Origin of the sequence: Proteus cibi (assembly GCF_003144405.1) — a bacterium.
Taxonomy (GTDB): domain Bacteria; phylum Pseudomonadota; class Gammaproteobacteria; order Enterobacterales; family Enterobacteriaceae; genus Proteus; species Proteus cibi.
This window is the reverse complement of sequence record NZ_PENW01000019.1, coordinates 115,344-173,014: the sequence shown is the minus strand read 5'-3', so window position 1 is coordinate 173,014 and position 57,671 is coordinate 115,344. Positions and strand designations below refer to the sequence as shown.

Here is a 57,671-nt window from a genome sequence, read left to right as displayed (position 1 = left end):
GTGCGTAATTGTTGTACAACACCAACGGCAGCATGATTAAACACAATGGCTTGATAATAATGAAGTGTAGCGGCAATCACCTGCAAAAGAATAAAAGCCAATGCCAAACCTAATGAGGACATTAATTCCACATTATTCGTGGCAACTTTTGCATCAATAAAATAGCCAACAATTAATGGGCCTCCCACTTCTGCAACAGCCGCAACCCACAACATAATGACACCCCATGTCATCGGTTTGCGGTAGGTTTTACCATAAGTCAAAAGACGCTTTAATGCAGGCAATAGCGCTTTAACGGATTTAGTTTTACTCATCGTCATCCAACGCCGCCTCTAATTGCTGATAATGGTACATATCTTGATACCAACCCGGTATTGAAATTAATTGCTGATGTGTACCTTGCTCTATAATCTCACCTTGTTTTAACACTAAGATATTCGTAGCACCAACCAATGCAGATAAGCGATGGGCGCTAATAATTAATGTTCTATCTTTTCGCCATTGCGACAAGTTTTGCAAAATTTGATATTCCGTTTGTCCATCAACAGCAGATAGAGCGTCATCTAATAATAAAATTTCAGCATCTAATAATAATGCTCGAGCAATAGAAATACGTTGCTTTTGTCCACCAGATAACATCACCCCTTTTTCGCCTACCTGTGTTTGATACCCTTCGGGTAAGCGTAAAATATCCTCGTGAATATTTGCCAGTTTCGCAACAGACTCTATTTCTTCTCTTGTCGCATCAGGACGACCTAACGCAATATTTCCTGCGATGGTATCTGAAAATAGGAAGGGGGTTTGATTAACAACCGCCAATCGAGCTCGCCATTCATCAAGTTTCAATTGATAAATAGGAACTGATTGAAAACAAATTTCACCTTCGGTGACATCGTAAAGTCGTTGAATGGCATTAAGTAATGTACTTTTACCACTTCCTGTCACACCACAAATACCTAACATTTCACCGGGTGATAATGTGAAATGAACGTTTTTCAGTGTTTGTGTCGTTTGTTCAGGATATTGGAAACATTTGATATCAACGGATAATACGCCTCGACCTTGCTTTGGTGATAATTCACCATCAACCATATCGAGCTTTTCATCCAATAAACTATTAATTCGACTATAAGCAGCACTGCCACGCTCAACAATATTGAACATCCATGCTAAAGCCAGCATTGGCCAGATCATTTGCCCCAAATACATCACAAAACTGGTTAATTCACCCAATGTCATTTTGCCATGAATAACAAAATAGCTACCGCCCGCAACAGCGAGTAAATTAGCAAAACCAATAGCCATAAAAATAGTAGGATCAAACAGCGCATCAATTCTTGCAACACGCATATTTTGGCGTCCAGTTTCTTTTGCCACATCATCAAAACGGGAAGCATGCTGTTGTTCTAGTCCGAAAGATTTGATCATGCGGATGCTACTCAAGCTTTCTTGAGCTTGATTATTAAGTGAAGAGAAAAGTGCCTGCGCGGTTTTAAAGCGACTATGCAATTTATCGCCATATCGCTTAATCAAAATAGCCATGATTGGCATAGGTAATAATGATATTAGTGTCAGTTCCCAACTTAACTGAATACTCATCATGACCAGTACAGCGATCCCCATAACCATAGAATCCACTAAGGTCAGTACACCTTCGCCCGCGGCAAAAACCACTTTATCCACATCATTCGTCGTACGCGCAATTAAATCGCCTGTACGATAACGATGATAAAAAGAGGAGGATTGTTGATTAAGTTGTTGATAGATTTGCATCCGCAGTTTTACTGCTAATTGATAAGATGCACCAAATAACCAAAGACGCCAAAAATAACGTAACAGATAAACCGCAAGGGCAATTAATACCATTACGCCAATCCAATTCATCACTTGGCTAAACGTCAGACTATGGTTATCGACACCATCCACAATAATCCCCACAATTTTTGGAGGGATCACCTGTAATACTGCGATAACCATCAATAAGAAAATGGCACCCACATAACGACGCCATTCACTAAGAAAATACCAACTGAGCTGTGAAAATAGAGCCACGCCTTAAATCCTAAGGTTATACAAAAAATAAAAGTGCCAGTTGGTAAAGATGAACCTTATTCAGGTATCGGCATTGCCGTTGTGTATTTAATTTTTTCCATTGCGAAGTTAGAAGTCACATCAATAAGACCCGGTACGCCATTAACCATACGCTTATAAAATAGGTCGTAACTTTTCATGTCTACTACTTCAACATGCATTAGATAATCACACTCACCCGCCATTCGATAGAATGTCAGTACTTCTGGCATTTGCTTAACAAATGAAACAAACTGTTCGTACCATTCGCTATTATGTTGCTGTGTTCTAATCATAACAATAACTGTTAGACCTAGCCCGATTTTTTCACTATCAAGCAGCGCAACGCGCTTACGAATATACCCCTCATCCTCCAATCTTTTCAATCGTTTCCAGCAAGGTGTTGAGGTTAGGTTAACAGCCTCAGCCAAAGTATTCAGTGAGAGGCTTGAATCTTCCTGTAATAGCGCTAATAGTTTACGGTCAATCTTATCTAACATAGATACTCCTTCAAAATATGCCCCTACAAAAAATAATGATAACCTGCCCCTTACTATAAGAGTAATCATCTAATGATAAATCGGTAATAAATTGCCATAATATATGTACTTTTATGCGTACTAATCCTTACAGAAATTCAATATTCAGGAGTATTCTGATGAAAAAAACGGTCGTTGTCTTTAGTGGTGGACAAGATTCGACAACCTGCCTTATTCAAGCGTTGGAAAAGTACGATGAAGTACATTGCATTACATTTAATTATGGGCAACGCCATAAAGAAGAAATTGAGGTAGCACAAAAAGTAAGTCAATTACTGGGGGCAACTGCGCATAAAGTTTTAGATGTAAGTTTACTCAATGAACTCGCTATCAGTAGCCTAACCCGTGACAATATTCCGGTTCCTGATTTCAAAGAAAGTGAAGAAAGTGATATTCCGAGTACTTTTGTTCCAGGTAGAAATATTCTTTTCCTCACTTTAGCTGCAATTTACGCTTATCAAATTGGTGCAGAGAGTGTCATCACAGGTGTTTGTGAGACAGATTTCTCTGGTTATCCTGATTGTCGTGATGAATTTGTCAAAGCACTGAATCATGCTGTCAGCTTAGGTATTGCACGTGATATTAAATTTATCACACCCTTAATGTGGCTAGATAAAGCCGAAACTTGGGCTCTTGCTGATCACTATAAAAAGTTAGATTTCGTTCGTCATGAAACATTAACTTGCTATAACGGTATTCAAGGTGATGGCTGTGGTGAATGTGCAGCTTGCCATTTAAGACAACGCGGATTAAACACCTACTTAGCAGATAAAACGCTCATTATGCAGACAATGAAACAAAAAGTAGGTCTTAAATAATCATCCTGGTGACCTTATTTATGAGCTCTGTTACCTGCCGTTTATTCGCTTATGCAGTGATAATTCATCAAGCATTATCACTGCATTAAATCATCTTAGATTAGCTAGAGAGCATAAAGAGAGCCGTCTCTAATACTCTCTTTATGTATTAGGATGATTGACGTACATATTCAAGTTTTTCTCTTAATTGATCTGTTAATGTCAGTGCTTTTTTTGTATTGATATCAACAAGAACAAAAGTAATTAATGCATCAGAGATAAGTGCGCCATCTTTTTTCCTCACAATCTTTTGAGAAAGTACGCCACTTTTAATTCCCACTTCAGCAACATCACAATCAATGAGTAGCTCATCACCTAAACTTGCAGGTAAACGATAATTAATATTGATATTAGCAACGACTAATGCCAAGCCATTGCGCTTAAACCAATCAAAATCTAAATGTTGCTCAATCCAATCCCATCGAGCTTGCTCTAAAAACTCAAGGTAACGTGCATTATTCACATGTTCAAAAACATCTAAATGAAAACCATAAACTTTAATTAATGTACTCATATCAATTTATTACCTCTTGATTATTCTAATAAACTTTTTATAAAGTTTTTTTGCGATACCATAAATATAGCCAAGAAAATAAATTTAGTAATTTCTGTTCTAGGTTTATCCTGTTTTCTTTTAACAAAGAAAATTCTAGGAAAACGTGTTTCTCTTATCAAAATAAAAATCAAAGAGAAACACGGGAATTTTCAATCAATATTCACGTTTTTACTATCACTTATACTTAACATCGTATAAGAATAACTACCTTAATTAATAACGATAAAATCACGATTTTGCTCAACTAACTTCATACCAATTCCAAAAACTTTTTCAAGCTCATCGATAGTGGTAAAACGCCCTAACTGTTCGCGATAATCAATGATGGCTTGCGCTTTCGCTTTCCCTATCCCTTTTAACCCCATTAATTCATCTACGGTTGCTGTATTTAAATTAACTTTACCTTCTTCTGTACCGGCTTTGTTTTCTTTAGTCTCACGAGCTACAGATGTGTGAGTTTCAACAGAAGCCGTTGGTATTGAAGCTGGCGCTTCTTCTGCATAAGAGAAAGGAGAAAGCCCTAATCCCAAAGCTAGGCAGATAGAAGCCATAAAACCTGACAACATTTTTTTATCCATTTTCATAATCATAATTTCCTTTTATTCAATAATTTTAAATTCAATAGCAAACAGAGATTTCCGAATGCAGAAAAAGAATGCCAATATATTGATAAATCAGCAATTATCTAAAAAGAGAACTATGAGAAGGTTGGAAAAATAAAAAGGAACCAAAGAAGCATTACAAAAAATTATCGGGCTTGCTCTCAAAGATGAATTTTTCGAGTAACGAAGTTATTTACTTAGGTTATCAAAAATAGTCGCCATAAAAAAACCCAGCTTTATGCTGGGTTTTCAATGTAATCACTCAAATTCAATTATTGATAATCTTTATCAAAAATTTCAATTTTAGCGTTGTTTTTTAGGTCACGTAACATGAGTTGTAATGCTTCTTCACCCATCTGAGCACGATAGAGATTAGTCATAAACTCGAGTTGTTCAGATGTTGGTTTGCCATCTGTTACGCTATCTAATTGAATAAGAACGACTTTAGTACCAGGTACATTCGTCATACCATACTCTTTTTTACCTTCAGCTGGCTTTGGCATAGAGAAAATAGCGGTTTGTACTACATCTGTTGCCGATGAGTGAACAATACTTTCTTCACTACCAAACGAAATATTAGCCGCTTTCAGTGCTTCTTCGCCTTTGCCTTCTTTCAATGCAGCTAAAAGTTTTTGGGCTTCTGCATTCATTGCTTGTGATGCTTTTTGCTGTTTAACCAGCATAACAACCTGATCACGCACTTTGTCTAATGGTTGGCTTGCTGAAGGCTTATAACCTTCTACACGCACGATAAATGCACTGTCATTACCTAATGTCACCATGTCTGAATTCATGCCAGTTGGGCCATTTTCATCCACTAATGAACCCCCAAAAATTAACTGGGTGAGTTTTTCATTATTTAATGGTGCAGGAACCGTATTTTCATCAAACCAATCAGTATTAACAACAGTCACATTACCCGCTTTAGCAGCAGGAACGAGTGTGTCGTTGTCATTAGATGCAGCTTGGCTCACTTTTTGTTGTAATGCGAAGAAATCATCAATCGCTTTGTTTTCACGCATTTTAGCCAGTAAATCTGTTTTCACTTCATCAAATGGTTTTACAACAGATTGTTTGACATCATCAAGGCGGAAAATTGCATAACCATTGCTGATTTTAACAGGTTCAGAGATTTGACCTTTTTCTGTCAAACTTGCATTAGCCAGTTCTGGTAATTCTTGCCCAATGGTTATCCAACCTAAAGAACCATTTTGTTTTTTAGAGAAACTATCAATAGATTTTTCTTTCACTAACGAAACAAAATCAGCGCCTTTTTTTAGCTCATCTTCTGCTGCTTTAGCGGCTGCTTCATCAGCTAATACTAAGATACTGTACTGTTTCTGTCCGGCAGCTGTGAACTCATCAATATGACTATCGTAGTAAGCCTTCGCTTCTTCATCAGTAATGTTGATATTATTAAAATCTTTTTGAGCATTTAATTGGATATAGCTAATTTTAAATTGCTCTGGCGCGATGAACATTTGGTTATTTTGCTCATAAAACGCTTTCACTTCTTCATCAGATGCCGTTTCTTTTTCAAGGAATGGCTGAATATCTAATGATGCTAAACGCACATTACGGCTTTGTAGCATTAATCCTGCAAATTCTTTCACTTCGCTATCTAAGGCAAAATCCGTTCCTTGAATAGAAAATTTTAATTGCTGATTAATCAGGTTTTGGCGAATACCTTCGGCAAAGGCATCAGCATCAATATTATTGCCTTTCAATAAATCGACATATTTTTTATTGTCAAATTTGCCGTTAGTTTGAAAGTAAGGAAGTGCAAAAATAGCATCTCTAATTTGCTGGTCACCCGCTGAAATACCCAGCGTTTGTGCAAATTGATCAAGTAATGCTTGGTTGATCAATAAATCAAGCGATTGTTGGCGAATAAGTTTTTGTCCTTCTTCTGATGAAGCAAGAGCTGCAAAACTTTCACCCATATCTTGTTGTAGTTGAGCACGACGTTGCTGATAAGCTTGCTCTAATTGAGAACGGCTAATTTTATATCCGTTAACTTCTGCTGCATCATTAACGCCTGAACTAAAGAGGTATCCGCCCACACCAGTTAGGACGAAGGAGAGGATGATCACGGCTAATAATATCTTTATAAATGGATTATTAGCAGTGGAACGAATGTTGTCCATCATAACGAGACGAGGCTCCGTTTGGTGAAATAAAAATTATTTTTATGGGTGTTACACGACTATTTTGAGCACAGCGAAAAGATAATATGCCCATGCTGGCTTTATATCAAAATGTCGCGACACGCGACAATCATTAAAAACAGCCAGTCCCTTATTAATGCGCAGTCTTAACACGCACTTTCTATAACTAAGAAAAACTAAACAGCATTATTTGATTCATTGATTACGATAACTATTAAACTCACCACTGAATCATTCATTGTTGTCTATTTCAGTTATAGAACAACGCGCCATTCTATCAAATGACTACTTCAGTTTCACGTCTTATCGCCAGAGAATACAAGGTTTAATCGTGATTTATAACCTAAAAAAGAAAAGCGCATCTCAAAAAGATGCGCTTCATTTTTTAATTGAGTCGTTTTCTGTTTACCCATAACGTTAAGCTAATAACAAATTGGCAGAAAATAAGTTCAACTATTATTGATTAACTGCGTCTTTTAAGCCTTTACCTGCACGGAATGCAGGAACTTTTGCCGCTTCAATTTGAATTTCTTTACCTGTCTGTGGGTTACGACCTGTACGAGCTGCACGATCACGCACAGTGAAAGTACCGAAACCTACTAATGCTACATCATCACCTTTTTGTAAAGATTCAGTAATAGAAGCAACCAGAGCATCTACAACACGACCTGCTGCCGCTTTTGAGATATCTGCATTTGCAGCAATTTTGTCGATCAGTTGAGTTTTATTCACGCTTTCATCCCCATAATTTTATGCGTTATTTTTCACCATTAATGGCAAATTTTGCAAACGTCGTTATATCAAGCCTTTTTAGATATAGCAAGACCGATAAAACAGCATTTTTAATTAAAATCGCCATTAAATTAGCGACACAAAAAAAGGCTGGCAAGCTTTTATTACTTATCCAGCCTTTTTTTTAGCTATAATTTATGACTAATATCACGCTTTAGTGTGATTTATCAGTCACAACTTCCATGCCAAACGGCGAGTTTTGCAGGGCTAGCGATAAAACTTCCTCTATTGTTTTCACCGGGTGAATATCCAGATCAGCAACAATATTTTCAGGAATTTCTTCTAAATCACGTTTATTTTCATCAGGGATAAGAACTGTCTTAATTCCACCACGATGTGCAGCAAGTAACTTTTCTTTCAGCCCACCAATTGGCAATACTTGTCCACGTAACGTAATTTCGCCCGTCATAGCAACATCAGAACGTACAGGGTTACCTGTTAGGCTTGATACCAATGCAGTACACATTGCGATACCTGCACTTGGACCATCTTTCGGTGTTGCGCCTTCAGGAACGTGTACGTGCATATCACGTTTTTCATAGAAATCGCTATTAATGCCAAGTTTATCCGCACGAGCACGCACTACGGTCATTGCCGCTTGGATAGACTCTTGCATCACTTCACCTAACGAACCGGTAAATGTCAGCTTGCCTTTACCTGGTACACTTGCAGTTTCAATCGTCAGTAGATCACCACCAACTTCAGTCCATGCAAGTCCTGTTACCATCCCTACTCGGTTTTCTGTATCAGCACGACCGTAATCAACTTTACGAACACCTAAGTAGTCTTTGAGATTATCTTCGTTAATCTCAATATGTTTGATTGTGTTATCCATTAGCAGTTGTTTTACTGCTTTACGGCATAGTTTAGAAATTTCTCGTTCTAAACTACGTACACCCGCTTCACGCGTGTAATAACGAATAATGCCCATAATTGCGCTGTCATGAATTGTCAGCTCACTGGGTTTTAACGCATTACGTTCAATCTGTTTTGGTAACAAATGTTGCTTAGCAATATTCAGTTTTTCGTCTTCGGTATAACCTGATAAACGAATAACTTCCATACGATCTAACAATGGTGCCGGTATATTCATGGAGTTAGATGTCGCCACAAACATAACATCAGACAGATCGTAATCAACTTCCAGATAATGATCGTTAAATGCGATGTTTTGTTCTGGGTCCAACACTTCTAACAGTGCAGAAGCCGGATCGCCACGCATGTCTGATGACATTTTATCAATTTCATCTAACAGGAAAAGTGGGTTTTTAACGCCAACTTTTGCCATTTTCTGAATTAATTTACCCGGCATAGAACCGATGTAAGTACGACGGTGACCACGGATTTCAGCTTCATCACGTACACCACCTAACGCCATACGAACATATTTACGACCTGTTGCTTTAGCAATAGATTGACCCAGTGAGGTTTTACCTACACCCGGAGGTCCTACCAAGCACAGAATTGGCCCTTTAATTTTGCTAACACGTGACTGAACTGCGAGGTATTCAAGAATACGTTCTTTAACACGCTCTAAGCCATAATGGTCAGTATCAAGAACTTCTTGCGCTTTCACTAAGTCTTTTTTAACTTTGCTACGGCTATTCCAAGGAACTTGAACCATCCAATCAATATAGCTACGTACAACCGTGGCTTCTGCTGACATTGGCGACATCATTTTTAATTTCTGAAGTTCCGCTTCTGTCTTCTCTTTTGCCTCTTTTGGCATTTTAGCCGCGTCGATTTTACGTTTCAGCGATTCCATTTCATCAGGTGCATCATCCATCTCACCTAATTCTTTTTGAATCGCTTTCATTTGTTCATTGAGATAATACTCGCGCTGGCTCTTTTCCATCTGCTTTTTAACGCGGTTACGAATGCGTTTTTCAACTTGTAGCAGATCGATTTCTGACTCCATCATCGCCATTAAATACTCAAGGCGTTCTGTGACATCAGACATTTCAAGTACAGCTTGCTTATCTTTTAATTTCAGCGGCATATGAGAAGCAATGGTGTCTGCTAATTTCGCTGATTCTTCAATAGCATGTAATGAGGTTAATACCTCTGGCGGAATTTTTTTATTCAGCTTGATATAACCCTCAAACTGATTAATCGTTGTACGATTTAAGACTTCCTGTTCGCGCTCATCTACAGCTGGCGTTTCAAGGTATTCTGCTTTCGCCTGAAAATATTCACCATTATCAGATAACGTCGTAATTTTGGCACGACGAATACCTTCAACAAGGACTTTCACTGTTCCATCAGGCAGTTTTAGCATCTGTAAAACAGACGCAACTGTACCAACAGAAAAAAGATCATTAACACCTGGTTCGTCAGTAGATGCATCTTTCTGCGCAACCAGCATAATTTGTTTGTTGTCGTTCATCGCAGCTTCTAAGCAATGAATAGATTTTTCACGACCAACGAACAACGGGATCACCATATGCGGATATACAACGACATCACGTAATGGCAATACAGGTATTTCAATACGTTCTGGACGCTCAGGATTCATAGAGCTCTCTCTTCGTTTTTAGCTTAACGCTTTTACAGGTAATTTTATTCGCATGTCACCAAATAAAATTAATTCCACGGATTGTCAAAATATATAAGGGCACTTTTCTGACATTCAATAGCCTTACCCATTAAAAAAACAAAATGAGGGAAAATTCCCTCATTTTTATTGCGTTGGCGCGCCTTATCTTAAATTTTTCTCTTATTTTGAGAGAAAACAAGATAATGTCAGACAAGAGACATTGCCAAATTACGATGCATTATTCACCAGACGCTTGGTTTTCTAGCTGACTATAAATAATCAGTGGCTCAGATTTTCCATTAATAACGCCTTCATCAATGACCACTTTTTCTGCATTTTCAAATGAAGGAAGGTCATACATCGTATCAAGTAATGCTGCTTCAACAATCGAACGTAAACCACGAGCACCTGTTTTACGTACCATGGCTTTTTTCGCGATCGCAGTCAGCGCTTCCTTACGGAATTCTAAATCCACACCTTCTAATTTAAATAATGCCTGATATTGCTTAGTCAGTGCATTCTTAGGTTCTTGTAAGATTTGGATTAACGCCTCTTCGTTTAATTCGCCGAGCGTTGCAACAACAGGTAAACGACCAATAAACTCAGGGATAAGACCAAATTTAATCAGATCCTCTGGCTCAACTTGAGCTAATAATTCACCTTCGCTAGCTTTCTCTTTTTGGCTTTTAACTTCTGCACCAAAACCGATACCTGAATGTGTATTTAAGCGTTGTGCAACAACTTTATCGAGCCCTGCAAATGCACCACCACAAATAAAGAGAATTTTAGAAGTATCAACTTGTAAAAACTCTTGTTGTGGGTGCTTACGTCCGCCTTGTGGTGGAACAGAAGCTACAGTACCTTCAACTAATTTCAATAATGCTTGCTGTACACCTTCACCAGACACATCACGAGTGATTGATGGGTTTTCAGATTTACGGGTGATCTTGTCAATTTCATCAATATAAACAATACCACGTTGTGCTTTTTGCACATCGTAATCGCATTTTTGTAGCAGTTTTTGAATGATGTTTTCAACATCTTCACCCACGTAACCCGCTTCTGTTAGCGTTGTGGCATCTGCCATAGTAAAAGGAACATCAAGGTAGCGTGCTAATGTTTCTGCTAATAACGTTTTACCGCTACCAGTAGGACCAATCAGCAAAATATTACTTTTCCCCAGCTCAACACCATTGGCTTTATCGCCATTACGCAGACGTTTATAGTGGTTATAAACGGCAACAGCCAAAACTTTTTTAGCCAATTCCTGACCGATAACATAGTCATCAAGGTGCTTACGGATTTCATGTGGCGTTGGCAATTCACTGCGTTCATGATGAGGCGCCAGTTCTTTTATTTCTTCACGAATGATATCAACACAAAGATCGACACATTCATCACAGATATAAACCGACGGACCAGCGATCAATTTTTTTACTTCATGCTGGCTTTTACCGCAGAAAGAGCAATACAGAAGCTTCCCTGAGCTATCTTTGCGCTTATCTGTCATCAGTCAACCTCACTTAGTTATTCTTCTTATTCAATTAATAAGAAGAAGAAAGACTTTTTACATAAAGATATTAATAGCCGTTTCCTTTGCCGATTCTATAACAAAGGAAACGTGTTAATTCAATGACTATCACAACGTGTAATGATTAACTACGTTGAGTATAGACTTTATCCACTAATCCGTATTCTAACGCTTCGTTAGCGGATAAGAAACGATCACGCTCAGTGTCTCTTTCTATTTCTTCAATAGATTTACCTGTATGTTGAGCCATTAGCTCATTCATACGGGATTTTACTTTCAAAATTTCTTGAGCATGAATTTGAATATCTGTTGCTTGGCCTTGGTAACCACCTAATGGTTGGTGGATCATCACACGAGAGTTAGGTAAGCAAATACGTTTACCTTTCGCACCCGCAGATAATAAGAAAGCCCCCATTGAACACGCTTGCCCCATACAAATGGTACTCACATCTGCTTTGATATACTGCATGGTGTCATAAATAGACATACCCGCAGTAATAACACCACCTGGTGAGTTTATATACAGATTGATGTCTTTCTCTGGGTTTTCTGCTTCTAAAAATAGCATTTGAGCAACGATAAGATTAGCCATGTGATCTTCAACTTGGCCAGTCAGGAAAATAATACGTTCTTTTAATAAACGTGAGTAAATGTCGTAAGAACGCTCTCCTCGCGAAGTTTGCTCTATAACCATCGGCACCAGAGCCATATTAGGTGCGAATTGTTCCTGTGTGTCGTTAAATGACATGTCTGTCTCCTATTGCATTCTTATTGGTGCCAATGACAACAATTTTACTTGAGATAATTGATCATGACCATTTCTAATGATCTAATCTCTCACAAGACATTCAAGGCGCCTCGCGAGGAGTGATAAAGAGAATATAGAATTATCTGGAGATAATCGCTCAAATTTCAAGGCAAAATTTGATAAATATATATAAACTGAAAAAAACCCGTGGTAAAAACCACGGGTTTTTGCTTAAAACCGATATTCGCGGTTAAAAATTAACCCATCTGAACTTCGTTCATCAGTTCAGTAAAGTTAGTTTCTTTTTCAGTTACTTTAGCATTTGCTAAGATTTTTTCTACCGCTTGCTCTTCTAATGCAAGATTACGGATATTGTTCATCAGTTGTTCGTTCTTGTTGTAGAACTCAACAACTTCTGATGGATCTTCGTAAGCTGAAGCCATTTCGTCGATCAGTGCATTTACACGGTCGTCTTCTGCTTTCAGTTCATTACTATTGATCACTTCACCTAACAGTAATCCAACGATTACACGACGTTTAGCTTGTTCTTCGAACAGTTCACGTGGTAATTGCAGAGCTTGTTTCTCATCGCCACCAAAACGTTGAGCTGCTTGACGTTGCAGAACTTCGATTTCACTGTCAACAGCCGCTGCTGGTACGTCAACTTCGTTTGCTTTAACTAAGCCATCAATAACTTGTGATTTAACACGAGTACGGATTGCATTTTTCAGTTCACGTTCCATGTTTTTACGTACTTCAGCACGTAAGCCATCAACAGAACCATCAGCAATACCAAAACGTTTGATGAACTCTTCAGTTAATTCTGGCAGTTCACGCTCTTCAACTTTTTTCAGGTTGATAGCGAATTGTGCTTTTTTACCTTTCAGGTTTTCAGCGTGGTAATCTTCTGGGAAAGTCACATCAATTGTGAATTCTTCGCCAGCTTTATGACCGATAACGCCTTCTTCGAAACCTGGGATCATGCGACCTTGACCCATTGCCAGTACGAAATCTTCAGCTTTTCCGCCTTCAAATTCTTCACCGTCAATAGAACCGTTGAAATCAACAGTTACACGATCTTCTGCAGCAACTTCGCCGTCTTTATCTTTCCACTCTGCTTGTTGTTTACGCAGTGTTTCTAACATGTTATCAACGTCTTCGTCTTTAACAGTCACAACGGGTTTTACAACTTCAATGCTTTCCAGATCTTTCAGTTCGATTTCTGGGAAAACTTCGAATTCTACAGAGTAAACAAAGTCTTCACCTTCTTTGTATTGCTCTGGTTTGTAGTCAGGCGCGCCAACTGGGTTTACTTTGTTTTCGATGATAGCGTTAATGAAATTACGCTGCATCAGGTCACCCAGAACATCATTCAGTACTGACATACCGTAACGCTGTTTAACCATTGACATTGGAACGTGACCTTTACGGAAACCATCAATGCGAACAGTTTTAGCAGCTTTTTTCAGTTCACTGTCTACAGCAGTTTGGATATCAGCGGCTGGTACGGTGATTGTGACACGACGCCCTAGGCCTTGAGTCGTTTCAACAGAAACTTGCATCTTGTTACCTCAAAATAAGTTTTAGTGCTCGGTCTACTTTAAAGGAAACTAACATGATATTGACATGTTTAGATTTATTTTCCTTTCAGAACCGGGGCCGCCACATTTAAAAAAACGAGGATCCCTGATATCAGAAGCATCCCGAAACCTTACTGAAAATTAGACGCGACATTATAACGATCTCGAGGGGTTGAGTCGAGAAAGAGCCGTTTTATTCCTCAATTTTTTCATAAAATCGAGCAACTCTCCCCTTTTTCCCTCTATAAAGAACAAAAAATACGCATCTTAGGATCTATTTACTCACGATTAACGATAAGGTTGTTAATCTTCTTGGCTTCCGCCACGACACTCAGGAGAGCGTAATGCTTTATCCTGCTGTTCATTCCATTCATTCAAAGTAAAGGTGTGTAATGCTAATGCATGAACACCATTTTCCATTTCATGCGCTAATGTTTGGTACACATCACGATGGCGCGACACACTACGTTTCTCATTAAAATCATCACTCACGATAATGACTTTAAAGTGGCTTTCAGCACCTTCGGGCACATTATGGCGATGGCTTTCGTTTATGACTTGTAAAAAATGCGGTGAAAAGCGTGAAATCAGCTTATTCTCAATATCATCACGGATCATTTCTGCCCCTAATACTCTCGCCTTTATACCATGGCGAATAAAAAATAAGTCAACCAGACTATATTGATTGAGTCTTCATCAATACACAATGATGAGCTTATTCTGTTTAATTTTGCTGATGATAATCGCTTATTTTTCATCTTGAGTAAAACCATTGCCCCAATATTGCCAAATGCATGAGCAAAAATGAGAGTAATTTGAAATAAAATCAATTGATAAAATCAGATAATTTCGTTCGTTAAGGGGATATTAGCAACCTACCAGCAGTGGTATGATAGGCAAAAGTTTGAAGCCTATTCTACTTGTTAACACAACAGACATATTTAACCGAGATTACCTCATGATTAAAAATTTACTCTGTGCTGTTTTTGCATTAACACTGCTTTCAGGTTGTGCAACTCCTAGTAACAAATTATCTATTGAACCTGTGATGTCAGTGCCTGCGGCGGACCCAACAATGCGCCCTATTTCACTGAATATTTCCAGTCAAGACAAACGTGCATCAAAAAACCTAGCGGAAATCAACCGTAATGGAAAATTAGAAGTCCTGGTTCCAACTCGTGACATTGCCTTTTTAATGCAAGAAGTGCTACAAAAACAGATGGTCGCACGTGGTTTTATGATCGGTTCTCCTGCTTCTGCAGATGTGATTATTGTTATCAATAAACTCAATGCCGACGTGGGTGAAGGTAGTGTTCGTCATAATATCAGTGCAAAAGCAGATATTTCAGTTATTGTCACATTACCGAATGGCAGTTCTAATACCAAAACATTCCGCACTAGCTACAATGTTCAAGGTCCATTTGGTGCAACTAATGAGAAAATTGCCGCCGCGATTAACAATGTCTTAAGTGAACTCGTTAGCGATATGGCAAAAGACGCTTCAGTCAGTCAATTTATCAAATCTAACGCCCGTTAATTTTATTAAAATAAACGACCTGTTATTTCAAACAGGTCGTTGAAAGGAATTTTTGCATGGTTCAGCCCGCCTTCAAACAAACCACTTGGTATAAATCATTTATTCTTTTGTTACTTGGCTTTACTTCTGGATTACCTCTCGCATTAACAGCAGGTACATTACAAGCTTGGATGACAGTAGAAAATATCGATTTAAAAACCATTGGTTTTTTCTCATTGGTGGGACAAGCCTATGTTTTCAAATTCCTTTGGTCACCCTTTATGGATCGCTATACCCCTTCTTTCCTTGGTCGTCGCAGAGGATGGATGTTACTCACTCAAATAGGGTTAGTGCTTGGTATTGCAGGAATGGGATTTTTAAATCCTAATGATCATTTATGGTGGCTTGCTTCTTTAGCTGTCATAGTTGCCTTTTGTTCCGCTTCACAAGACATTGTTTTTGATGCCTATAAAACAGATATATTAAAAGCCGATGAGCGTGGTACAGGTGCTGCGGTTTCTGTCTTGGGCTATCGCATAGCTATGCTTGTTTCTGGAGGGATGGCACTTTGGTTAGCTGATAAATATATTGGCTGGCAAAATATGTATTGGTTAATGGCGGCATTAATGGGAATTGGTATTATTGCCACACTACTTGCCCAAGAGCCAGAAACCACGGTAAAACCACCACGTACACTCTATGAAGCGGTTATTGAGCCTTTATATGAGTTCTTCTCTCGTAATAATGCTTGGTTAATTTTACTGCTTATTGTGCTGTATAAAATGGGTGATGCCTTCGCCCTAAGTTTAAGTACCACTTTTCTTATTCGAGGCGCTGGATTTGATGCGGGTGAAGTAGGATTAGTCAATAAAACTCTTGGTCTTGCCGCCACCATTGTTGGGGCATTACTAGGTGGTTTATTAATGCGCCGTTGGAGTTTGTTTAAGGCACTGATGATTTTTGGTATTTTGCAAGGTGGTTCAAATATCGGTTATTGGTATTTAGCAATTTCTGAGCAAAGTATTTATAGCATGGGTGCGGTAGTTGCATTTGAAAATATCTGTGGCGGTATGGGAACAGCCGCATTCGTTGCCCTCTTAATGACGCTTTGCCATCTCTCTTTTTCAGCAACACAATTTGCATTGCTCTCGGCACTTTCTGCCATTGGTCGTGTGTATGTTGGACCCGTTGCAGGCTGGTATGTTGAAAGCCATGGTTGGGAGGCATTTTACCTTTTTTCTATTGTTGCGTCTGTCCCCGGTCTTATCTTGCTGTTGATTTCGAAAAACACACTTATTTATACACAAAAAACAGGCGAATTCCTTAGAAGAACTTTATTTATTAAACAGTACCGTTTTGCTATTTATGGTTTAATGCTGACTGTTCTTTTCTTTATTTGTAGTTTAATTCTTGTGGTGACAAATTCACTACCAACGTTAGAAATGTTCCAGTCTGTCGATTTTATTCAATCAATAGATACGGATAGATTAAGCGCTTGGGCTTCAACACTCTTTTTATATGGTGTTATTATTGGGGCTGTAAGCCTTGTCTTTGGCACAATTCTAGATTATCTAGCCCTTAAGAAAACAACATATTAGTTTTGTTACCTTCTCAAGGTATGCATCCTAAAAAAAAGACAGCTTAAGCTGTCTTTTTTATTTTTTGTTAAGATGATTTATCTAAATAATCTTACTTTTACTGCTTTGCCTTTAATTTTGCCTTGTTGCAGCTGTTTCCAGACTTGTTTTGCAATAGACTGTTTTACAGCCACATAAGCATGTGTTGGGTTAATCATAATTTTACCAATATCGGCACCATTGAATCCCATATCACCCGTTAATGCGCCTAAAATATCTCCTGGACGCATTTTGGCTTTTTTACCACCATCAATACATAATGTTGCCATTGTGGCTTCAAGAGGCGTAATTTGTAACCCAGTCGGTACGGGTAACCAATTTATCTTCATGTGAAGCATCTCTTCTAAAGCGTTAGCACGCTGAATTTCTTCTGGTGCACAAAAGCTGATCGCCAATCCACTTTCACCCGCTCTCGCTGTACGACCAATTCGGTGAACATGTACCTCAGGATCCCATGACAGTTCGTAGTTAATCACCATTTCTAACGCTTTAATATCCAGTCCACGTGCCGCAACATCTGTTGCGACTAAGACACGACAACTCCCATTAGCAAAGCGAATAAGCGTTTGATCGCGCTCTCTTTGCTCCATATCGCCATGTAGAGCAAGCACACTTTGATTGCTTTCTGTCAGTGTTTCATACACATCTTGGCAATCTCGCTTTGTGTTACAAAACACGACACAAGAAGCGGGTTGTTCACGACTTAAAAGCTTTTGCAACAATCCTATTTTTCCATGACGAGATATTTCATAGAACTGCTGTTCAACAGCAGGAAGCTCATCAACAGAATTGATTTCAATTGTGACTGGATTTTGCTGGATCTTACGGCTAATTGTTGCGATCTCATTTGGCCAAGTTGCAGAAAAGAGTAGCGTTTGGCGAGCCGTTGGCATACGAGAAATAATCTCGTTGATATCATCAAAAAATCCCATATCCAACATTCTGTCCGCTTCATCCAATACCAATGTTTTCACATCATCTAAAGTAACGGTCTCTTTTTTTAGGTGATCAAGCAATCTGCCCGGTGTTGCAACAATAATATGTGCAGCATGTATTAATGAATCACGCTGGATACTAAATGGAACACCACCACACAGCGTTAATACTTTGATATTAGGAAGATAACGAGCAAGACGGCGTAATTCATTTGCAACTTGATCAGCAAGCTCTCTCGTTGGGCATAAAATAAGTGATTGAGTATTAAACTGTTTTGCATCAATGTGTTGCAAAAGTCCCAAACCAAAAGCAGCCGTTTTACCGCTGCCTGTTTTTGCCTGAGCGCGAACGTCTTTTCCTTCAAGAATAGCGGGTAAAGCGGCTTCTTGAACTGGCGTCATAGTGAGATAACCCAATTCATTAAGGTTAGCAAGTTGTTCTGCAGGAAGTGCGTTAAGTTCAGCAAATGAGGTCACAATGAAAATTCCAAGTAAGATAAAAACGAATATTGGCTAATGATACTATCCCTTTATTCCTGTGTCGTGAGGTATTTTTACGCAATTCTTACCGCCTATTTTTCTGCCTTCTTTGACTCCCTTTTTTCCTTACCCTAAACCCCGTCATTAAGCTCTTAATCCATTCAAGATAGATAAAATAATAAAAATAAACTAAACAATGCTAAAATTCTTATTTCTAAATATCGATTTAATATTCTAGAAATTGATCATATTTTAAATATTATGATCTACAAATAGAGATTCAATAGGTTATAATTTCAAATATTATTAAAAAACAAATTCACCTCAAAATTGTTTCATTAAATTTAATTGAGATTAATCATGATAAAAAAAACATTTTTATTAGCCATCGCAAGTACACTTTCTTTATCAGCTCAGGCTAGCTATTTAGGTGGCTTCGCTAATACCAGCATTAATTATCTTGATTGGACTACTCACACAACACACAAAACAGGGCAATCTTCTCATAAAGATGATTTTGCCTATTTAGAACTCGAAGGTGGCGCTAACTTTTCATGGGGTGAGTTTTACGGTTTTTTTGATCTAGAAAACCCATTTAATCCTCGAAAAACACAACCGGGTGATAATCAACGTTATACCGTTAAAGCAACCAGCCGTATTTATTTAGGTGAAAGTCATTTTAATTTATACGGACACGTTTACGGTACATGGTCACTTCCGGGCAAAGAAAACAATGGTAACTTCCATGAAGTTAATACACTTTACGGCTTAGGCTATAACACACAAATTGATAATTTATGGTTTAAACCATTTATCGCACTTCACTATGTCGATCAAACTTACTATTCAGGAAATAATGGCTACGTCGTTGGCTGGGTTGCTGGATATGATTTTTCTGTTAGTGATCAAAACTTTAGCATTACTAATTGGCATGAAATGGAATTTAACCGTCATGAACGTTATGGCAATGGTGGGAAAAATGGGTTTAATGGCGCTTTAGCTTTTTGGTGGCATCCAACGACCTCTATTACCGCGGGTATTCAATATCGTTATGCTTATAAAAAGTTAGGCGAAGATTTTCTGCAAGACGGCATTGTATATAGCCTGAAATATAATTTTTGATCACTAATTGTTAATTTTTATTACAGCGAAAGCATTTTTATTCGCTGTAACCTCTTTTTATCACTTAATGAAAAATTTTCTCATTGGATATAAACATTCGCAAAACAGCCAATTCCCCATATTAAAAATCATACAATGATCAAATGAAGATATTAAACATCAACATGGAAAGGATTTTTCCTATTAACTCTCCTCCGACCTCTATTTTGTTTATTTTTTACTCAAAATACGTTTTCTTACACTTTTTACTGCATTTTTATTTGTAAAAATATGTATTTATTTTAAAAACATGATACTTTATGAAATTATAGTTAACACCCTATAATTAAATTAACATTTATTTAATAGTTTGATTACTTGTGATCACATTAACACAAAAGACCAACCAACCACTTACTTACCATTACAATTGTTTACACTGTCGCAACCTTACCGTAAAATGTCCTTACTGATACTGATGAAACAACAATAGAACCTTTGTCATTTGGGTCGTTGGATGAGACTTATGAAATACATAAAAAGTATTGGGACACTCTCGCTATTAGCTGCAGCTCTTTTATTAAGTGGCTGTGATATGGCGTTAATGAATCCCAAAGGCGCTATCGGCGCTGAGCAAAAAACATTAATCCTCATTGCACTTGGTTTAATGTTAATTGTTGTGATACCGGTAATACTGATGGTGATTGTTTTCGCTTTTCGCTACCGTGAATCCAATACAAAAGCCACCTATCGCCCAAACTGGGCTCACTCCAATAAAATTGAACTCGTCGTTTGGACGGTGCCAATTATCATTATTGTGATTTTGGCGAGTATTACATGGAAAACAACCCATGAACTCGATCCTTACAAACCCTTAGAGTCCACAGAAAAACCTGTCACCATTGAAGTTGTTTCAATGGATTGGAAATGGTTATTTATCTATCCAGAACAAGGTATTGCAACAGTTAATGAACTGGCTTTCCCTACTAATGTTCCTGTTAATTTCAAAATCACGTCTGACTCTGTCATGAACTCATTCTTTATTCCTCGTTTAGGTGGACAAATCTATGCGATGGCAGGAATGCAGACTAAATTGCACTTAATTGCTAATGAACCAGGTGAATATCAAGGTATGTCAGCAAGCTATAGTGGACACGGTTTCTCTGATATGAAATTTACAGCGATTGCGACACCTGATCGTGCCGGTTTCGATGCGTGGGTTGAAAAAGTCAAACAATCGCCAGATACGTTAAATACGACCGCTGCATTTAATGAACTTGCTAAACCAAGCCAGAAAAATCCAGTGACCTACTATTCAAGCGTGAAGCCAATGTTATTCCAAGAGACCATTTCTAAATTTGGTCATACGGGTCATGGCGCTCACACCAGTGGCAATCAGACAGCACATGCTGATGCAACAATGAATATGAACATGAGCCATGCGGCACATGCAGGAGCAGAGGAATAAAGGCATGTTCGGAAAATTAACTCTTGATGCAATCCCACTACATGAGCCAATTATCGTCGTTACTTTACTCGGTATTGTTCTTGGTGGGCTTGCTGTTGTTGGCGCACTAACTTATTTTCGTAAATGGAAATGGTTATGGAGCGAATGGTTAACCAGCGTTGACCATAAAAAAATTGGTATTATGTATATCCTCGTTGCAATGGTCATGATGTTCCGTGGCTTTGCCGATGCGATTATGATGAGAAGCCAACAAGCGCTAGCCTCTGCCGGCGAAGCGGGTTTCTTACCACCTCATCACTATGATCAGATTTTTACCGCACACGGCGTTATCATGATTTTCTTCATGGCAACACCTTTCGTTGTGGGTCTGATGAACCTCGTTGTACCTTTACAAATTGGTGCTCGTGATGTGGCATTCCCTTTCCTTAACTCGCTGAGTTTCTGGTTCTTTGTTGTTGGTGTGGTACTAATCAACATTTCTTTAGGGATTGGTGAATTCGCACAAACGGGTTGGTTAGCTTATCCACCGCTTTCTGGCTTAGAGTATAATCCAGGCGTCGGGGTCGATTATTGGATATGGAGCTTACAAATATCAGGTATTGGTACGCTTCTGACCGGGGTTAACTTCTTCGCGACTATCCTGCGTATGCGTGCGCCGGGTATGAGCATGATGAAAATGCCAGTATTCTCTTGGGCTGCTTTATGTACTAACGTCCTGATTATTGCTGCATTCCCAATTTTAACCGTTACTATTACGTTGTTAACATTAGACCGCTATCTTGGTACGCACTTCTTTACCAATGATATGGGCGGTAATATGATGATGTACATCAACCTCGTATGGGCTTGGGGTCATCCAGAAGTTTATATCCTTGTTCTGCCAGTATTTGGTGTCTTCTCTGAAGTTACAGCAACATTCTCTAAAAAACGGTTATTCGGATATACCTCTTTAGTAGGTGCAACTGTCGTTATTACCGTATTGTCATTTATCGTTTGGTTACACCACTTCTTTACCATGGGCTCTGGCGCTAACGTCAATGCTTTCTTCGGTATCGCCACGATGATCATCGCTATACCAACAGGGGTTAAAATCTTTAACTGGCTGTTTACGATGTATCAAGGTCGTATCGAATATAAAAGCCCAATGCTGTGGACTATCGGTTTCCTTATCACCTTCTCTGTTGGGGGGATGACTGGGGTTCTGTTAGCCGTTCCGGGTGCAAACTTTGTTTTACATAATAGCTTATTCTTAATCGCTCACTTCCATAACGTTATTATTGGTGGTGTGGTATTTGGCTGTTTCGCGGGTATGACTTACTGGTTCCCTAAAGCATTCGGTTTCACACTGAATGAGAAATGGGGTATCCGTGCATTCTGGTTCTGGTTTATCGGCTTCTTTATGGCCTTTATGCCACTGTATATTCTTGGCTTTATGGGTATGACTCGTCGTATCAGCCAAAATATCAATCCAGAATTCCATCCAATGCTGATGGTTGCTGCGGGTGGTGCTGCACTGATTGCGATCGGTATCGCTTGTCAAGTTGTTCAGATCTACGTAAGTATCCGTGACCGCGATCAAAACCGTGACTTAACGGGAGATCCATGGGGCGGACGTACTCTGGAATGGTCAATTTCTTCACCAGCGCCTTTCTATAACTTTGCCGTTGAACCGAATGTTCAAACTCGTGATGAGTGGTGGGATCAGAAAGAAAAAGGCACAGCTTATCAACGTCCAACCAAATATGAACCTATCCATATGCCTAAAAACACTGGCGCTGGTGTGATTATTTCAGCATTCAGCTTAGTACTTGGCTTTGCCATGATCTGGCATATCTGGTGGTTAGCTATCGTTGGTTTCGCTGGCATGATTGTCACTTGGATCGTGAAAAGCTTTGATACAGATGTGGATTACTATGTCCAAGTACCTGAAATTGAAGCTCTCGAGAATAAGCATTATGAAGAACTGAAAAAAGCAGGTGTGAAATAATGTCTACTCAAACTTTAAATAACACAAACGCCCATGAGCATCATGGGCACCACGATGCAGGAGCGACGAAAGTTTTCGGCTTCTGGATCTATCTAATGAGCGACCTTATCCTGTTTGCCAGCTTATTCGCCACTTATGCGGTGCTTGTGAACGGGATTGCAGATGGTCCTTCAGGTAAAGAGATTTTTAGCTTACCGTTTGTTTTAGTTGAAACCTTCTTACTGCTATTTAGTAGTATTACTTTTGGTTTCGCTATGCTGAGCATGAATAAAGGTAGCGTTAGCCAAGTTAATCTATGGCTATTTGTTACTTTCTTATTCGGCTTAGGTTTCGTCATCATGGAAGTTTACGAATTCCATGAGCTAATCGCAGAAGGTTATGGCCCAGATCGCAGTGCATTCTTATCTGCATTCTTTGCACTAGTTTCAACACACGGTCTTCACGTGACTGCGGGTTTAATTTGGATTGTTATTATGATGATCCAAGTATCACGCCGTGGTTTAACAGAAGTTAACCGTACTCGTTTAAGCTGTTTAAGTCTGTTCTGGCACTTCCTTGACGTTGTCTGGATCTGTGTGTTCACCGTAGTTTATCTGATGGGAGCGATGTAATGAGTCATCCAAATACTTCTCCTTCAGGCGCAAGCCACGGCAGCATGAAGTCTTATCTGATCGGCTTTATTCTGTCTGTTATCCTCACCGTTATTCCATTTTGGATGGTGATGGAAGGAACAGCGACACCAGCAACCATTCTATGGACTGTTGTCGGTATGGCAGTTGTGCAGATTGTAGTTCACTTAGTCTGTTTCTTGCATATGAATACGTCATCAGAAGAGCGCTGGAACGTCGTCGCATTCCTGTTCACACTGCTTATTATCGGCATTGTTGTCGTAGGCTCGTTGTGGATTATGTACAACCTGAACATCAATATGATGATGGATTAAGAGTTGTCGCTATGATTAAGCAATACCTACAAGTCACCAAACCAGGAATTATTTTTGGAAATTTAATTTCTGTAATAGGTGGTTTTCTACTCGCTTCTAAAGGTGAGATTGATTACTCCCTATTTTTCGCGACTCTACTTGGGGTGTCTCTGGTCGTTGCTTCTGGTTGTGTTTTTAACAACTACATTGACCGTGATATTGACCGTATCATGGAAAGAACGAAGAATCGTCCATTAGTTAAAGGATTAATTGACCCTCAAATTAGCCTGATTTATGCCTCAGTATTAGGTATTGCAGGTGTTGTGCTGCTCTATGTAGCAGCCAACCCACTTGCAATGTTTATCGCTGTATTCGGTTTTATTATTTATGTTGGGGTTTATAGCCTCTATATGAAGCGTAAATCTGTTTATGGCACACTGATTGGAAGTTTATCTGGCTCTGCACCTCCTGTTATCGGTTATTGTGCCGTTAGCGGTGAATTTGATGCAGGCGCGGCAATCCTATTACTTATCTTTAGTTTGTGGCAAATGCCTCACTCTTATGCCATTGCTATTTTCCGTTTTAAAGACTACCAAGCTGCCAATATCCCTGTATTACCGGTAATTAAAGGGATCTCAGTCGCTAAACGTCATATCATTCTCTATATTCTGGCGTTTATGATTGCAACCTTAATGCTGACATTAGTAGGTTACGCGGGCTATAAATACCTGGTTGTGGCTTCCGCTGTCAGTATTTGGTGGTTAGGCATGGCTTTATCTGGTTACAAAGCAACCAATGATATTGTGTGGGCACGAAAATTATTTATTTTCTCTATTGTCGCAATAACTTCATTAAGCGTAATGATGTCTGTTGATCCAACAAGCTCAACAGAAGCGGTTTTTGCGTATCTAAGATAATGTATTTATTGAAGTAACTCCAATACCAGTCAGCCTTCTGACTGGTATTTTTTTATCTCTTTTATGACTTCACCTGTTATCAGTACAGTTTTGTCTTTTTTGTATCCCATTTATTGATTAACCTCGCCAAGATTTGCCATTACAATGGGGAGGATCAGTAATACGAGGTAATCCATGAATGATAATAAAATGACCCCATTAGAGCGCAAAGCCACATGGGGACTAGGCACTGTTTTTTCTCTTCGCATGCTTGGCATGTTTATGGTACTCCCAGTTTTAACCACCTATGGGCTTCAACTACAACACGCAACAGAATCTCTCATTGGATTAGCCATCGGTATTTATGGATTAACACAAGCTATATTCCAAATTCCTTTTGGTATTTTCTCTGATAAATTTGGTCGAAAACCTATGATTGTTTTTGGCCTAATTATTTTTATTATTGGTAGTTTGATTGCAGCTCTCAGTGACAATATCTACGGCATTATTATTGGTAGAGCATTACAAGGAGCGGGCGCTATCTCAGCAGCGGTAATGGCTTTATTATCAGATTTAACACGAGAACAAAATAGAACAAAAGCTATGGCCTTTATTGGTATTAGCTTTGGAATAACGTTCGCTTTAGCCTTAGTTTTAGGACCTATTTTAACGCATATCTTTGGCTTACATGGCCTATTTTGGGGAATTGCCCTACTCGCCTTCGGTGGCATTATTATTACGCTTTTTACTGTACCGAATAGCGAACACTCTATTCTTAATCGAGAGTCAGGTTTTGTTAGAGGCAGCGTAAAAAAGGTTTTATTTGATGCACAGCTGCTTAAACTTAATATAGGCATCTTTTCACTACATACTTTATTAATGGCTGCATTTGTTGCACTTCCTCTGGTTATGAGTAGTGCGGGTTTAGCAAAAGAGAAACATTGGATTGTTTATCTCGTCACTATGCTTATTGCCTTTATTACTGTACTGCCTTTTATTATCTATGCAGAAAAGAAACGAAAGATGAAACAAGTTTTCTTACTCTGTATTTTCTTACTTATTATTGCTCAAGCCATTCTTATTATTTCAGACTCTAGCTTATGGTTAATCATTGCGGGTATTCAGGTTTTCTTTATTGGATTTAATATTATGGAAGCCCTTCTTCCTTCATTAATCAGTAAAGAAGCCCCCGCTGGTTATAAAGGTACAGCGATGGGAATTTATTCCACCAGCCAATTTTTAGGTGTCGCCTTGGGCGGAATATTAGGGGGATGGCTTTACCAGCATTATAATGCACAAACTGTATTTTTAGGCTGTTTAGTGATTGGTCTTATTTGGTTTTTCATTAGCCTTACATTACGCCAACCCTCTTATGTCAGTAGCTTACGCATTGAATTACCTAAACGTTTATCTTCAAGCCAACAACAGCAACTGCAACAATTATTTAAGCAACAAGCGGGTGTTAATGAAGTTGTGATGATGGCGGATGAGCAGAGTGCTTATATCAAGGTTGATACTAAACAGACGCCGAGAACAACATTAGAATCTCTGATCCCTTTAGTTTAAGATCCAATAAATTGACGGGATAAAATAAAAATGCGCTGTTAAACCAGCGCATTTTTGTATGACTAAATAGATAAAAAATTAGTCACGGAAATTGTTAAATTGGAATGGCTGCCCTAACTCACCTTCTCTCACTAATTTCATCACCGCTTGTAGATCGTCACGCGATTTACCCGTAACGCGAACTTGCTCACCTTGAATTTGAGCCTGAACTTTCAATTTGCTGTCTTTGATCAACTTAACAATTTTTTTCGCTAAAGCTGAATCAATACCTTGTTTTAAGGTAGCTTCTACGCTGTACATTTTTCCGCTGTGAGTCATCTCTTCAGGGATATTTAATACCGCACCATCGATCCCTCTTTTTGCCATTTTCTCACGCAGAATATCTAATAATTGTTGAACCTGAAATTCAGATACACTGGTTGTTTTCACTGACTCTGCTTTTTCGTTTAATTCAAAACTTGCTTCAACGTTACGAAAATCCCAGCGAGTAGTCAGTTCACGTTGCGCGTTTTCCACCGCATTACGCACTTCATGTAAGTCAACTTCAGATACGATATCAAAAGATGGCATTCTTTCTTCCTCAATAAATAAATACAACCCGAATAATAGCTTCTTTTAGGGTTGCAAAAAAGCATTGCACATTCAATAACAAATTTATCCCCTTGTTTTACCTTTATGGTAAAGCGCAAACATACTTTAAACTGAGAAGTGTAATCAATGTTATAATTTTAGCTAAATAGTCTAATGACCGTCAGTAGCGACCTTACGCTATTACGATTTGCAAAAAGAGGCACAATGAAAATTACCATTTTAGGGTGTGGTTCAATTGGTAAACTTTGGATTGCAGCTTTAACACGTCAATCTCATGAAGTACAAGGTTGGCTAAGAGTACCTCAGCCTTTTTTAGACGTAAGTGTTGATAACATTAATGGTGAGCCTTTTTATCAGCGTATTACCGCAAATCAACTTGAGTGGTTAAAACAAAGCGAATTATTAATTGTTTGCTTAAAATCTTGGCAAGTATCAGATGCCGTTAATGCGCTATTACCCTATCTATCTGCACAATGTCCGATTTTACTCATTCATAATGGTATGGGCACTGCTGATGAATTAACAGCAGCACAACACCCAGTTATCAGACCTATATTACAAGGCATTATTACTCATGGTGCTTATCAACAAGGACAAGATGTTATTCATACTGCAACAGGAATAACACATATAGGCCCATTAAATCATGCAGCTCAACAATATAGCTATTTAGCAGAAACCTTGCATCATGCTTTGCCCGATGTCGCTTGGCATAATGATATCCATACGATTAGTTGGCTAAAACTTGCTGTTAATTGTGTTATTAACCCTCTCACCGTTTATTATCAATGCCGAAATGGAGATTTATTGCGTTATCCTGAACATATTCAAAAAGTATGCGACGAAGTTTATCAAGTGATGGAACGTGAAGGGGTTATTCCCACCTCCCAAACACATCTTCATGGCTATATTATTGATACCATAGAACAAACAGCCAATAATTATTCTTCTATGTATCAAGATGTGAAATATCAACGCCATACAGAGATTGACTATATTACGGGTTATTTATTGCGTCGAGCTTCAGAACAAGGGCTTGTATTACCAGAAAATAACCAACTTTTTCAATTTATTAAACAACAGGAAGGCAATTATGACCATATCAGCACTCATCTGCCTAGCTAATGGAAGTGAAGAAACCGAAGTCGTTACTACCGCAGATTTGCTGGTAAGGGCTGGGATTAATGTCGTGCTTGCAAGTGCAGAAGATGATGTTGATGAACTAATTATTACATGTTCACGAGGCATAAAACTTGTCGCAGATGCCCCGTTAGTTCGTGTTGTCGATCATCACTATGACGTTATTATTCTACCCGGTGGATTACAAGGCACAGAAACCTTAAGAGATAGCCCTTTAGTCGTTGAAAAAGTACGTCGTATGCATAGTGAAAATAAACTTGTCGCCGCTATCTGTGCAGCACCCGCAATGATCCTTGAATCTCACAATATTTTTCCCATCGGGAATATGACGGGCTTTCCTGCATTAAAAGATAAAATATCACCCAAAAAATGGGTTGATTACCGCGTCTATTATGATGAAAGAGTTAACTTAATTACTAGCCAAGCACCCGCAACATCTATCGATTTCGCATTAAAAATTATTGAGCGTTTAAAAGGTAAAGAAGCGGCTGCCGATGTTGCCAAACAACTTGTATTACCACCCGGTATTTATAATTACCAAGATGAGTTTACTGGATTTGGGGATAGGTAGATAATAAAAGCCACTATATTGAGCAGTCTAATATGTTAGAACCATTCAATATAGTGGCTTTTTTCTTCCTGATAACGAAAGATTATCGCACTATTTTTTACGATATACTTTTACGTTTTCAAATCCTTGCTCACGCAAATACAGTGCTTGTAAACGACTCATCATTCCGCGATCACAATAGAGCAAATAGGTTTTGGCTTTATCCAAATCACCAAACTGAGTGCTTAATTTATAGAAAGGTAATTCTTTAACATCAATACCGTCTATCTTTAATGGTGAAGTCTCTTGCTCTTCCGGTGAGCGGATATCCAAAATCACATCGTTAGCGCCAAATTCAGAGACCATCTCAACTTCAGTCACTTGCTGTACGGTTTCTTCTGCAATACGGCGAATATCCATATTCTTGGCATTTTCAACAACGCTATCAAGAATAGAAAAATCAAATTTCTCTTCTTCCGCTTCAATCTTCGCTTTAACCGCTTTCACTGTTGGGCTTTTTGAAATGACGCCACAGAATTCTGGCATTGTGCGAGCAAAATCTTCAGTTCCAATTTGACGTGCGATATTGATAATGTTCTCTTTATCATGCGTAATAAGAGGACGTAAAATTAACGTATCCGTTGCATTATCAATTAAACGTAAGTTAGTTAAAGTTTGACTAGAAACTTGACCTAATGCTTCGCCTGTTACAATCGCCTGAACACCATAACGTTCAGCAACACGGGATGCTGCACGTACCATCATACGTTTTAGTACAACGCCCATTTGGCCATCATCGATTTTTTCTAAGATTTCTGCAACAACTGGCTCAAAATCAACTGCCACGAAATGTACTTTATGAGAACGACCAAAGCGATTCCATAAATAATGCGCAACCTGTTTAACACCAATTTCGTGTGCAGAGCCACCTAAATTAAAGAAACAATAGTGAACTCGACTACCTCGGCGCATTAACATATAGCTCGATACACCTGAATCATAACCACCAGAGATCAGGGATAAAACATCTTCCTGTGTGCCGATTGGGAAGCCGCCAATACCTTCATAGCGAGCATTCACTAAAATAAGCTTGTCGTCTTCAATTTCTAAATTAATGGTGACATCTGGACGCGTTAATTTCACTTTTGCGCTTTCAACATGTTGGTTAAAACCACCACCAACATAACGTTCAACTTCATTTGAAGTAAAACTATGCTTACCACGACGTTTGGCTCGAACACAAAATGTTTTGTTTTCAACTAAATGCTTAAATGCTGCAAAAGTTTGCTCGAAAATATTGTGTAAATCAGTATACGGATGCTCTTCTACTTGTAAAAAGTGATGAATACCAGGAATACGTGTTAATGCATCACATACTGCTTCACTTTTGCTTTCATCTTTACTAACAACAACAATGTTATCCCAGTTGCGGACAACGGTGATTTCATCACCTAATGTATTCAGTACATTACGAATATTGCTAGTGAGAATTTTGATAAAACGTATACGAACTGATTGGCTTTTGATCGTAATTTCGGGGAATAATTTAATAATAAACTTCATAGTCAATGGTCATAGGTTATTAAGTAGAAACATAAACTACAGTGATGTAAATTGACTGGAGTTTATAAAAGTCACAAAGTATATCACCAATATTTAGGGCTCACCCGCAAAAATCATCGACTGAATAAGAAATTTTCTTCTCATTTGTAGTAAGATGATCGCTATTATTCAGCGCTAACATGCTTTATTATCAAAAATATTATGGCTAAGAAAACGACACCAATTAACGAAGACATCGCACAAGCACCAAGTTTTGAAGCGTCTATGCAAGAACTTGAGCAAATCGTAAACCGTTTAGAATCCGGTGAACTCCCTTTAGAAGAAGCGCTTAATGAGTTTGAACATGGCGTTCGTCTCGCCCGTGTTGGACAAAAAACATTACAAGACGCTGAACAGCGTGTCCGTATTCTTCTAAAAGAAGACGATAATGCAACTCCTGATGATTTTATCCAAGAGGCAGAATAATTGAGTAACGCAACTTCAAGTACGGATGCGTTCCGTCATAAATTAGATTCCGCCCACCAACGTGTTGATGATGCATTAAACCAAGCGCTATCCGCGTTACCATTTACCGACATGCCTCTAGGTAAAGCCATGCATTATGGTGCTCTTTTAGGTGGAAAACGCTTACGTCCTTTCCTTGTTTATGCCGTGGGTGAAATGTTTAACGTCCCCGCACTTAACCTTGATGCACCAGCTGCTGCCGTAGAATGTATTCACGCTTATTCTCTTATTCATGATGATTTACCTGCAATGGATGACGATGATTTACGTCGTGGTAAGCCAACATGTCATATTGAATTTGGTGAAGCCAATGCAATTTTAGCGGGTGATGCATTACAAACTCTCGCTTTTGAGATCTTAGCAAAAAATCCAATGCCTGATGTGGCAATCGCCGATCGCGTTGCAATGATTGCTGAATTGGCAACAGCCAGCGGACTTGCAGGGATGTGTGGCGGTCAAGCACTTGATCTTGAAGCGGAAGATAAATCAATTGACCTTGTCTCTCTTGAAAAAATCCATTTACACAAAACAGGTGCATTAATTCGTGCAGCTGTTCGATTAGGCGCATTTAGTGCGGGTTCAAAAGGCCATGATGTCTTACCCGCACTCGATAAATATGCCCACTCTATTGGCCTTGCATTTCAAGTACAAGATGACATTTTAGATGTTATTGGCAGTACTGAAGAAACTGGAAAACGTCAAGGTAGCGACCAAGAGTCGGGGAAAAGTACATACCCAGCACTCCTTGGATTAGAGCAAGCTCAAAAGAAAGCACAGGAATTGTATAACGAAGCACTGGATGCCTTAGCGTTTCTTGAGCAATACGAGTACGATACGACCACGCTTAAACAATTAGCGAGTTTTATCGTCGAACGGAAAAACTAATAAAAAATAAAGAGAGCAGCTTACCTGTTCTTTCCCTATTACAAGTGATTAATTAATAGGCATCACATGAGCATTGATATCGAAAAATATCCCACATTGGCGTTGGTTGAAACACCAGAAGATTTGCGCCTATTACCAAAAGAGAGTTTACCTAAACTCTGTGATGAGCTAAGGCTATTTCTTCTTAACAGTGTCAGCCGCTCAAGTGGTCACTTCGCCTCAGGTTTAGGTGCTATTGAGTTAACGGTTGCTCTTCATTACGTTTATAAAACCCCTTTTGATAACCTGATCTGGGATGTTGGTCATCAAGCCTATCCTCATAAGATCTTAACGGGTCGCCGTGACCGCATTGATACTATCCGTCAAAAAAATGGGTTACATCCCTTCCCTTGGCGAGAAGAGAGTGAGTACGACAAACTTTGTGTCGGTCACTCTTCAACCTCTATCAGTGCAGGTTTAGGTATGGCTGTTGCTGCTGAGCAAGAAAAGCTAAATAGAAAAACAGTTTGTGTCATTGGTGATGGTGCAATTACTGCGGGTATGGCTTTTGAAGCAATGAATCACGCAGGGGATATTGAACCCGATATGCTTGTTGTACTTAATGACAACGAGATGTCAATTTCAGAAAACGTTGGTGCATTGAATAATCACCTTGCACAATTGTTATCTGGCAAACTGTATACCACCTTACGTGAAGGTGGAAAAAAGGTCTTTTCTGGTATTCCCCCCATTAAAGAATTACTGAAAAAGACTGAAGAACATATTAAAGGCATGGTTGTTCCAGGCACCATGTTTGAAGAGTTGGGCTTCAACTATATCGGCCCAGTTGATGGTCATGATGTTATTGCGTTAGTACAAACACTCGCCAATATGCGTGATCTAAAAGGCCCTCAGCTTCTGCATATTATGACTAAAAAAGGTCGTGGTTATGCCCCTGCGGAGCGTGATCCTATTAGCTGGCACGCTGTACCTAAGTTTGATCCACAAGCAGGTACATTACCTAAAAGCCCAAATGCACGACCGACCTTTTCCAAAATTTTTGGTGACTGGCTATGTGAAGAAGCCTCAACCGATCCGAAACTCATGGCAATTACCCCGGCTATGCGCGAAGGTTCTGGTATGGTGCGTTTCTCTAAAGAATACCCATCACAATACTTTGATGTTGCGATCGCAGAACAACATGCCGTTACCTTTGCAGCAGGTTTAGCCATTGGTGGTTATAAGCCAATTGTTGCGATCTACTCAACATTCTTACAACGCGCTTACGACCAAGTGATCCACGACATTGCCATTCAAAAACTACCTGTTTTATTTGCTATTGATCGTGGTGGTATTGTGGGAGCAGATGGTCAAACTCACCAAGGTGCTTTTGATCTCTCATTCTTACGTTGCATTCCTAATATGATCATTATGGCGCCAAGTGATGAAAATGAGTGTCGCCAAATGCTTCATACCGGATATCACTATCAAGATGGTCCTGTTGCCGTACGCTATCCAAGAGGCTCTAGTATTGGTGCGCAATTGCAACCACTGAGTCCCCTACCTATGGGTAAAGGTATTATTCGTCGCCAAGGCAAAGGTATTGCAATCCTAAACTTTGGCACATTACTACCAGAAGCGTTAGAAGTCGCTGAAAAATTGGATGCAACGGTAGCTGATATGCGTTTTATCAAGCCTCTTGATAAATCACTTATTCTTTCTCTAGCTGAACAGCATGATATGTTGGTAACACTAGAAGAGAATGCCATTATGGGTGGTGCGGGTAGTGGTGTTAATGAGCTACTCATGCAAGAGCGTTGCTTAATCCCCGTCTTGAACTTAGGTATACCTGATCTGTTTGTACCACAAGGTGGACAAGAAGAGATCAGAACTGACTTAGGATTAGATGCAGACGGTATTGAAAAATCAATTAAAGCTTACCAAGCTAATTAATTGAATTAACGTGATTAAAAGACCTCTCCTAATTAACCACAGGAGAGGTTAATGTCTTTTTCTAGACGCAGATTTATCTACTTTTATATACTGATTGAGGCTTTCACACCTCTTATTTCCACCGCCATTATAATCTTGTCCATCATCACATTTTTATGAAACCCGATGAAAACAATCACTTTCTTTCTTGAATCCATTCAGCGTTAATTTATTCAATTAGTTAGATTTTTCTTTCTTTTTGTTTGTCAACGAAACGTTTCGATCATGCTCACAATATGAATAAATCAAACTTGTTTTCCCGTCTTTCTTTTCTACTATATAGATAGCGAAACGTTTCGCTGAGGAGGAAACATGAAAAAAGGTGTATTACTTAATAGTCCTATTTCGAGTCTCATTTCACGTTTAGGACACACTGACAAAATCACTATTGCAGATGCCGGATTACCTATTCCCTCCTCTGTTGAACGTATTGATCTTGCTCTCACTCAAGGTATTCCGGACTTTATGTCCGTATTGCAAACAATCACTCATGAGATGCAAGTTGAAGCCGTCATGCTGGCGGAAGAAATTAAAACCATCAATCCCTCTCTTTTTAATGAAATCATCTCTTATCTCCATTTATTAGAACAAGAGCAAAAGAAGCCTATTCAAATAATGTCTGTTTCACATGAAGCATTAAAAAAGCAACTTACTGAAAATAAAGCGGTTATTAGAACTGGTGAATGTACGCCTTATGCCAATATTGTGTTGTTTTCTGGTGTGACTTTCTGAGGACAATATGGAACCTTTACTTGAACTTAAAGACATTGATAAGTCATTTCCTGGTGTAAAAGCATTATCAGGCGCGACGTTGCGAATTTACCCCGGTCGAGTGATGGCTTTAGTCGGTGAAAATGGCGCAGGAAAATCAACACTGATGAAAGTACTCACTGGGATCTATAAAAAAGATGCTGGCGAAATCATTTATCAAGGTGAAAGTTGTACTTTCAGTGGTCCGAAATCTTCACAAGAAGCAGGGATCGGCATTATTCACCAAGAACTTAACCTTATTCCTGAATTAACCATCGCAGAAAATATTTTCTTAGGTCGTGAGTTTACTCGTGCTTTTGGTGCTATCGATTGGAAAAAAATGTATGCAGAGGCTGATAAGTTATTAGCTCGATTAAACCTAGCTTACAGTAGCCACCGTTTAGTGTCTGAATTATCGATTGGTGATCAGCAAATGGTAGAAATCGCCAAGGTACTTAGTTTTGGTTCCAAAGTGATTATTATGGATGAACCAACAGATGCATTAACCGACACAGAAACTGAATCACTATTTAGTGTTATTCGTGAACTAAGAGATCAAGGTTGTGGCATTGTGTATATCTCGCATCGCTTAAAAGAGATCTTTGAGATCTGCGATGATGTGACTGTACTGCGAGATGGTCAGTTTATTGGTGAAAAACCTGTCGCCTCATTAAAAGAAGACACGCTGATTGAAATGATGGTAGGTCGTAAATTAGAAGACCAATACCCTCGTATTAATATCCCTCAAGGCAAAACCAAACTGAACGTCATTAACCTCAGTGGCGAAGATGTTCACGATGTCAGTTTCTCATTACATGAAAGCGAAATTCTTGGCATTTCAGGGTTAATGGGAGCGGGTCGTACTGAGTTAATGAAAATCATCTACGGCGCATTACCCAAAACTAATGGCACCGTTGAGTTAGATGGCAAACCCTGCCAAATCAAAAAACCGGTTGAAGGATTGGAACAAGGCATCGTTTACATCTCTGAAGATAGAAAGCGTGATGGTTTAGTGCTTGGCATGTCAGTAAAAGAGAATATGTCTCTGACTGCACTTCGCTATTTTAGCCGTGGCATGGGCATTCTTAATCACAAAGAAGAGCAACTCACTGTCGGTGATTTTATTAAATTATTCAATATAAAAACCCCTTCAATGGATCAAACTATTGGCTTTTTATCTGGGGGAAATCAACAAAAAGTGGCTATCGCAAGAGGCCTAATGACTCGCCCAAAAGTACTTATTCTTGATGAACCCACCCGTGGCGTTGATGTGGGCGCTAAAAAAGAAATTTATCAGCTAATTAATAAATTTAAACAAGAAGGATTAAGCATCATCTTAATTTCTTCTGAAATGCCTGAGGTAATGGGAATGAGTGACCGTATTTTGGTTATGCATGAAGGTCGTATTAGTGGTGAGTTTTCCGCTCACAATGTCACACAAGAAATGCTAATGGCAGCGGCTGTTGGTAAGCAATATGACGCTCAAGTAGGAGTTTGATATGAGCACAAATTCAATGCCAGCGTCAAAACGTTGGTTCTCAAAAGCTTGGCTATTAGAGCAAAAATCACTGATTGCATTGCTACTTTTGATTATTGTAGTTTCTACACTCAGTCCTAACTTCTTTACTTTAAACAATATTTTCAACATCCTCCAACAAACATCGGTTAACGCCATTATGGCGGTTGGAATGACACTGGTTATTTTAACATCAGGCATAGATCTTTCTGTTGGTTCATTACTTGCATTAACAGGTGCCGTTGCTGCTTCTATGGTGGGTGCAGATGTTAATGCGCTTGTTGCTGTTGTTGGGGCATTAGCATTAGGTGCAGCCATTGGTGGTGTTACCGGGATTATCGTTGCTAAAGGTAAAGTGCAAGCCTTTATTGCTACGTTAGTCATGATGTTATTACTACGCGGTGTTACTCGTGTCTATACAGACGGTAGCCCAATTAATACCGGATTTAGCGATAATGCTGATCTGTTTAGTTGGTTTGGTATTGGTCGCCCATTTGGTATTCCAACCCCCATTTGGCTCATGATGATTGTCTTTTTGAGTGCATGGTATTTATTACATCACACCCGTTTAGGTCGCTACATCTACGCACTAGGGGGGAATGAATCAGCCACACGCTTATCAGGCATTAGCGTCGATAAAATCAAAATCATCGTTTATTCATTATGTGGTTTATTAGCCGCCCTTGCGAGTGTCATTGAAGTTGCTCGACTTTCATCAGCACAACCAATGGCAGGCAATGGTTATGAGCTAGATGCGATCGCCGCCGTTGTTCTTGGTGGCACCAGTCTTGCGGGTGGTAAAGGTCGTATTATCGGTACATTAATTGGTGCACTTATTCTGGGCTTCTTAAACAATGCACTGAATTTATTAGGAATATCATCAAACTATCAAATGATAGTAAAAGCGGTGGTCATCTTACTTGCTGTTTTGGTAGATAACAAAAAATAACGCTCTATTCTCTTAATCCGAACCCCGACAGGAACTTATATTATGAAACTAAAAAAAATGGCGACACTTCTTTCTGTTGTTGCATTAAGCGCCACAATCAGCGCCAATGCATTTGCAAAAGAATCAATCGCGCTTGTTATCTCAACACTTAACAATCCTTTCTTTGTCACCATGAAAGACAGTGCACAGAAAGAAGCAAATAGATTAGGTTACGACCTTGTTGTTCTAGATTCTATGGACAACCCAGCTAAAGAGCTTGCTAACGTGCAAGATCTCACCGTGAAAGGTACACGCTTAATGCTGATTAACCCAACAGATTCAGATGCTGTGGGTAATGCGGTTATTTTAGCCAATAAAGCAAAAATTCCAGTGATCACCTTAGACCGTGTTGCAAACAAAGGTGAAGTTGTCAGCCACGTCGCTTCAGATAACCGCCTTGGTGGCAAAATGGCGGGGGATTATATTGCCGATAAAGTAGCTAATGACGCCAAAGTCATTCAGCTAGAAGGGATCACAGGGACATCGGCATCTCGTGAACGAGGTGAAGGCTTTAAACAAGCCGTTGATGCCCATAAGCTGAATGTACTTGCAAGCCAGCCCGCTGATTTTGACCGTACAAAAGGGCTTAACGTGATGCAAAATCTGTTAACTGCGTATCCTGCGGTTCAAGCTGTTTTTGCACAAAATGATGAAATGGCATTAGGTGCATTACGTGCATTACAAACGGCGGGTCGTACTGATGTATTAGTCATTGGTTTCGACGGTACAGATGATGGGATCAAAGCGGTAAACCGTGGCATGTTAGGGGCAACCATTGCTCAACGCCCAGATCAAATTGGTATTATCGGCATTCAAACTGCAGATAAAATCCTCAAAGGCGAGAAAGTGGATGCAACAATCCCTGTCGAGCTCGAATTAGTTATTAAAAAATAACAATAATAAATACCACGGAGTGATATTGCTCCGTGGTAGCTTTAATCATTAAAACACGTTTTCACAAGGATAAAGGCTATGACAACACCTCGCCTTGCTGTTCTAGGTAGCATCAATGTTGACCACATTATGAATATTTCACAATTTCCAAAACCTGGTGAAACCATTATTGGTCATCAATATAAAATAGCCTTTGGCGGTAAAGGTGCAAATCAAGCCGTTGCTTGTGGTCGCAGTGGCGCCGATATTACCTTTATTGCTTGTGTTGGTGATGATGCCATTGGCAGTGAAATCATCTCTCAACTAAAAACAGATAATATTCATATTGATGCAATTAGTATTATTCCGCAGACACCAACTGGTGTCGCGATGATCCTTGTTAATGAACAAGGTGAAAATGTAATTAGCATCGTTGCAGGTGCGAATGGCGCACTTACACCTACGTATTTTCAGCAATATCATCATGTTGTAGAGCATGCTGATGCCTTACTGATGCAATTAGAATCACCGTTAGAGACGGTTTTTGAAGCTGCAAAACTGGCAAAATCACATCAAACTAAAGTCATTTTAAATCCCGCCCCCGCACAAGCTTTATCTGATGAATTTCTGAGTTTTATTGATGTTATCACGCCAAATGAGACAGAAGCCGAAATATTAACGGGCGTTTCTGTGCATGATGAAGCGGGTGCAGCAAAAGCAGCCGAGATTTTACATCGTAAAGGTATCAAACAAGTACTAATCACGTTGGGTAGCCGCGGTGTATGGTTTAGTGAACAAGGAAAAGGCATGATAATTCCTGGATTTCGTGTCGATGCTGTTGATACCATTGCTGCTGGTGATACATTTAACGGTGCATTTGTCACTGCAATATTAGAAGGGAAACCTTCCGTTGAGGCTATCCGTTTTGCTCACGCAGCAGCGGCAATTGCCGTTACACGTCATGGTGCGCAATCGTCTGTTCCTTGGCGTCATGAAATCGAATCATTTTTAGCAGAGCGAGCATAGTACTTTGGCGACAATGAAAGATGTCGCCCGTTTGGCGGGCGTTTCGACATCAACTGTTTCTCACGTTATCAATAACAATCGTTATGTTAGCGAAGGCATTCGTAAAAAGGTTAACGACGCTATCGAAACCTTAAATTACGCGCCTTCGGCTTTAGCACGCAGTTTAAAAATGAACTGTACTCACACTATTGGAATGTTAGTGACAGCCAGTAGTAACCCGTTTTATGCAGAAGTTGTTCGTGGCGTTGAACGCAGTTGTTACGAAAAAGGTTATAGCCTTATTTTATGTAACACTGAAGGTGATTACGAGCGCATGGATAGTAGCCTTGAAACGTTGCTACAAAAACGTGTTGATGGCTTATTATTAATGTCAACTGAAGCCAGAGCGCCCTCTCATGAAGTGCTAAATCGTTATCCTCGTTTACCTATGGTTATGATGGATTGGTCTCCGTTTGAATACGGGGGCGATATTATTCAAGATAACTCTCTGCTTGGGGGAGAAATCGCAACCAATTATCTGATTAAAAAAGGCTTTACTGAAATTGCTTGTATTGCAGGTCCCCAAGATAAACTGCCTGCAAAACATCGTTTGCAAGGTTATTACAATGCAATGCAAAAAGCCGGATTAGCTATTCGAGAAGAGTTTGTGTTAACCAGCGATTTTGAATTTGCCGGTGGATTTAGCGCAATGCAAAAGTTACTCTCACTTTCTGTCTTGCCACAAGCGGTTTTTACCTGTAATGACGCGATGGCTGTTGGTGCTTATCAAGCTATTTATCAAAAAGGTTTGCGTGTACCTGATGATATTTCAATCATGGGTTATGACGATATCGATCTCGCTTCCTATATGATCCCTCCTCTTTCTACGATCCACCAACCCAAAGATGAATTAGGAAAACTCGCTGTCAGCCAATTATTACATCGTATGGAAAATATCGATGCTGATGACAATGTTCTGGTGCTTACACCCAAACTTATAGAACGTGGATCTGTGATAGATTTCATAAAATAATAACAAGAAGATTAACACTATTATTGATGATGCTCTCATTTACGATGAGGGCATTTATTTTTAGTTATATTTATAATATTATTTATTTAATATCATTGAGTTAACAGATATTCAAAACTAATTTTATTTATCTTTATTTTCTATTTAACTCTCAATATCTAATCTACTTTTCCTCACTCGTTATGTCATAACCGGTGAAAGATGCAAATTTCCATCAAATCTATTATACTATTGCCCTTTCACATTATCTGAAGCAACGCCCATTTAGGGGATTGCTTAGCATGTTTACTCTTAAACGATAATGTGTCCTTTAATGTATGGGGCAAGTGTTATCCTCATTGTGACGATTAATCACTTCCCATTTTGATAAAATTTGAGAGTATTATTATGTCATTACCTTCTTGTCCTAAGTGCAATTCAGAATACACCTATGAAGATGGTGCAATGTATGTTTGCCCTGAATGTGCGCACGAGTGGAACGATACTGAACCAACCGTTGATAACGATGAGTTAGTGGTTAAAGATGCTAACGGCAATGTATTAGCTGATGGCGATTCCGTGACGGTGATTAAAGATCTCAAAGTCAAAGGTAGCTCAACTATGCTGAAAATAGGGACTAAAGTAAAAGGTATCCGTTTAGTGGAAGGCGACCATAATATTGATTGTAAAATTGATGGCTTTGGACCAATGAAGTTGAAATCTGAATTTGTTAAGAAAAACTAAGAATAACAGATTATTGATAATATCTTTGTTGATAGATCTCGATGTTATTGCATTCTGAAAGGCGCTTATAGAGCGCCTTTTTAATATCCATTAATATATTTAAGTATTTAAGTATATTTTCACTTTTATCTCTCATCAATATAGAATAATTAAATTCTTTTAAATTCAATCATACTATTACAAGTAATGACTACAATTATTTCTCAAAATTTAGCATTTGTAGCAGCAGATAGACTATGGACTGATTATGATGATAACCCTGCGCCTGCTCCTTTTAAGAAATTTTATGTGCTTGATAATAGCATCATATTCTATTCTGGTTATATAAATTCAATATTAGTTATATTAGAATTTTATATTGGAGATAATATAGGTATAGATGAAGAGTATGCTACACTAATAGGTGTTCTTTCAAATATGGATGAGGATATTTGTGAATTTATTGAAATAGATAGAAAGAACGGAGAAGTTGTTTATTTTCAAGGTGCGACTACAACAAAAAACTATAATTATATTTTTTATGGTGCTGGTTCTGGTTCTGAATATGCAATTGAGTGTTATATAAATAATATTCAAATAATTACTATAAATGGTCAACATTATGATTTTATCAAATACGGTGATCACTTTATTAAAATAAGTATGAATTCGGCATCTATAAAAGATCGCTGTTCTGGTGGAGGCTTTGATTATATTAAGTGGCTAGAGAAAAACCTTATTGTTGATAAACTAAATTGGTTAGATACAGGAACAATAGAACAATATAATAAAAAAATCCTCCATTTAATTAAAGAAAACTGTGGAAATAAAGAAGAACTAAGTGAATTAATATTAATGATGGATAATGAAAGGGAAAGAGATAAAGAGGAACTAGAACGAGAAATCAAATCGGTTGACACCTCATTTACTCATGAGCATAATTTAACCAATGATCCGAAAACCAAAGGAGGCTCTCGCATGAATAATTCAGTTAAACCCAAAACGAGAGTTGCAGTGAAAACGTCAGGTTCAAACAAAGGCGTTATACTAGATATAGCATCCATTAAAGAACGTATTGCTAAACGTAAAGCTGAAAGAACCTAATGCAATAGCCTCTTCAAAATATTCTGAAAGGCGCTTATAGAGCGCCTTTTAAATTGAGATAGGCTTACTGATCAGACTCACTGAAATGATCAAACCCTTTGAGATTAGGGTAAACATCTTTACCATCTCGTAAATAACGAATACCTTCAGCAATCGGCATAATTTGCCCTATGCAATGAAAATCGGCGCCTGTATGGGCTAATGCAATCTCTAACGCGCCACGGTTGATTTCAGGCACCGTAAAACATAATTCATAATCTTCGCCGCCACTTAATGCCCAAATCTCCGCTTGTTCTTCGCTCACTTCCGCTTTCATTGCTGATGAGTAAGGTAATGCATCTAAATTTAAGCGAGCCCCACAACCACTTGCTGTGAGAATATGGTTCAAATCTGAAATCAATCCATCAGAAATATCAATCGCTGATGTCGCTAAATGACGTAATGCTTGACCTTGTAGTAAACGAGGTTGAGGACGCAAATGCCTTGCAACAAAATAATCACTATGCTCTTTTTCTGTCGGCTGTAATCTATTTTGTAATACAGCAAGTCCTGCCGCACTATCACCTAAAAAACCCGTAACATAGATCCAATCGCCAATTTTAGCGCCAGAACGAAGCAATGCGGTTCCTTGTGGAACAAGCCCTTGTATTGTGATTGTTAAGCTTAAAGGACCACGAGTGGTATCACCACCGATTAACTGGATTGCATAATAATCAGCTAACGCAAAGAAAGAGCGACTAAATGCCTCAAGCCATTCACTGTTTGTATCAGGAAGCGTTAAAGCTAATGACGCCCAAGAAGGATCTGCACCAACGGCAGCTAAATCACTAATATTTACAGCAAGTGCTTTATAAGCTAAATCTTCAGGTGAGATAGAAGGAAGAAAGTGAATGCCGCTCACTAACGTATCAGTGCTAATAGCGACTTGCTGCTTTTCAGGCACCGTCAATATTGCGCAGTCATCTCCAATGCCCGTACTCACATCTTTTCGTTTTACAGGCTGTGAAGTGAAATATTGCTTAATAAGGGAAAATTCACCACAAGGCATTATCTATTTCCTATTTAGCTGTGCATACTAAACGAGTTTTATTAAACAAAAGGCCGGAAATACCGGCCTTGAATTATTTACCATAGAGGAAACGTGAAAAACATTATTTTTTACGTACAGTTGGTGCCGCTTTATCAAGCACGCCATTAACAAATTTATGGCTATCGTCAGCACCAAATACCTTAGCCAGTTCAATCGCTTCGTTAATCGCAACTTTGTAAGGAACATCTTCACGGAAGCTAAGTTCAAACATTGCTAAACGTAAAATAGCTTTTTCAACTTGGCCTAACTCTTCAAGTTGACGGGATAAATAAGGTTCCATCGCCTTATCTAAACGTGTTGCATTAATGGCAACACCCACTAAAAGCTCACGAAAATAAGCAATATCTACACCTTGGGTATCCTGCTCGGATAAAAACTCCAATTCCACATCCGCGATGTCATTTCCGGATAATTGCCATGAGTAGATAGCTTGAACAGCACACTCACGAGCACGACGACGAGCAGCAGGTTTCACAAAATTCCCCTTAAGTTAAAACAGATGATTAGCCTTTTATGGCTTTAAGTACATTGATCATTTCAAGTGCTGTCATTGCAGCTTCAGCACCTTTGTTGCCCGCTTTAGTTCCAGCGCGTTCAATTGCCTGTTCAATACTTTCAGTAGTTAATACACCAAAAGTCACAGGGATCTCGCTTTGCATTGCAACTTGAGATAAACCAGAACTGCATTCGCCAGCAACGTATTCAAAATGTGCGGTTCCACCACGGATAACAGTACCTAATGCGATAACTGCATCATATTTGTCGCTTTCGGCTAATGCTTTAACCGTTAATGGCAACTCATAAGCGCCTGGAACCCAAACGACGGTAATATTTTCAGAGGAAACTTGTCCAATGCGTTCTAATGCATCAACCGCACCTTCTAATAGGCTGTCGTTGATAAAGTTATTAAAACGGGCAATTGCAATTGCTACGCGTGCGTTTGGCGCCGCGACAACACCTTTGATTACGTTCATAGGTTACCTTTTTCTCCTATCCGCGGGGCGCGGATTTTATCATATTCTTTCCTTCACTGCGCTCTGTTTTATTATCACACAGCAAAGGAGCCAAAAACCCTTGAAAAATCAAGGCATTTAGTTGGCTGATAACGATGTCGTAACGACAGGAAATAACACACACGGCGCTATTTTACTACAAATAGCGCCGTAGACACACTTATTTGCGTCTATTAATAACGAGGTTTTAAACAAACTCTGATATCAGAGCCAATTTGTTGGAGAGAATCTACTGTAAATTCAGGTGCTTCGGATAAGGATGAGAGTGGAGAAAGTGCAAATAATCCACGTGCATCATTCCCTAAAATTTTAGGTGCAATATATATAATAAGCTCATCAACAAGCCCAGCCTCTAATAATGCACCAGCAAAATGCGCACCACTTTCAACCCATACGGTATTGATATTGCGTTTACCTAATTGCATCATTAATAAAACTAAATCCACACCACTGTTTTTACCATTCGTTGGTAATAGGATTTCTGATACATTACCTTGCCAATCAGCTGGCTGTGATTTTGTACGTGCCAGCCAGCATTCGCCTTCAATTTGAGTGATTTTATGATTTTCAGTCACTCTATTTTGGCTATCAGCAACAATGCGAATAGGTTGGCGTAGCGTTTCTTCTGGATAAAGCGCTTTAATTTCATCTGAAAGCTCATCCCAACGTACATTCATAGATGGGTTATCAGCAAGCACTGTTGCACTTGTCGTTAAAATAGCGCTGGCTTGAGCCCGAAAATTTTGTACATCTCGACGAGAGGCTTTAGAGGTTATCCATTGGCTTTCACCCGATGCTAATGCTGTTTTACCATCTAAAGATGCACCTAATTTTAGTTGGATATAAGGGAAGCCTGTTCTCATTCGTTTAAAAAAGCCAACGTTAAGTTTTTCAGCTTCTTGCATTAAAACACCATGTGATACATCAATTCCAGCTGATAATAATTTGTGTAATCCTCGTCCTGCAACTTGAGGATTTGGATCTTGCATCGCAGCAACAACGCGTTTTATACCTGCATTAATCAAGGCATCAGCACAAGGTGGCGTTTTACCAAAGTGGCTACAAGGTTCAAGTGTAACATACGCCGTCGCCCCTTTTGCTTTATCTCCTGCCATTTTTAATGCATTGACTTCAGCATGAGGACCACCTGCATGATGGTGATAACCTTCACCGATAATCTCGCCCTCTTTTACAATCACACACCCCACATTAGGATTAGGGGATGTTGTAAAGCGACCTAATGCTGCAAGCTCGATGGCTCGACGCATATAGTGTTCATCATGCAGGCTTTCATTTTCACTTGGGTTGTTGCTGTTGTTATTTATCATAATAATTACATGTAATTTTATTATTTATCGTTATTTTTCAAATCATTAAATAAAGCACAGTATTAATCCTGTAATTTTGCAATTTCTTCACCAAAATCACGGATATCTTCAAAACTACGATAAACAGAAGCAAAGCGAATATAAGCCACTTTATCGAGTTTCTTTAGTTGTTCCATAACAAAATTGCCAATTTCTTTTGAAGGGATTTCTCTTTCACCCGTCGCTCTTAATTGTGATTTAATATGGCTTATTGCAGCTTCAACATCATCTGAACTGACGGGACGCTTTTCTAATGCTTTAAGCATACCTCGACGAAGTTTCTCTTCATCAAAAGGCTCACGTATTTCATCACTTTTCACAACACGAGGCATCACTAACTCTGCTACTTCAAAGGTAGTAAAACGTTCATGACAAACAAGACATTGGCGACGACGGCGCACTTGTGAACCATCACCAACAAGTCTGGAATCAATTACCTTGGTATCTACGGCTCCACAAAATGGGCAATGCATAGTTATTCCTACTTTTGACAATACTCATAAACAGTGTACCTGTTCAGTGAACAAAAAACACCCTGTCAGTATACACTGGCAGGGTGTTTGCGATGTTTTATCAGATAAACGCTCTATTATGGTAAGAGTGTTGTCTGATCGGCACCCTCTTTTTCCACTTTTTGTACAATCAAGTGTTCACGTTTCATTCCCATTTTCAGTGCTAATGCAGAAGCCACATAAATAGAAGAAATAGTACCGATTGAAACACCGATTAACATAACTAAAGAGAAGCCTTGAAGCATTGAACCACCAAAGATATACAGCATTAATACAACTAATAATGTTGTTGCTGATGTCATGATGGTACGGCTTAATGTCTGTGTAAGAGAAACGTTCATAATTTCATATGATGTTCCTCGGCGAATTTTACGGAAGTTCTCACGAATACGGTCTGATACAACAATACTATCGTTCAGTGAGTAACCGATAACAGACATCAATGACGCCACAATGGTTAAGTCAACTTCTATGTGGAACAGTGAAAGCACACCCAGTGTGATCACCACGTCATGCGCAAGTGCAATCACCGCACCTAACGCCAAACGCCATTCAAAACGGAATCCAACATAGATAAGAATACAGATAAGTGCTGATAACAACGCCATTGCACCTGTTTGAGCCAATTCACTCCCCACACTAGGCCCAACAAACTCAATACGTTTTACCACAGCATCGTTATCAACTTCAGCATTGATAACATCAATAACTTTCTTACCTAATTCTTGACCAGCCTGTCCTTCAACAGGAGGCATACGCACCATAATATCGCGACTGCTACCAAAGTTTTGTAACAGAGGATCTTTAAAGCCCGCTGTATCTAGGCTATCACGCATTTTATCAAGGTCGGCGGGTTGACTGAGATTGATCTCAATGACAGTACCACCTGTAAAATCCAGTCCCCAGTTAAATCCTTTCACGGAAATGATAGCAATTGACGCTATCAAAAGCAGAAACGAAATACTAAAGGCGACGTTGTCCCAACGCATAAAGTCAATGACTCTACGACCATGGTTTAATTGTTCAACAGTATAATCCTGTGCCACAACGTGCTCCTTAAATAGACAGTTTCTTAACGCGTTTACCACCATACAGCAGGTTTACAATCGCACGAGTACCGACAATAGCGGTAAACATGGATGTTGCAACCCCGATTGCAGTTGTGATAGCAAAACCTTTAATTGAGCCGGTACCGACTGCATAAAGGATCACAGCTGTAATTAATGTGGTTAAGTTCGCATCAATAATACTGGAGAAGGCACCTTTATAACCTTCATGGATTGCTTGTTGTACTGATCGACCATTACGTAATTCTTCTTTAATACGTTCGTTTATCAGTACGTTGGCATCGACGGCGACGGCAAGTGTTAAGACGATACCCGCAATACCCGGCATGGTCAGTGTTGCGCCCGGTAATAGTGACATTACCCCAACGATTAACACTAAGTTTGCCATTAATGCAGTACTCGCAATCACACCAAATTTACGATAATAAATTATCATAAAGGCAACAGACGCAATCAGACCCCATAAACACGCTTCTAAACCTTGCGTAATATTTTGCAGACCCAAAGTTGGACCAATGGTTCTTTCTTCAACGATTTGAATAGGTGCAATCAACGCACCAGCACGTAATAACAGAGATAATTGACGTGCTTCATTCGCATTTGAAATCCCCGTAATACGGAAGCTATTTCCTAAACGACTCTGAATATTCGCAACGTTGATAACTTCTTCGCTTTTAACCAACACCGCACGGTCATTCTCATCGCGTTTACCGCTGTCTTTATACTCTACGAACAGTGTTGCCATCGGTTTACCGACGTTGTCCTTCGTAAAGTTAGACATGATAGATCCCCCCGCGCTATCAAGTGAAATATTCACTTGAGGTTGACCATATTCATCAGCTTGAGACGTTGAGTCAGTGATGTGGTCACCCGTTAAAATAACGCGTTTATAAAGGATAGTTGGTCTACCTTCACGGGTATATTTCACTTCTGAGTCGCCTGGAATACGGCCTGTTTCTAAAGCAGAAGGATCAACAGTGGTATTGACTAAACGGAATTCTAATGTTGCTGTCGCACCTAAGATTTCTTTAGCACGAGCGGTATCTTGGATACCCGGTAATTCAACAACAATTCGGTCAGCGCCTTGACGTTGAACTAATGGCTCTGCAACACCTAACTGGTTAACACGATTACGTAAGATAGTGATGTTTTGCTGAACTGCATAAGTCCGCGCATCACGTAAACGTTCGTCAGTAAAAATAGCGCTTAATGCGTTATTTGCACCATCTCTAAAAATGAGATCTTGATTACGACGAGTTAAGTAATCTGAAGCTTTAGAGCGATCATCCGAATTACGGAAACGGATTTCAACGCCATAGTTATCCGTCTTGCGGATAGATGAATATGGAATGCCTTCATCACGTAATAATGTACGTAGGCTCTCAACATTTTGTTCTTGAAGTTTGCCTAACGCGGTTTCCATATCGACTTCCATCAGGAAGTGAACACCACCACGTAAGTCTAACCCCAGTTTCATAGGCTCACCGCCAATGGCTTCTAACCATTTTGGTGTTGCCGGTGCAAGGTTAAGTGCAACAATGAACTGGTCGCCTAAGGCAGGCAACAGCACTTCACGGGCACGCAACTGAATATCAGGGTTACCGAAACGAGCCAAAATCGCACCATTTTCAAGTGCAATAGATTTCGCTTCAATTTTTTCTTTATCTAATAAAGATCGAACTTGATCCAGTGTTTGCTCATTGGCGGCGGTTCCCCGCGCGCCAGTGATTTGAACAGCCGGATCCTCACCATATAGGTTAGGAAGTGCGTAAAGCAGACCGATGAGGATAGCGGCTATCAACATCAGGTACTTCCACAAAGGATAACGGTTTAGCACGGCAGTTCCCTTTTCCCTTTGGGGAAATGTTATTAAATAGCTTTCATTGTGCCTTTAGGTAATACAGCGGCAACAAAGTCACGTTTGATAGTTACTTCTGTTGTTTCATTCAGAGCAACAACGATATAGCCGTTATCTGAAACCTTAACAACACGACCAATTAAACCACCTGTCGTTAAAACTTCATCACCTTTACCAATAGAATCCATCAGTTTACGATGTTCTTTAGTACGTTTTTGCTGTGGACGTAGGATCATAAAATAGAAAATCAGAATAAAGATCACTAACATCGGTAAAATAGACATAAAGCTAGCTTCAGGTGCGGCTTGTCCAGCAGAAGCAACAGCATCAGAAATGAAAAAACTCATTCACTTTTCCTCATTGTTGTCGATATCGACGATATTCAAGTTATAAGCCCAATATCATACACAGAATTGGGCTTTCTCGTATACATTATTCACACTTAGTCGCACTGCCATTTAGCGGTGGGACGGGTTTTCCAATACGTTCGTAGAATTCGTGTACAAACTCTTCAAAACGCGAGTCTTCAATAGACTGACGAATTTCAGCCATCAAACGCTGATAATAACGCAAGTTGTGGATAGTGTTCAGCCTTGCACCTAAAATTTCGTTACAACGATCAAGATGATGTAAATAAGCACGGCTATAATTTTTACAGGTATAGCAGTCACAATGTTCATCTAGCGTTGATGTATCAGAGCGATGTTTCGCATTACGAATTTTAATGACACCATCAGTGACAAACAGATGGCCATTTCGTGCATTTCGCGTTGGCATAACACAGTCAAACATATCAATACCACGACGAACGCCTTCAACTAAATCTTCTGGTTTACCGACACCCATTAAATAACGCGGTTTATTCGCAGGAATTTGAGGGCAGACATGTTCTAAAATACGATGCATATCTTCTTTAGGCTCACCCACTGCAAGGCCGCCGACAGCGTAACCGTCAAAACCAATTTCGACTAGCCCTTTTACCGAGATATCACGTAAATCTTCGTAAACACCACCTTGAATAATACCGAATAATGAATTTTTGTTATTGAGTTCATCAAAGCGTGCACGACTACGTTTAGCCCAACGTAATGACATCTCCATTGAGTTTTTCGCATAATCCCAATCTGAAGGATATGGCGTACACTCATCAAAAATCATCACAATGTCAGAACCCAAATCGTATTGGATTTCCATTGATTTTTCTGGGCTTAAGAAAATCTTTTCGCCATTAATAGGGTTACGGAAATGAACACCCTCTTCTTTAATTTTACGCATCGCACCTAAACTAAAGACTTGGAAACCACCTGAGTCCGTTAAAATAGGGCCTTGCCATTGCATAAAATCATGTAAATCACCATGTAATTTCATGATTTCTTGACCAGGGCGTAACCATAAATGGAAGGTATTACCTAAAAGAATTTGTGCACCTGTTGCTTTCACTTCTTCAGGTGTCATTCCTTTTACTGTGCCATAAGTACCCACTGGCATAAATGCAGGTGTTTCAACCACACCACGTTCAAAAATAAGGCGACCGCGGCGAGCATTACCGTCGGTTTTGTCTAATTCGTATTTCACTCATCCTCCAAGCATCAGAAAAACAGTCCAATGCGCAATAAAAAACAGCACATTCTAATCATTTGTTAGACGGCTGTACATGTTACTTCAACAAAAACAGGGCTTAGTCAAAGGGATTAAGCAATAAAATTGAGATAACAATTCATAAAACGAAGAAAAACGTTAAAAAGAATAATAAATTTTTATTCTTGTCCTACTTTTTCATTGATCGCGAAAGGATTACAAGTAATAAACATCGCATCACCATAACTGAAAAAACGGTACTCTTGCTCAACAGCTTCTTTATAAGCATTCATGGTATTTTTATACCCAGCAAAAGCAGAAACCAGCATGATTAAAGTTGATTCAGGCAAATGGAAATTCGTAATCAATGCATCAATAATTTGATATTGATAACCCGGATAAATAAAGATTTGGGTATCATCGAAGAAAGGCGCAATTAACGCATCTTTTGCTGCTTTCGCAGCGCTTTCTAGCGAACGAACAGAGGTGGTTCCTACAGCAATCACTCGATTGCCACGTGCTTTACATGCTAATACCGCATCAACCACTTCTTGTGGCACTTCTGCGTATTCAGAATGCATTGTGTGTTCTTCAATATTATCCACACGCACAGGTTGGAAAGTACCCGCACCAACATGCAGTGTGACAAATGCCATCTCAACGCCTTTTTCTTTTAAGGCTTGAAGTAATGGTTCATCAAAGTGTAACCCTGCTGTAGGTGCTGCAACAGCGCCTGGACGCTCATTATAAACCGTTTGATAAAGCTCTTTATCAGACTCTTCATCAGGACGATCAATATAAGGAGGTAAAGGCATATGACCAATGCTATTCAGGATAGTAAGAACATCCCTTTCATCATCAAAGCGAATTTCAAAAAGTGTATCATGACGCGCAACCATAGTTGCTTGTACACTTTCATCTTCGCCTAGCACAAGCTCGGCGCCTTCTTTCGGTGATTTAGAAGCTCGAACATGAGCAAGAACGCGATGTTCATCAAGCATACGCTCAACCAACACTTCGATTTTGCCACCTGACGCTTTACGACCATAAATACGCGCAGGGATCACGCGAGTATTATTAAAAACCAGCAGATCACCCGCATTTATTTTATCTAACACATCGGTAAAAATACCGTGTGATAAAGCCCCCGTCTCACCGTCTAAAGAAAGCAAACGACAACCACTGCGTTGAGGTTGCGGATAGTGAGCAATCAATGCCTCTGGCAATTCAAATGTAAAGTCTGATACACGCATAATTAAACGACTACTTTCATAAAAAACAGGCGGACTAGTCTAGTGCTGCCAGCTTATCAGTGCAACAAAGAAGCCCTTTTTTATTCAAAAAGCGCTATGATGATTTAATGAATTACCTTGCTCACTTACATCTCGCCTTTAGGGCAAAAAGCTCTCTATTAGGCAATATGATGGCAGATTACGTTAAAGGCGCACCTAGCTCTGATTACAGCCAAGCTGTGATTGAGGGTATTCGTATGCATAGACGCATTGATGTACTCACTGACACTCACCCATTAGTCAAACAAGCTCGCCTTTTATTTCCTGATGAATATCGCCGAGTTTCACCGATTACCTTAGATGTTTTTTGGGATCATTTTCTTTCTTTAAATTGGTCAAGATTCGAACCGGATATACCTTTAACTAAATTTGTCACCCAAACCCGAAATATTATTGAACCTGATTTATGGCAGACACCTGAAAAATTCCAAGAGCTCAATGAGTATCTATGGTCGCAATCTTGGTTAATTCGTTATGCTGACAAAGCATATATTGCTCAAACATTGAAAGGAATGGCGAGAAGAAGACCACGATTAAGTGCACTCGCTGGCTCTTATATCGTACTCGAAACACATTACGATGAATTAAGTGAGATTTTTTGGCAGTTTTATCCACAATTGCTAGAAAGAGCACAGCATCACCGGCTTGATGACTGATACATTTAACTATCATTTTGAATTTCATTTTTTTGTCATATTGTAGGATTACATTTGATATATCAAAGAGATGCAAAGTCAATTTATCATATTATTCGTAACGATTTGTTAACAAGCATAGTATTCATTTCCAAAGTTGATTAGAATGAATCGTTATACAAGGAGTCATAAATAATCCTACTTTATTGTATTAAGTTGATAACTATAATCTATCAAATAGATTGTTCTGTTTGACTTTATCAATAGCGATTGATTATTTATGCTGTATGCATCATTTAAAAACAGGGTACATGCTCTAAATAATTCGAAGTATAGCTAGGCGACAAGCGAATGAACGCAGTCAACAACGCGACAACTTGAAGTATGACGAGTATAAATACCCTCAACTCTTTCAATCTACAGGAGTACATTATGGTTCTGGTTACTCGCAAAGCCCCTGATTTCACAGCTGCTGCCGTTTTAGGTAATGGTGAAATTGTTAATGATTTCAACCTGCATTCATTTATCAAAGGCAAACCTGCCGTTATTTTCTTCTGGCCAATGGATTTCACTTTCGTTTGCCCTTCAGAACTGATTGCATTCGATCACCGTTTTGAAGAATTCAAAAAACGTGGCGTTGAAATCATCGGCGTTTCTATGGACTCAGAATTCGTTCATAACGCATGGCGTAAAACCCCAATTGATGATGGTGGTATTGGTGAAGTTAGATACCCAATGGTTGCTGATATCAAACATGACATCATCAAAGCTTACGGCATCGAACACCCAGAAGCGGGCGTTGCACTACGTGGTTCATTCTTAATTGACAAAGAAGGCGTTGTTCGCCACCAAGTTGTTAACGATCTGCCATTAGGTCGTAACATTGATGAAATGATCCGTATGGTTGACGCACTGCAATTCCACGAAGAGCACGGTGATGTTTGCCCAGCACAGTGGGAAAAAGGTCAAGAAGGTATGGGCGCATCTCCAGACGGCGTAGCGAAATACCTGAAAGCAAACTCTGGCAAACTGTAATATTTCAGTAAGCGACTTTATTTCTAAAAGCCTGTGAAAACAGGCTTTTTTGTTTATTCAGCATTTATCGACTTATTGCTTATCAACGGTATTTATTACTGCAACTAGTTATACAGAAACTTATTGTTTATCTGCTGAAAGATAGTTTTGTGATCATCACATCAAAAAAAATTCTCCTCACCAATAACCCCTCTCTATACTTATTGTTACGCAATTGTTAATTTATATTAATAACAGCGTAAATCTCTATATTTGTATTTATTCAATATAACTCACTGTTATTGATGGAGATAATAATGATTACTATAAAAAGAACTCACCTGCTGTTACTCACTGTCCTTTTTTCACATTCACTCTATGCTGCTTATGAACCTGCTGTTGAAGCACAACACGGTATGGTTGTTTCTTCTCAACATTTAGCTTCTCAGGTAGGGAATGATATTTTACAACAAGGAGGTAATGCGATTGATGCTGCCGTTGCAGTTGGCTATGCGCAAGCTGTCGTCAATGCCTGCTGCGGTAATATTGGTGGCGGTGGTTTTATGACAATACACCTTGCTGATGGTACCAATACCTTTATTAATTTTAGGGAAACTGCCCCTGCCTCAGCGTCTAAAAATATGTATTTAGATAAAGACGGTAATTTAGTTAAAGATGCTAGTCTATATGGTTATCTCGCCTCAGGCGTACCTGGTACAGTAAAAGGACTTGACGCTGCATTAGAAAAATACGGCACACTTTCACGCCAAGAAGTGATGGCGCCGGCGATTAAACTGGCTAGAGAAGGTTATATTTTAACGCGCGCTGATACTGATGTATTAGAAACGACAACAGAACGCTTCAAACAAGATCCGGGATCTGCAAAAATTTTCTTAAAACCTGATGGAACACCATGGCAACCTGGAGATCGCCTTATTCAAACCGACTTAGCAAATACATTAGAATTAATCGCAAACCAAGGTGCTGATGCATTCTATCAAGGTGACATCCCTAAAAAAGTTGAAGAAGCATCGAAAAAACATAATGGTCTGTTAACTCAAGAAGATTTTGCTAATTTTACTATCACAGAAACCCAACCTATTACCTGCACCTACCGAGGTTATGAGTTTATTTCTGCCCCTCCTCCAAGTTCAGGTGGTGTCACTCTCTGCCAAACACTGAATATTTTGGAAGACTATGATCTTAAATCAATGGGCTTTAATTCAGCGGAATATGTTCATACTCTAACAGAAGCAATGCGTCATGCTTATATGGACAGAAACACGTTTCTTGGTGATCCTCAATTTATTAAAAATCCAACAGAAAAGTTATTAAGTAAAGCCTATGCCACAGAGATACGCCAACAAATTAAACCAAATAAAGCCACTCCCTCAGAAAATGTACAGCCCGGTATTGCTCCTCATGAAAGCCCTGAAACAACACACTACTCCGTTATAGATAAAAAGGGTAACGCTGTATCAACCACTTATACGATAAATGGTCGTTTTGGTGCGGTTGTCATTGCACCAGGAACCGGATTTTTCCTCAACAATGAGATGGATGATTTTACCACCAAAGTCGGTGAAAAAAATCTCTATGGTTTAGTACAAGGTGAACGCAATAGCATTGCCCCCTTAAAACGCCCATTGTCATCAATGAGCCCAACGATTGTGACTAAAGAAGGCAAACCATTCCTTATTTTAGGCTCACCGGGAGGTTCTCGTATTATCTCAATCACCTTACAAACTGCGCTGAATATCATTGAATTTGGTATGCCACCACAAGAAGCCGTTAATAGCCCTCGCATTCACCATCAATGGTTACCCGATGAGGTTTATTATGAGCAACGAGGATTATCAAAAGACACGTTAGAAAAACTCTCTACCATGGGATATAAAATGGTAGAACAAACACCATGGGGAGCAGCTGAACTTATTATGGTTGGGCTACCCGGAGAAAATGGGGTGATCCCCGCTTCATCAGGTAATGATTCCGCTGTGTCGGGTTCAGTGCGTGAAGGTTATCTTTATGGATCAAATGATGTTCGTCGCCCAGCGGGTAAAGCGGTGGGTTACTAACCATAAAATGACATAATAGAACTGATAAAAGAAACCTTCTCTTCATTAGAAAAGGTTTCTTTTTTTATAAAAATGATCTAGTCATGGTTTTACAATTTATTCATATATTTTTCTATTAATAATAATCAACCTCAGATTTTGATTAAATAAATAATTAACATCAAATATCAATTTATTATTAAAATAATAATATTAGATAAAATATAAGAGCAAATCGCCTTTAATGTAATTTCAATAATAGAATATATATAAATGGTAGTTATTCTCTTTCGTAATTACAGATAAAAACAATAATCATTTAATTAAATAAAATTAATAACACTCGCTATTTTTATTTCTATGATAGCAGTCACAGTATTAATTTTTTAATAACCACACTATCAAAGAGGATAATAAAAATACGTAAAAAGTGGAGATAACACATTGTAAATACAAATATTTAACATTTAGTCACAGTGTATTTTTATCATAAAAAGAATTGAATTTAATAATATATCCCTTAACTATACCGTTATTATATTTTTTATATAACGATAAGGCAAGCGGATAAATAAATACTTTATCATCACAACTTATTTCTTATTAAATTAGTTAAGCGGAGATAAATATTAATGTCTGATACACATCATCGTCCAATATTAGATATTGGACTATCAAGACTAGAGTTTCTGCGAATATCCGGTAAAGGGCTTGCAGGGATCACAATAGCACCCGCATTGCTTTCTCTTTTAGGTTGTAAGCAAGAAGAAATAGATAGCGGAATAATTCAATTAACCACAACACCTAAAGGTGTTTTAGTCACAAACAGAGCCCGTTGCACAGGATGCCACCGCTGCGAAACAGCATGTACAACATGGAATGATGGAAGCGTTGGCTCATTCTTTTCACGTACCAAAATCCATCGTCATTTTTATTTTGGTGATAAAGGTATTGGCTCCGGTGGTGGACTTTATGGCGATTTAAACTTTACAACGGATACATGTCGCCAATGTAAAGATCCTGAATGTATGAAGGTCTGCCCAGTAAAAGCGATCCGTTATCAAGAAGAGTTCGGCTGTATTGTCGTTGATACACGTCGTTGTATTGGTTGTGCCGCCTGTACAACAGCTTGTCCGTGGATGATGGCAACCGTCAATCCACAAACTAAAAAATCCGGCAAATGTAATTTATGTGGTGAATGTGCATCAGCGTGCCCAACAGGCGCTCTGCAAATCATTGAATGGAAAGAAATTACTGTTTAATAAATCCAGACAATCACATCACTGAACCACATTTAGATTAGGAAGCAATATTATGACTAACGGCTGGACTGGAAATATTCTAAGAATCAATTTAACTACCGGAGCCATCACTCGTGAAAGCTCAAGCAAGTACAAATTCTTGATTGGTGGTATGGGCTTTGGCTACAAAATTATGTACGAAGAGGTTGCTCCTGGCGTTAAACCTTTTGATGAAGAAAACAAAGTTGTCTTTGCAGTAGGTCCTTTAACTGGATCTGGCGCACCTTGTAGCTCCCGAGTCAATATTACCTCTCTTTCCACCTTTACTCGTGGCAATCTTGTCGTTGATGCCCATATGGGCGGTTTTTTTGCCGCATGGATGAAATTTGCCGGCTATGACGCACTGATTATTGAAGGTAAATCAGATAAGCCTGCTTGGATCCATATTGACGATGACCAAGTCTCTATTCAAGACGCCTCCTTCTTATGGGGTAAAGGTGTTCGTCAAACGACAGAAGAGTTATGTGCTCAAACAAGTCCTGAGGCTTGTGTCGCAGCCATAGGTCCGGCGGGTGAAAATCTCGTTCCTTTATCTGGCATCATTAATAGCCGTAACCACAGTGGTGGTGCGGGGATTGGTGCTGTATTAGGCGCTAAAAAATTAAAAGCCATTGTTGTTGAAGGTAGCCGAGGCGTTAACGTTGCAGACCGTAAAGCGTTAAAAGAACTTAACGACTATATGATGACACAACTGATAGGCTCTAATAACAACCACGTTGTACCAAGTACCCCACAATCATGGGCAGAATATTCACACCCTGGCTCTCGTTGGAATGCACGCAAAGGGTTATATTGGGGCGCCGCTGAAGGGGGTCCTATTGAAACCGGTGAAATCCCGCCTGGAGATATCAATACTGTTGGTTTCAGAACCATGAAATCGACCTTTGACTTAGGTCCAGAAGCAGAAGAGTACACGGTAAAAATGGGGGGATGCCACTCTTGCCCTATCCGTTGTATGGCTCAACTCAATGTTCCACAAGCGAAAAAATTTGGTGTACCACAAACAGGTGGTAACACTTGTGTCGCTAACTTCGTTCACACAACTATTTTCCCTAATGGTCCTAAAGATGTTGAGAAAAAAGGAGATGGTAACGTTGTTGGTAACCTAGTGGGTCTTAATATTTTTGATGATATGGGACTTTGGTGTAACTACGGGCAGCTTCATCGTGACTTCACGTATTGTTATACCCACGGTGTCTTTAAACGCGTATTACCTGAAGCCGAA

The 57,671-nt window shown here is 39.2% G+C and carries 53 protein-coding genes (2 of these 53 cut by a window edge); 28 read left to right on the top strand and 25 right to left on the bottom strand.

What is annotated here, in order from left to right; genetic code table 11:
- The 3 genes in view from DK865_RS11920 to DK865_RS11910 are tightly spaced (at most 56 nt apart) and all read right to left on the bottom strand, a layout consistent with a single transcriptional unit that may run on beyond the window.
- Positions 1–320, bottom strand: partial view of a SmdB family multidrug efflux ABC transporter permease/ATP-binding protein gene (locus DK865_RS11920; protein WP_109392000.1) — the 5' portion only. It extends 1,468 nt beyond the left edge of the window; the window shows 320 of its 1,788 coding nt (coding positions 1–320); the start codon lies at positions 318–320; its stop codon lies off the left edge, out of view.
- Positions 307–2,052 (bottom strand): SmdA family multidrug ABC transporter permease/ATP-binding protein, encoded by a 1,746-nt coding sequence (locus DK865_RS11915; protein WP_109391999.1) that lies wholly within the window; start codon positions 2,050–2,052, stop codon positions 307–309. The genes DK865_RS11920 and DK865_RS11915 overlap by 14 nt, the downstream gene beginning before the upstream one ends.
- Before the next feature lie 56 nt (positions 2,053–2,108).
- Complete coding sequence (locus tag DK865_RS11910) at positions 2,109–2,570, bottom strand: Lrp/AsnC family transcriptional regulator (RefSeq protein ID WP_036911686.1); 462 nt, start codon at positions 2,568–2,570, stop codon at positions 2,109–2,111.
- A gap of 158 nt (positions 2,571–2,728) precedes the next feature.
- Between DK865_RS11910 and queC the strand changes: the two genes are divergently transcribed.
- Positions 2,729–3,427: a 7-cyano-7-deazaguanine synthase QueC gene (queC, locus tag DK865_RS11905; protein WP_023580857.1), complete on the top strand. Its 699-nt coding sequence runs from the start codon at positions 2,729–2,731 to the stop codon at positions 3,425–3,427.
- Positions 3,428–3,575: 148 nt separating this feature from the next.
- Here the strand turns inward: queC and DK865_RS11900 are convergent, their stop codons facing one another.
- From DK865_RS11900 to bolA, 9 genes are all read right to left on the bottom strand, one after another.
- Positions 3,576–3,980, bottom strand: a complete 405-nt coding sequence (locus tag DK865_RS11900) for an acyl-CoA thioesterase (RefSeq protein WP_023580858.1) — start codon at positions 3,978–3,980, stop codon at positions 3,576–3,578.
- Between the two features lie 251 nt (positions 3,981–4,231).
- On the bottom strand, positions 4,232–4,609 hold the full coding sequence (locus tag DK865_RS11895; protein ID WP_407681498.1) for a ComEA family DNA-binding protein: 378 nt from the start codon (positions 4,607–4,609) through the stop codon (positions 4,232–4,234).
- A 287-nt stretch (positions 4,610–4,896) separates the two neighbouring features.
- Positions 4,897–6,774 (bottom strand): peptidylprolyl isomerase, encoded by a 1,878-nt coding sequence (gene ppiD, locus DK865_RS11890; protein ID WP_109391998.1) that lies wholly within the window; start codon positions 6,772–6,774, stop codon positions 4,897–4,899.
- Positions 6,775–7,248: 474 nt separating this feature from the next.
- Complete coding sequence (hupB, locus tag DK865_RS11885; RefSeq protein WP_036911695.1) at positions 7,249–7,524, bottom strand: nucleoid-associated protein HU-beta; 276 nt, start codon at positions 7,522–7,524, stop codon at positions 7,249–7,251.
- 214 nt (positions 7,525–7,738) lie between these two features.
- On the bottom strand, positions 7,739–10,099 hold the full coding sequence (gene lon, locus DK865_RS11880) for an endopeptidase La (RefSeq protein ID WP_109391997.1): 2,361 nt from the start codon (positions 10,097–10,099) through the stop codon (positions 7,739–7,741).
- Positions 10,100–10,358: 259 nt separating this feature from the next.
- Positions 10,359–11,630 (bottom strand): ATP-dependent protease ATP-binding subunit ClpX, encoded by a 1,272-nt coding sequence (gene clpX / locus DK865_RS11875; protein ID WP_023580862.1) that lies wholly within the window; start codon positions 11,628–11,630, stop codon positions 10,359–10,361.
- 145 nt (positions 11,631–11,775) lie between these two features.
- Positions 11,776–12,399 carry an ATP-dependent Clp endopeptidase proteolytic subunit ClpP gene (gene clpP, locus DK865_RS11870; RefSeq protein ID WP_004245088.1) on the bottom strand — a complete coding sequence of 208 codons (624 nt, stop codon included), beginning with the start codon at positions 12,397–12,399 and terminating at the stop codon, positions 11,776–11,778.
- A 257-nt stretch (positions 12,400–12,656) separates the two neighbouring features.
- Entirely contained in the window at positions 12,657–13,961 is a 1,305-nt protein-coding gene (tig, locus tag DK865_RS11865) for a trigger factor (protein WP_023580863.1), read from the bottom strand.
- 321 nt (positions 13,962–14,282) lie between these two features.
- Complete coding sequence (bolA, locus tag DK865_RS11860; RefSeq protein WP_109391996.1) at positions 14,283–14,597, bottom strand: transcriptional regulator BolA; 315 nt, start codon at positions 14,595–14,597, stop codon at positions 14,283–14,285.
- Between the two features lie 340 nt (positions 14,598–14,937).
- Here bolA and DK865_RS11855 point away from each other — a divergent pair, with 340 nt between their 5' ends.
- Together DK865_RS11855 and ampG are read left to right on the top strand one after the other, a co-directional pair.
- Positions 14,938–15,516, top strand: coding sequence for a YajG family lipoprotein (locus DK865_RS11855; protein ID WP_036911704.1), 579 nt, complete (start codon positions 14,938–14,940; stop codon positions 15,514–15,516).
- A 56-nt stretch (positions 15,517–15,572) separates the two neighbouring features.
- Positions 15,573–17,093 carry a muropeptide MFS transporter AmpG gene (gene ampG, locus DK865_RS11850; protein WP_023580866.1) on the top strand — a complete coding sequence of 507 codons (1,521 nt, stop codon included), beginning with the start codon at positions 15,573–15,575 and terminating at the stop codon, positions 17,091–17,093.
- 77 nt (positions 17,094–17,170) lie between these two features.
- Here the strand turns inward: ampG and dbpA are convergent, their stop codons facing one another.
- Positions 17,171–18,544: an ATP-dependent RNA helicase DbpA gene (gene dbpA, locus DK865_RS11845; RefSeq protein ID WP_036911707.1), complete on the bottom strand. Its 1,374-nt coding sequence runs from the start codon at positions 18,542–18,544 to the stop codon at positions 17,171–17,173.
- A gap of 363 nt (positions 18,545–18,907) precedes the next feature.
- Here dbpA and DK865_RS11840 point away from each other — a divergent pair, with 363 nt between their 5' ends.
- From DK865_RS11840 to DK865_RS11810, 7 genes are all read left to right on the top strand, one after another.
- A complete protein-coding gene (locus DK865_RS11840; protein WP_109391995.1) occupies positions 18,908–19,669 on the top strand; it encodes a nucleoside-specific channel-forming Tsx family protein in 762 nt (253 codons plus the stop codon).
- Between the two features lie 496 nt (positions 19,670–20,165).
- The gene (cyoA, locus tag DK865_RS11835; RefSeq protein WP_023580868.1) at positions 20,166–21,116 is read left to right on the top strand and encodes a cytochrome o ubiquinol oxidase subunit II; all 951 of its coding nucleotides are present in this window, start codon (positions 20,166–20,168) and stop codon (positions 21,114–21,116) included.
- A gap of 4 nt (positions 21,117–21,120) precedes the next feature.
- Positions 21,121–23,103, top strand: coding sequence for a cytochrome o ubiquinol oxidase subunit I (gene cyoB / locus DK865_RS11830; protein WP_036911709.1), 1,983 nt, complete (start codon positions 21,121–21,123; stop codon positions 23,101–23,103).
- Positions 23,103–23,714 carry a cytochrome o ubiquinol oxidase subunit III gene (locus DK865_RS11825; RefSeq protein WP_023580870.1) on the top strand — a complete coding sequence of 204 codons (612 nt, stop codon included), beginning with the start codon at positions 23,103–23,105 and terminating at the stop codon, positions 23,712–23,714. The genes cyoB and DK865_RS11825 overlap by 1 nt, the downstream gene beginning before the upstream one ends.
- The gene (locus DK865_RS11820) at positions 23,714–24,046 is read left to right on the top strand and encodes a cytochrome o ubiquinol oxidase subunit IV (RefSeq protein ID WP_006535101.1); all 333 of its coding nucleotides are present in this window, start codon (positions 23,714–23,716) and stop codon (positions 24,044–24,046) included. Before DK865_RS11825 ends, DK865_RS11820 begins: the two co-directional genes overlap by 1 nt.
- Positions 24,047–24,057: 11 nt before the next feature.
- Entirely contained in the window at positions 24,058–24,942 is an 885-nt protein-coding gene (cyoE, locus tag DK865_RS11815) for a heme o synthase (protein WP_036911803.1), read from the top strand.
- 174 nt (positions 24,943–25,116) lie between these two features.
- Positions 25,117–26,487, top strand: coding sequence for an MFS transporter (locus tag DK865_RS11810; protein WP_109391994.1), 1,371 nt, complete (start codon positions 25,117–25,119; stop codon positions 26,485–26,487).
- Between the two features lie 78 nt (positions 26,488–26,565).
- Here the strand turns inward: DK865_RS11810 and DK865_RS11805 are convergent, their stop codons facing one another.
- The gene (locus DK865_RS11805; protein WP_109391993.1) at positions 26,566–27,057 is read right to left on the bottom strand and encodes a YajQ family cyclic di-GMP-binding protein; all 492 of its coding nucleotides are present in this window, start codon (positions 27,055–27,057) and stop codon (positions 26,566–26,568) included.
- A gap of 225 nt (positions 27,058–27,282) precedes the next feature.
- On the opposite strand from DK865_RS11805, the gene panE reads away from it, so the two are divergent.
- Entirely contained in the window at positions 27,283–28,203 is a 921-nt protein-coding gene (gene panE, locus DK865_RS11800; RefSeq protein WP_109391992.1) for a 2-dehydropantoate 2-reductase, read from the top strand.
- Complete coding sequence (yajL, locus tag DK865_RS11795; RefSeq protein ID WP_023580874.1) at positions 28,172–28,789, top strand: protein deglycase YajL; 618 nt, start codon at positions 28,172–28,174, stop codon at positions 28,787–28,789. Before panE ends, yajL begins: the two co-directional genes overlap by 32 nt.
- Before the next feature lie 90 nt (positions 28,790–28,879).
- On the opposite strand, the gene thiI is transcribed toward yajL, so the two are convergent.
- Positions 28,880–30,331, bottom strand: a complete 1,452-nt coding sequence (gene thiI, locus DK865_RS11790; RefSeq protein WP_023580875.1) for a tRNA uracil 4-sulfurtransferase ThiI — start codon at positions 30,329–30,331, stop codon at positions 28,880–28,882.
- Positions 30,332–30,532: 201 nt separating this feature from the next.
- Between thiI and xseB the strand changes: the two genes are divergently transcribed.
- The 11 genes from xseB to DK865_RS11735 all read left to right on the top strand — a co-directional run bounded on the left by xseB (position 30,533) and on the right by DK865_RS11735 (position 41,662).
- Positions 30,533–30,796: an exodeoxyribonuclease VII small subunit gene (xseB, locus tag DK865_RS11785; RefSeq protein ID WP_023580876.1), complete on the top strand. Its 264-nt coding sequence runs from the start codon at positions 30,533–30,535 to the stop codon at positions 30,794–30,796.
- Positions 30,797–31,720, top strand: a complete 924-nt coding sequence (gene ispA / locus DK865_RS11780; protein WP_109391991.1) for a (2E,6E)-farnesyl diphosphate synthase — start codon at positions 30,797–30,799, stop codon at positions 31,718–31,720.
- Positions 31,721–31,786: 66 nt separating this feature from the next.
- Positions 31,787–33,652 carry a 1-deoxy-D-xylulose-5-phosphate synthase gene (dxs, locus tag DK865_RS11775; protein ID WP_023580877.1) on the top strand — a complete coding sequence of 622 codons (1,866 nt, stop codon included), beginning with the start codon at positions 31,787–31,789 and terminating at the stop codon, positions 33,650–33,652.
- 351 nt (positions 33,653–34,003) lie between these two features.
- Entirely contained in the window at positions 34,004–34,423 is a 420-nt protein-coding gene (gene rbsD, locus DK865_RS11770) for a D-ribose pyranase (protein ID WP_023580879.1), read from the top strand.
- Positions 34,424–34,430: 7 nt separating this feature from the next.
- Positions 34,431–35,939, top strand: a complete 1,509-nt coding sequence (rbsA, locus tag DK865_RS11765) for a ribose ABC transporter ATP-binding protein RbsA (protein ID WP_023580880.1) — start codon at positions 34,431–34,433, stop codon at positions 35,937–35,939.
- A gap of 1 nt (position 35,940) precedes the next feature.
- The gene (gene rbsC / locus DK865_RS11760) at positions 35,941–36,906 is read left to right on the top strand and encodes a ribose ABC transporter permease (protein ID WP_036911723.1); all 966 of its coding nucleotides are present in this window, start codon (positions 35,941–35,943) and stop codon (positions 36,904–36,906) included.
- A gap of 42 nt (positions 36,907–36,948) precedes the next feature.
- The gene (gene rbsB, locus DK865_RS11755; protein ID WP_023580882.1) at positions 36,949–37,839 is read left to right on the top strand and encodes a ribose ABC transporter substrate-binding protein RbsB; all 891 of its coding nucleotides are present in this window, start codon (positions 36,949–36,951) and stop codon (positions 37,837–37,839) included.
- A gap of 78 nt (positions 37,840–37,917) precedes the next feature.
- The gene (gene rbsK / locus DK865_RS11750) at positions 37,918–38,844 is read left to right on the top strand and encodes a ribokinase (RefSeq protein WP_109391990.1); all 927 of its coding nucleotides are present in this window, start codon (positions 37,918–37,920) and stop codon (positions 38,842–38,844) included.
- A 4-nt stretch (positions 38,845–38,848) separates the two neighbouring features.
- Positions 38,849–39,856 carry a ribose operon transcriptional repressor RbsR gene (gene rbsR / locus DK865_RS11745; protein WP_194295201.1) on the top strand — a complete coding sequence of 336 codons (1,008 nt, stop codon included), beginning with the start codon at positions 38,849–38,851 and terminating at the stop codon, positions 39,854–39,856.
- Positions 39,857–40,243: 387 nt separating this feature from the next.
- Entirely contained in the window at positions 40,244–40,579 is a 336-nt protein-coding gene (locus tag DK865_RS11740; RefSeq protein WP_109391989.1) for a zinc ribbon domain-containing protein YjdM, read from the top strand.
- Positions 40,580–40,765: 186 nt separating this feature from the next.
- Positions 40,766–41,662, top strand: a complete 897-nt coding sequence (locus tag DK865_RS11735) for a hypothetical protein (protein WP_109391988.1) — start codon at positions 40,766–40,768, stop codon at positions 41,660–41,662.
- 64 nt (positions 41,663–41,726) lie between these two features.
- Here DK865_RS11735 and thiL read toward each other — a convergent pair whose 3' ends face one another.
- From thiL to queA, 10 genes are all read right to left on the bottom strand, one after another.
- Positions 41,727–42,710 carry a thiamine-phosphate kinase gene (gene thiL / locus DK865_RS11730; protein WP_023580886.1) on the bottom strand — a complete coding sequence of 328 codons (984 nt, stop codon included), beginning with the start codon at positions 42,708–42,710 and terminating at the stop codon, positions 41,727–41,729.
- A 103-nt stretch (positions 42,711–42,813) separates the two neighbouring features.
- The gene (gene nusB, locus DK865_RS11725) at positions 42,814–43,227 is read right to left on the bottom strand and encodes a transcription antitermination factor NusB (protein WP_006535124.1); all 414 of its coding nucleotides are present in this window, start codon (positions 43,225–43,227) and stop codon (positions 42,814–42,816) included.
- Positions 43,228–43,255: 28 nt separating this feature from the next.
- Complete coding sequence (ribH, locus tag DK865_RS11720) at positions 43,256–43,726, bottom strand: 6,7-dimethyl-8-ribityllumazine synthase (RefSeq protein ID WP_023580887.1); 471 nt, start codon at positions 43,724–43,726, stop codon at positions 43,256–43,258.
- Between the two features lie 212 nt (positions 43,727–43,938).
- Positions 43,939–45,093 carry a bifunctional diaminohydroxyphosphoribosylaminopyrimidine deaminase/5-amino-6-(5-phosphoribosylamino)uracil reductase RibD gene (gene ribD / locus DK865_RS11715; RefSeq protein WP_023580888.1) on the bottom strand — a complete coding sequence of 385 codons (1,155 nt, stop codon included), beginning with the start codon at positions 45,091–45,093 and terminating at the stop codon, positions 43,939–43,941.
- 62 nt (positions 45,094–45,155) lie between these two features.
- Positions 45,156–45,605 carry a transcriptional regulator NrdR gene (gene nrdR / locus DK865_RS11710; RefSeq protein WP_006535128.1) on the bottom strand — a complete coding sequence of 150 codons (450 nt, stop codon included), beginning with the start codon at positions 45,603–45,605 and terminating at the stop codon, positions 45,156–45,158.
- A 116-nt stretch (positions 45,606–45,721) separates the two neighbouring features.
- A complete protein-coding gene (secF, locus tag DK865_RS11705; RefSeq protein ID WP_036911726.1) occupies positions 45,722–46,690 on the bottom strand; it encodes a protein translocase subunit SecF in 969 nt (322 codons plus the stop codon).
- A 10-nt stretch (positions 46,691–46,700) separates the two neighbouring features.
- Positions 46,701–48,548: a protein translocase subunit SecD gene (secD, locus tag DK865_RS11700; RefSeq protein WP_109391987.1), complete on the bottom strand. Its 1,848-nt coding sequence runs from the start codon at positions 48,546–48,548 to the stop codon at positions 46,701–46,703.
- A 32-nt stretch (positions 48,549–48,580) separates the two neighbouring features.
- A complete protein-coding gene (gene yajC, locus DK865_RS11695) occupies positions 48,581–48,916 on the bottom strand; it encodes a preprotein translocase subunit YajC (RefSeq protein ID WP_006535133.1) in 336 nt (111 codons plus the stop codon).
- Between the two features lie 85 nt (positions 48,917–49,001).
- Positions 49,002–50,144, bottom strand: a complete 1,143-nt coding sequence (tgt, locus tag DK865_RS11690) for a tRNA guanosine(34) transglycosylase Tgt (protein ID WP_036911729.1) — start codon at positions 50,142–50,144, stop codon at positions 49,002–49,004.
- 182 nt (positions 50,145–50,326) lie between these two features.
- Complete coding sequence (gene queA / locus DK865_RS11685) at positions 50,327–51,400, bottom strand: tRNA preQ1(34) S-adenosylmethionine ribosyltransferase-isomerase QueA (protein WP_023580891.1); 1,074 nt, start codon at positions 51,398–51,400, stop codon at positions 50,327–50,329.
- Positions 51,401–51,507: 107 nt separating this feature from the next.
- On the opposite strand from queA, the gene DK865_RS11680 reads away from it, so the two are divergent.
- The 5 genes from DK865_RS11680 to DK865_RS11660 all read left to right on the top strand — a co-directional run.
- The gene (locus DK865_RS11680) at positions 51,508–52,095 is read left to right on the top strand and encodes an acyl carrier protein phosphodiesterase (RefSeq protein WP_109392047.1); all 588 of its coding nucleotides are present in this window, start codon (positions 51,508–51,510) and stop codon (positions 52,093–52,095) included.
- Between the two features lie 411 nt (positions 52,096–52,506).
- A complete protein-coding gene (locus DK865_RS11675; protein ID WP_036911731.1) occupies positions 52,507–53,109 on the top strand; it encodes a peroxiredoxin C in 603 nt (200 codons plus the stop codon).
- A 296-nt stretch (positions 53,110–53,405) separates the two neighbouring features.
- Positions 53,406–55,166: a gamma-glutamyltransferase gene (ggt, locus tag DK865_RS11670; RefSeq protein WP_109391986.1), complete on the top strand. Its 1,761-nt coding sequence runs from the start codon at positions 53,406–53,408 to the stop codon at positions 55,164–55,166.
- A 611-nt stretch (positions 55,167–55,777) separates the two neighbouring features.
- Positions 55,778–56,407 (top strand): ferredoxin-like protein, encoded by a 630-nt coding sequence (locus DK865_RS11665; RefSeq protein WP_006535141.1) that lies wholly within the window; start codon positions 55,778–55,780, stop codon positions 56,405–56,407.
- 52 nt (positions 56,408–56,459) lie between these two features.
- Positions 56,460–57,671, top strand: the 5' portion of a protein-coding gene (locus DK865_RS11660; RefSeq protein ID WP_109391985.1) for an aldehyde ferredoxin oxidoreductase. The gene runs 891 nt beyond the window's last position; 1,212 of the gene's 2,103 nt are visible here — the first part of the coding sequence; it begins with the start codon at positions 56,460–56,462; its stop codon lies off the right edge, out of view.

Bases quoted from the DNA above. Each gene is read 5' to 3' on its own strand.
- DK865_RS11855 (WP_036911704.1), top strand. From the start codon at position 14,938: ATGATTAAAAATTTACTCTGTGCTGTTTTTGCATTAACACTGCTTTCA.
- DK865_RS11805 (WP_109391993.1), bottom strand. From the start codon at position 27,057: ATGCCATCTTTTGATATCGTATCTGAAGTTGACTTACATGAAGTGCGT.
- panE (WP_109391992.1), top strand. From the start codon at position 27,283: ATGAAAATTACCATTTTAGGGTGTGGTTCAATTGGTAAACTTTGGATT.
- DK865_RS11680 (WP_109392047.1), top strand. From the start codon at position 51,508: ATGAATTACCTTGCTCACTTACATCTCGCCTTTAGGGCAAAAAGCTCT.
- DK865_RS11825 (WP_023580870.1), top strand. From the start codon at position 23,103: ATGTCTACTCAAACTTTAAATAACACAAACGCCCATGAGCATCATGGG.
- ppiD (WP_109391998.1), bottom strand. From the start codon at position 6,774: ATGATGGACAACATTCGTTCCACTGCTAATAATCCATTTATAAAGATA.
- yajC (WP_006535133.1), bottom strand. From the start codon at position 48,916: ATGAGTTTTTTCATTTCTGATGCTGTTGCTTCTGCTGGACAAGCCGCA.
- cyoE (WP_036911803.1), top strand. From the start codon at position 24,058: ATGATTAAGCAATACCTACAAGTCACCAAACCAGGAATTATTTTTGGA.
- DK865_RS11910 (WP_036911686.1), bottom strand. From the start codon at position 2,570: ATGTTAGATAAGATTGACCGTAAACTATTAGCGCTATTACAGGAAGAT.
- rbsD (WP_023580879.1), top strand. From the start codon at position 34,004: ATGAAAAAAGGTGTATTACTTAATAGTCCTATTTCGAGTCTCATTTCA.
- rbsK (WP_109391990.1), top strand. From the start codon at position 37,918: ATGACAACACCTCGCCTTGCTGTTCTAGGTAGCATCAATGTTGACCAC.
- DK865_RS11740 (WP_109391989.1), top strand. From the start codon at position 40,244: ATGTCATTACCTTCTTGTCCTAAGTGCAATTCAGAATACACCTATGAA.
- ggt (WP_109391986.1), top strand. From the start codon at position 53,406: ATGATTACTATAAAAAGAACTCACCTGCTGTTACTCACTGTCCTTTTT.
- bolA (WP_109391996.1), bottom strand. From the start codon at position 14,597: ATGATCCGTGATGATATTGAGAATAAGCTGATTTCACGCTTTTCACCG.
- rbsA (WP_023580880.1), top strand. From the start codon at position 34,431: ATGGAACCTTTACTTGAACTTAAAGACATTGATAAGTCATTTCCTGGT.
- DK865_RS11675 (WP_036911731.1), top strand. From the start codon at position 52,507: ATGGTTCTGGTTACTCGCAAAGCCCCTGATTTCACAGCTGCTGCCGTT.
- ribH (WP_023580887.1), bottom strand. From the start codon at position 43,726: ATGAACGTAATCAAAGGTGTTGTCGCGGCGCCAAACGCACGCGTAGCA.
- rbsB (WP_023580882.1), top strand. From the start codon at position 36,949: ATGAAACTAAAAAAAATGGCGACACTTCTTTCTGTTGTTGCATTAAGC.
- DK865_RS11820 (WP_006535101.1), top strand. From the start codon at position 23,714: ATGAGTCATCCAAATACTTCTCCTTCAGGCGCAAGCCACGGCAGCATG.
- clpX (WP_023580862.1), bottom strand. From the start codon at position 11,630: ATGACAGATAAGCGCAAAGATAGCTCAGGGAAGCTTCTGTATTGCTCT.
- xseB (WP_023580876.1), top strand. From the start codon at position 30,533: ATGGCTAAGAAAACGACACCAATTAACGAAGACATCGCACAAGCACCA.
- nrdR (WP_006535128.1), bottom strand. From the start codon at position 45,605: ATGCATTGCCCATTTTGTGGAGCCGTAGATACCAAGGTAATTGATTCC.
- DK865_RS11840 (WP_109391995.1), top strand. From the start codon at position 18,908: ATGATAAAAAAAACATTTTTATTAGCCATCGCAAGTACACTTTCTTTA.
- lon (WP_109391997.1), bottom strand. From the start codon at position 10,099: ATGAATCCTGAGCGTCCAGAACGTATTGAAATACCTGTATTGCCATTA.
- queA (WP_023580891.1), bottom strand. From the start codon at position 51,400: ATGCGTGTATCAGACTTTACATTTGAATTGCCAGAGGCATTGATTGCT.
- cyoA (WP_023580868.1), top strand. From the start codon at position 20,166: ATGAGACTTATGAAATACATAAAAAGTATTGGGACACTCTCGCTATTA.
- cyoB (WP_036911709.1), top strand. From the start codon at position 21,121: ATGTTCGGAAAATTAACTCTTGATGCAATCCCACTACATGAGCCAATT.
- rbsC (WP_036911723.1), top strand. From the start codon at position 35,941: ATGAGCACAAATTCAATGCCAGCGTCAAAACGTTGGTTCTCAAAAGCT.
- yajL (WP_023580874.1), top strand. From the start codon at position 28,172: ATGACCATATCAGCACTCATCTGCCTAGCTAATGGAAGTGAAGAAACC.
- ribD (WP_023580888.1), bottom strand. From the start codon at position 45,093: ATGATAAATAACAACAGCAACAACCCAAGTGAAAATGAAAGCCTGCAT.
- DK865_RS11665 (WP_006535141.1), top strand. From the start codon at position 55,778: ATGTCTGATACACATCATCGTCCAATATTAGATATTGGACTATCAAGA.
- thiI (WP_023580875.1), bottom strand. From the start codon at position 30,331: ATGAAGTTTATTATTAAATTATTCCCCGAAATTACGATCAAAAGCCAA.
- tig (WP_023580863.1), bottom strand. From the start codon at position 13,961: ATGCAAGTTTCTGTTGAAACGACTCAAGGCCTAGGGCGTCGTGTCACA.
- thiL (WP_023580886.1), bottom strand. From the start codon at position 42,710: ATGCCTTGTGGTGAATTTTCCCTTATTAAGCAATATTTCACTTCACAG.
- DK865_RS11900 (WP_023580858.1), bottom strand. From the start codon at position 3,980: ATGAGTACATTAATTAAAGTTTATGGTTTTCATTTAGATGTTTTTGAA.
- clpP (WP_004245088.1), bottom strand. From the start codon at position 12,399: ATGTCATTTAACGACACACAGGAACAATTCGCACCTAATATGGCTCTG.
- dxs (WP_023580877.1), top strand. From the start codon at position 31,787: ATGAGCATTGATATCGAAAAATATCCCACATTGGCGTTGGTTGAAACA.
- DK865_RS11810 (WP_109391994.1), top strand. From the start codon at position 25,117: ATGAATGATAATAAAATGACCCCATTAGAGCGCAAAGCCACATGGGGA.
- queC (WP_023580857.1), top strand. From the start codon at position 2,729: ATGAAAAAAACGGTCGTTGTCTTTAGTGGTGGACAAGATTCGACAACC.
- ampG (WP_023580866.1), top strand. From the start codon at position 15,573: ATGGTTCAGCCCGCCTTCAAACAAACCACTTGGTATAAATCATTTATT.
- DK865_RS11735 (WP_109391988.1), top strand. From the start codon at position 40,766: ATGACTACAATTATTTCTCAAAATTTAGCATTTGTAGCAGCAGATAGA.